The sequence below is a fragment of the Nonomuraea sp. NPDC048901 genome, from assembly GCF_040649695.1.
Lineage (GTDB): Bacteria > Actinomycetota > Actinomycetes > Streptosporangiales > Streptosporangiaceae > Nonomuraea.
Map to the genome: position 1 here is coordinate 115,344 of NZ_JBEZFW010000015.1, position 57,671 is coordinate 173,014.

A 57,671-nucleotide genomic window follows, 5' to 3' on the forward strand; every position below is an offset into this window, starting at 1 on the left:
TGGTTCCCGTGCAACGACCGGCCCGACGACAAGGCGTCCTACCGGATCACGGTCACCACCGCCTCGCCGTACCAGGTGGTCGCCAACGGCGTGCTCGCCGGCAAGTCGCGGTCGGCGGGCACCACGACCTGGGTGTACGAGCAGGCCGAGCCCATGGCGAGCTACCTGGCCAGCGTGCAGGTCGGGCGCTACCAGTTCACGGACGTGGGCCGCACGCGCCTGGCCCACCCCTCCCGGCTCGGGACGCGCGCCCGCCACGACTTCGGCCGCCAGGACCAGATGATGGCGCTGTTCACCGACCGGTTCGGCCCGTACCCCTTCGCCACCTGCACCGTCGTGGTGGCCGACGACGACCTCGACATCCCGGTCGAGGCCCAGGGCATGGCGATCTTCGGGCGCAACCACGTCGACGGCCGGCGCGGGCACGAGCGGCTGGTCGCGCACGAACTGGCGCACCAGTGGTTCGGTAACAGCCTGACCGTGGCCGCCTGGAACGACATCTGGCTGCAGGAGGGCTTCGCCACCTACGCCGAGTGGCTGTGGTCGGAGGCGTCCGGCGGGCAGACGGCCGACGAGCTGGCCGCCCGCTGGCGCCGCCGCCTGGAGGTGCTCCCCCAGGACTTCGTGCTGGCCGACCCGGGGCCGGGGGTGATGTTCGACGACCGCGTCTACAAGCGCGGGGCCCTCACCCTGCACGCGCTGCGGCGGACGCTGGGCGACCAGGCGTTCTTCTGGCACCTGCGGGACTGGACCACCGCTCACCGGCACGGCAACGTCTCCACCGACGCCTTCATCGCCCACATGCGGCGGCACACCGCCCTGCCTGTCGGGCCGCTGTTGTCGTCGTGGCTGTACGACAAACAGCTGCCGTGACGCCGGTCACGTGCGCTGATACCAGAGAGCCGGTACGACGGCGAGGGCGGTGAACGCCAACGCCCAGGCGAACGTGTGGCCGAACGCGGTCCCCGGATGGTCGGCGAGCTGGCGTTGCAGGATGACGGCGAGCACGGCGGTGCCGAACGAGCCGCCGAGCTGCTGCATGATCCGGGTGGTGCTGCTGGCGTGCGGAATCCGCGCCCGGTCCAGGCCGCGGAAGGCGCCGACCATGATGGCCATGTTGGCCGCGCTCAGCCCGGCACCCCGGACGACCAGCGCGACGCCCAGGATCAGGCCGCCGGTGTGCCGGTCGGCGAGGGCGAAGGGGAGGGTACCCAGCGCCGTCATGGCGATGCCCGCGAGGACGACCGGCCGGGGGCCGACGCGGTCGGTGACGCCGCCCAGCCCTCTGGCGAGGAGGCTGCCCAGCCCCTGCGGCGCCAATAACAGCCCTGCGGCCACCACGCTCGCGCCGCGGTCCTGCTGGTAGTACAGCGGGAGCAGCAGCATCGATCCGAACATCGCCAGCCCCGACAGGAACAGCAGCGCCGAGGACACGGCGAACGCCCGCGTGCGGAACAGCCGCAGGTCGATGAGCGGGTCCTCGGTGCGCGTCGCGCGGTAGGCGAAGCCGGTCAGCAGCAGTGCCCCGGCCGCCAGCGGGCCGAGCACCGCCGCGTGGCCGAACCCGCCTTCGGCGCCCACCCGCGTCAGCCCGTACACGAGGGCGGCCAGCGCGGGCGAGAGCAGGAGCAGGCCGGTCACATCGAGGCGGTGGCCGTCACGCGGAGAGTCGGCGGGCAGGCCGCGCCAGGCCAGCAGCACCGCGAGCAGGCTGATGGGGACGTTGACGTAGAAGATCCAGCGCCAGCTCAGGTGACCCGCGATCAGGCCGCCGGCGACCGGGCCGAGGATCGGGCCGACGAGGGCGGGCAGGCTGACGACGGCCATCAGCCGGCCGAGCCGCCTGCCGTCCGCCGCCCGCATGAGCACGGTCTGCAGGATCGGCAGCATCAGCCCGCCGCCGACGCCCTGCGCCACGCGGAAGGCGATGAGCGAGCCGAGGTTCCAGGCCGGGCCGCACAGCACGGAACCCGCCAGGAACAACAGCTGCGAGGCCAGCCACATCCGCTTGGCGCCGAAGCGGTCCACGGCCCAGCCGGTGATCGGGATCGCCATCGCCAGCGCGAGCAGGTAGCCGGTGCTCACCCACTGGACGGCCGACACCGGCGCGTCCAAGTCGCGGCCCAGGGTGTGCAGGGCGACGTTCACGATGGTGCTGTCCAGCAGGGGCGCCAGCGCGCCGAGAACGAGGATCCCGGCGAGCTTCAGCACCGCGGGGTCCAGCCGTTCGGAGGTGGTGGTCATGTTCCGTCTCCCCGGTCGATTAGAGACGCATCGTCTCCAATCCGTACGATAAGCTCGGCATGACAGGAGACGCAACGTCTCTAACGGAGGTTCTGGTGCCGCAGCAGACCAACCAGCGCCGTCGCGGCGCGGCGCTGGAGGAGACGATCCTCGAGGCCGCCTGGGCGGAGCTGGCCGAGGTCGGCTACGCCCGTCTGACCATGGAAGGCGTGGCCGCCCGGGCCCGCACCGGCAAGCAGGTCCTCTACCGCCGCTGGCGCAACCGGGCCGAGCTCGTCGTCGCCGCCATGCGCCACAGCACCGGATCCATCGCCGACCAGCCGCCCGACACCGGCGAACTGCGCGGCGACGTCCTCGCCGTGCTGCGCCGGATGGTCGAGCGGCAGCGCGACATCGGCCAGGACGTCATCCACGGCCTCCTGGCCGACGCCCCCGACCTCGACCCGGGCCCGTTCGCCATCATGAGCGAGGTGATGACCGGCGTGCTCGAACGGGCCGCCCAGCGCGGTGAGATCGCCTCCGCCCAGCTGAGCCCCCGCGTCGTCTCGGTGGCGACCAACCTGCTGCGCCACGAGATCATGTTCGCCCGGCACCCCGTCTCCGACGGCACGCTCGTCGAGATCGTGGACGAGGTGTTCCTGCCGCTGGTCCACGCCACAGCGCGCCGGCGCCGTTAGGCGTCCGGCGGGTCTCTAGCCTTGTGGCCGCAGTCGCGCCGCCGTGTCGTCGTCGAAGGTGTCGAGGAAGGCCGCGAGGGTGTCGGCGACGTGCGGCAGGGAGCGGGCGCGGAACAGCACGGGCTGGTATCCGGAGATCTCGTAGGGGGTGGCCAGCACCTCGAGCGGCTTCAGGTCGCGGATCCGGCTGCGGCCGATCCGCTCGATCTCGCCGTACGACGACAGCAGCGCTGCCCCGTACGCCTTCGGACTCCCGCCCTCCTCCAGAACCCCATATTCCAGGGTGAACCAGTACAGATCACTGATGATCTGCAGGGCTTTCTCCGTCTCCACCCGCGTCGCGGCGTTGCCGATCAGCCGGTAGATCGCGGCGAACTCCGGCGCGGCCAGGTGGATGCCATGGCCGAACACGTCGTGGATGATGTCCGGCTCCGGCGAGTACAACGGCACGGCCGGGTGGCGGACGAACTGCACGGCGTGGAAGTAGCCCCGGGCCATCGACCCGAGGAAGCGCTTGTTCTCCACCACTCCCCCGGCCAGCGTGAAGTCGAACCCCGTCAGCCGCCGCAGCCGGGCGCCGACCACCGCGTGCGGCGGGATGCGGTCGGCGGGGACCCGGATCTCCTCCCGCGCCTCCAGCGCGGCCCGGCACGCGTGGGCGCGGTGCGCGCCGTCGAGCGCCCGATGGACCCGGCGCCAGGTGGCGTGCTCGCTCTCGGTGTAGTCCACGGGCGGCGACGGGTCCCCCACCCGGTGGCCGCGGGCCAGCTCGGCGAACGCGTGGCGCCGGGCGAGGTAGCGCGAGTCACACCGCCCGGGGTGCTCGGCGGCGGCGCCGATCGCGCCGTCGGCGCTGATCGGGGTCCGGCGCCACACATCGCTCATGGACAGATTCATTACCGGACGGTCGCGCGCCTGACGCCTGTGGCCATAGGCTTTACCGAAGCTTGGCGGGTCCGCGTGGATCATGGGACGCTGGGACGTACGATCGGCAGATGACCGAAAAGACCGAAACTGTGCCCGGCTGGCTCGCTCCGGAGGAACTGGAGTCGGTTCGGGGGCGGATGCCGATCCTCTATATCGACGCCGTGCCCGTGCGAGTCGACGAAACCGGCGTGGTGACCCGCGTCGGCCTGCTGCTGCGCATCGCCTCGGACGGGACGGTCAGCCGGGCGCTGGTCTCGGGACGCGTGCTGCACCACGAGCGGGTCCGCGACGCGCTCCTGCGGCATCTCGAGAAGGACCTCGGCCATACGGCGCTGCCCCAGGTCCCGGCGTCGCCGCAGCCGTTCACGATCGCCGAATACTTCCCGACGCCGGGTGTCACGCCCTACCACGACCCGCGCCAGCACGCGGTGTCGCTCGCCTACATCGTCCCGGTCGCCGGTGACTGCCGGCCCCGCCAGGACGCGCTGGACTTCGTCTGGTTCACGCCGGAGGAGGCCGCGTCCCCGCTGGTCCAGCAGGAGATGACGGGCGGCCAGGGGGTGCTGCTGAAGCAGGCGCTCGCCCAGGTCGGCCGCCTGCCGTAACCCGGTCGGGGCAGGCGCTCGCCCAGGTCGGCTACCTGCGTGACCCGGCCGGGGCAGGCGCCCACCCAGGTCGGGCGCCTGCCCTGACCGGGGGATCAGGCGGCCGGCGGGGATGGGAAGGCGTCGGGGCTGACCAGGCCGGTGCTCTCCAGCAGCCGCTGATGGTTCAGCACCGCCGCGTTGGCCTTCTCGGAGAAGGGCCGGACCAGGGTGTTCTGCGTGCTGCCGCGCACGGCGCCGATCAGGCCGAAGATCTGGCCGTGCGCGAGGCGAAGCCACTTCACGAACGTCGAGTCGTACTCCTTGCCGGACCGGCTGGAGATGTCATCCATCCATTCCTTTTGCAGGTCGGTCGGCTTGATCGGCAGCTGCACCTTGAGCTTGGCCGCGAGAGCGAGGACCTGCTCGTCGAGAACACTGTGCTGGGCGGCGATCTCCTTGCTGATCTGCCGGACCCGCGCGGTGCTGGCCCGCGTCTGGGCCTCCTGCGCCATGGTCATCTCCCACAGGGTGGCGAGCCGGACCTTGGTGATCAGCTCCCGGTCGGCCGCCGACAACGGGCCCCACTTGGTCGCCCACGTACTGTCGTCCTTCACCGTCGCGGCCGCAGCGGGCGGCGCGCTCCCACCGGTCGGCACGACCGTCGCGCTGGGAATCTGGGCGCCGGGCAGACCGGCGCACGCGCTGAGAGCCAGGAGCATGGCGACGCCACTGATGACGAGAACGGGACGGCGGTGTCGCGGTCGCACGCCGTCACCCCCTTTGGGTCTGGACTGTTCAGAAGGAGGTACGCAGGCGCGGGCGGTGCCGTTCATAGCAGGATGCAATTTTTGCCCTGAGCAAAGATTTTCTCTCAGACGTCCCAGCCGAGCGGATGCAGGACGCTCTCCGGCGGCTCACCACCCGCCTCGTTGAAGGCCGTCATCGCCGCGACCAGCGCCCGGCGCTGCTCGGCCGGCATCCGCGAGACGATCGCGGCGATCTCCGTACCGCGCCGGGCGGTGACCTGGTCCACGATCTGCAGTCCCTCGGCGGTCAGGCGCATCAGGCTCTCCCTGCGGTCGCGCGGGTTGGCCTCGCGCACGATCAACCGGGCGGCGACGAGGCGGTCGGCCATCCGCATGGCCGTGGAGGGGTTGACGTTGAGCAGGTCGGCCATGGCGACGAGCTTGGTCGCCCCGCGCCCGGCCAGCACCACGAGCATGCGGAACTGCGGCAGCGTGACCTTGTCCCCGACCGCGCCGAGCGAGCGGACGGCGATGGCGACGAGCAGGCGCGAGCCGGTGAGAACCGCCGCGACGACGGCGGACAGGTCCTCCCGGTTCTCCACATTCCCCTCTGGCAAAGGCCCCTCTGACATAGGCACTGTTGTACACGCCCTTCTGAGGGCGTCAGATCGGTTTGCGTCAGCCGGTCTGGGTACTCGGCCCGCTCCAGCGATCCAGGTGGAGTACGTCGTCGAGCGGCAGGCGCGAGGCGGGCTTGAAGCCGTCCCCGGTGTAGTAGGCGGTGGGGATGAGCGCGCCCTGCCGGATGTCGTCGGGGAGGCCGAGCAGCTCGGCCACCTCCCGCTCATAAGCCAGGTGCAGGGTGGTCCACGCTGTCCCCAGCCCGCGCGACCGCGCCGCGAGCATGTAGCTCCAGGCCGCCGGCAGCAGCGACCCCCACAGACCGGCCTGGTTCCCCTCGGGGAGCCGGGACGCCTGGATGCACGGGATCACCAGCACCGGCACCTCCCCCATGTGCTCGGCGAGGTGGACGGCGCTCGCCGCGACGCGCTGCTGCACCTCGGCGCGGACCGGATCGTCCTGGGCCATGCTCGCGGTCACGCTCGCGGAGGAGAAGTACACCTGCGCCGAGCGCAGGTAGTAGTCCCCGATCCGCCCGCGCAGCTCGGGATCGGTGACCACGATCCAGTGCCAGCCCTGGCGGTTGCCGCCGCTGGGCGCCTGCAGCGCGATCTCCAGGCACTCCCGCACCAGTTCGATGGGGACGGAGCGGTCGAGGTCGAGACGCTTTCGCACGCTTCGTGTGGTGGTGAGCAGTTCGTCGAGACCGAGCGATGGGATCGTCATGAGCTCATCGTGCCACCGGCCAGTTTCCGGCGGTCCACCTTCCCCGTCTGATTGCGGGGCAGGGTGGTCACGAACTCGATGTCGCGCGGCACCTTGAACCCGGCCAGCTCGTACTTGACCGCCTGCTTGAGCTCGTCGGCCGACAGCTTCGCGCCCGGCGCCCGGACCACGTAGGCGGCCAGGCGCTGACCGTACTCCTCGTCCGGTACGCCCAGGACGGCCACGTCGGCGACGCCCGGCTGACGGCCCAGGAGGTTCTCCACCTCCTGCGGGAACACGTTCTCGCCACCCGAGACGATCATGTCGTCCTCGCGACCGTCGATGAACAGCAGCCCCCGCCCCTGCCGATGCCCGAGGTCGCCGGTGCTCAGCAAGCCACCGACTTCCCCAGCGGACCCGTTGCCCCCATCGGCCCTGTCGGCCTTGTTGACCCCGTCGGCCTTGTTGACCCCGTCGGCCTTGTTGGCCTTGTTGGCCCCGCCCGCATCGCCCGCATCGACCCCGCCGTCACCGCGACCTCCGCCGCCCGAGTAGCCGCTGAAGGTGAGGCCGCCGCCCACGAGCACGCGGCCCACCTCGTACGGGGGCAGCTCGCGGCCGTCCGGGCCGGCGATCAGGACCGTGGTCCCGCGCACGGGGCGCCCGATGGTGTCCGGGGCGGCACGCAGGTCGGCGGGGGTGGCCAGCGTGACCCAGCCGACCTCGGTGGAGCCGTAGAGGTTGTAGAGCACGTCACCGTAGGCGTCCATGAACGCGGTGGCCAGGTCCGGCGGCAGCGCCGACCCGCCGGAGACCACCACGCGCAGATCCGGCAGCGACGGGACGCCTCCGCGGGCGAGCAGCCGTTTCAGCATGACGGGCACGGCCACCATCGCCGTGGCCCGATGGCGTCTGAGGACGCGCTGGACCGTCTCGGGATCGAAGCGCCGCGTCAGCACGACCGGGCAGCCGAGCACCAGCGCCACGCCGTACCAGAGCAGGCCGAGACCGTGGAACAGCGGCGGCGCGATGAGGATCGGCTCGCCGCTCCGCAGCGGCACGGTGGCCAGCATCGAGGTGAACGGCTCGGCCAGCGCGGTCAGCGACAGCCGGCGCGGCGCGCCCTTGGGCACGCCGGTCGTCCCGGACGTGAGCAGCACCAGCCGTCCCGGCCGGCGCGGCGCCGGGGGCTCGGGTCCGTCGGCGGTCGCGATCAGCTCGTCCAGGTCGCTGACGCGGATCCCGGCGAAGTCCACCGCCGACAGTTCCGGCGCGGCGATCAGGGTACGTACGTCCTCGCGTTCCAGCACCTCACGGAGACGCGGGCCGGCCAGGCCGGTGTTGAGCAGCAGCAGGTCCGCACCCAGCCGCGAGACGGCCGCCAGCGCCTCGACGAAGCCGCGATGGTTGGGCCACATGATCGCCACGGTCTGACCCGGCTGTACGCCGAACCGGCCGTACAGGGCGGAAGCCAGCGCCGCCACCCGCGCGTCCAGCTCGGCGCACGTCAGTGAGCCGTCCTCGTCGTGGATGGCGGGGCGGTCCGGCCAGCGCGCGGCGGCCATGGCCACGCCCGTGGCCGGGGTGACGTGGAAGTGCCGGAACGCCTCGATCATGCGCGCCAGGTTCGCGGGCGGCACGGGGCGGAGCAGGCCGTTGCGGGCGAACGTCTCCGCGGCCTCGACACCGAGGCCGCAGAGCCGGGTCAAGCTGGTGATCATCCGGGCACCTCTCCTCCGGGGCAAGAAAGCCCTACCCCCGGATCGGGGCGTCAAGTGCGGTGACTTCCGGATGGTTCGTCACACGACCGTCTCGGTCTCTGTGACGGTCCGCGGTGGCTGAGGTCCTTGGGAGGGATACCCCCTCGGGGGCGAGAAAGGAGACCGCCCGTTGTGGCAGAGGTCCCCAAGGACGGACCCCCTCCGGGGCGAGAAGGGAGACCGCCCGTCGTGGCAGGCGCCGCCAGGGACGGACACCCCCAATGGGGGCGAGCAAGGGGACCGGCCGTCGTGGCAGACATTCCTCGGGAGGGACGCCCCTCGGGGAGGAAGAAGATGGTCCGGCACCAGCCGGTTCGGGCCCACCCCTGGGCCGGGGTGGGCGCGGGGCTCCCTATCCGGCGAGTAGTTTCTCCGTCGGGATGATCTGGCGGGGCAGGGTGGGGCTCTCCCATCGCAGTTCGGCGATGGCGTCGTAGCCGCTGTCGTAGAACTCCATCTTGATGTCGTGCGCGCCCGCCGTCAGGGCGATCTGGCCGGTGTCGTCGCGTTTGGAGTGGTCGGTCCAGTTGTCGATGAGCGGCTTGCCGTCCACCCACAGCCGGACCCCGTCGTCGCTGGTGGTGATGAAGGTGTAGGTCTCCGCCTTGTCGGCCACGACCTTCCCCGTCCAGCGCACGCTGAAGGTGTCGGCGCCGATGGCGGGGGCCGGCGCGGCCGAGCCCCAGTCGAAGTTCACGGTCGGGTCGATCCTGGTGACCGTGGCGCCGGTGAGGTCGGCGTTGTCGAAGTACGTCGCCGACAGCCCCTGCTGGTCGATCACCAGCGTCGTCGCCGAGCCCGCCGGGAGCGTGACCGTGGCCTTGCCTCCGGTGATCGTGGCGGTTCCGGTCCGGTGCGGAGTCCAGGCGTCCGATGTGCTCTGCCAGATCGCGGCCGTCCCGGTCGTCAGCCCGGTCAGCGCGAGAGCGGCGTCGATCGGGTCGGCCCCGACGTTGACCAGGACCACGTTCTTGCTCTGATCCGAGGCGAAGACGTGCAGCTTGTCGTTGTTCGCGCTCGCCTGGACGATGGTCTTGCCGAAGGGCCGGAACAGCCCCTCACCGGTGTACATGCCGATGCCGTGGTAGATGGGCAGGGGCTCGTTACGCGGAATGTTACCCTCACCCTTCTCGCTGGTCAGGCCGAGCTGCCCGTTCTTGTCGCCGTACTGGTAGGCGTTGGCGCCCGCGTGCAGGATCTGCCCGAGCGCCGCCGCGCCCCACACCGTGTTGAAGTGGGTGAGCGTACGGTGGCCGTCGTCGTCCTTGTGGTCGGAGTTGAACTCGCCGATCTGAATGTCGATTTTCCGGCCCAGTATGGACTCCGCGAGCGCGCTCACCTCCTTGATGTCGGTCTCGTACGTGCGGATCACGCTGCCGAGGAGCTGCTCGTCGGTGATCTGATCGTCGCCGGAGCCGTAGTCGTGGTAGTCGACGAAGTCGACGCGGCTGCCGGAGCCTTCGAGGAACGTCTTGATGTAGGGGCGGTCGTCCCAGGCCGTAGCCGGGCCGCCCACCTTGACCGCGGGGTTCTCGGCCCGCAGGGCGTCGGTGATCAGGTTGAAGCGTCTGCTGTACTCCGCCGCCGTCATCTCCGGCTTGTCGGGAGTGCACGTGCAGTTGAGCTCGTTGCCGAGGATGAACCGCTGGACCGGCTTACCGGTCGCCGCGAAGTGCTTGTAGAGGGCCACCGCGTCGCCGCGGTTCACCTCCGCGCTCTGCCGCCCGTCCACCTGGAGGATGACGACCGGCTCGGCGCCGAGGTCGTGGATGGCGGTGATCCAGGCGTCCCCCGAGACCTCCGTGGCGCATTTGTAGCCGCCGCAGACGATCGGGCTGTCATGGTTGCCGGGCTCCTGGTAGTGCAGCTCGATCCGCATCCGGCCGACCCCGAGAGCGCGCAGCCGGTCGCGGTGCTTGGTGTCGTTGGTGATGTACGAGCCTTCGCCGTACCCGGTGATCCCGATGCCGAAGTCGGTGGGGGCGATCGTCCGGATCGGTTGGGTGAAGTCCACCGAGACGGTGGCGGCCACTGCCGCCTCCGCCGGTGCGCCCGCCGTCCAGACCGCCGCGGCGGCCAGGCCGCCCGCGAGAACGGCGTGCAGCGTACGACGTGCCAGTGCGATCATCCTTCTCCTGTCACAAGGTCCACAAGATCCCGTGGATCATGACATATGCGGATTACGCGGAAGTGACTTCTCGAGTGCATGTGGCGCGCGGCACTTCTCTGATCTCGTGGCGCCGAGGGGGCATGGGCACACAACGCCGCGATCCGGCACAATCGGCTCTATGCAGACGCACGAGAGGGCCTGATGCGACCTCTCCGCTCGAACGACCCCCGGGAAGTCGCCGGATACGTCCTGCGGGGACGGCTCGGCCAGGGCGGGCAGGGCACGGTGTTCCTGGGCACGTCCGCCAGCGGGCAGCAGGCGGCCGTCAAACTCCTGCACGCCCCCTTCGGCCACGACCTTGACGCCCGACGGCATTTCCACCGTGAACTGGCGGCCCTGCAGCGGGTGGCGCCGTTCTGCACGGCCCGCGTCCTGGCGGCCGACCCCGACACCGACCCTCCGTACGTCATCAGCGAGTACATCGAGGGCCCTTCGCTGCAGGACGCGGTGCGCGACAACGGGCTGCTGGGCGGCGCGGACCTGGACCGGCTGGCCATCGCGACCGCCACGGCGCTGGGCGCCATCCACGCGGCGGGGGTGGTGCACCGCGACTTCAAGCCCGCGAACGTGCTCCTGGCCGCCGACGGTCCCCGGGTCATCGACTTCGGGATCGCGCGCCCGATCGACGCCACCGCCGCCACGGTCAGCGGGGTCGTGGGCACACCGGCGTACATGTCGCCCGAGCAATTGTCCGGCCACCCCGCCGGTCCGCCCCTGGACATGTTCGCGTGGGGGTGCACCATCGCGTTCGCGGCCAACGGGCGGCCGCCGTTCGGGCACGAACCGCTGCCCGCCGTGATCAACCGCATCCTGAACGCGGAACCCGATCTGGGCCTGCTGACCGGGACCTTACGCGGCTTCGTCGCCGCCTGCCTGCACAAGGACCCCTCGTGGCGGCCCACCGCCCGGCAGGTGCTGCTGGGACTCATGAACAAGCAGCCGGGTCCCCCTTCGTACGGGACACCGTTTCCCGCTTCGCACGACACATCACCGTCCAAGGTGACACCACCGGCGCCCCGGCAGAGTCCTTGGCCGGTCACGCCGCAGCCCGCCACACCCGCCCCGACACAGCCGGGCCGTGCGCGTGGCGGCGTGATCGCCGGCGCGGTGCTCGCGGGGGCCCTCGTGATCGCCCTCACGGTGACCGCGGCCGTCGCCATCACCCGGGACTGGACGCCGCAGACCCCCACCAGCCCATCGGCTTCGGCGACGTCCCCGACTGCGACGACTGGTGCCACGGCCACGCCCACACCCAGCCCCGCGGCGCAGGTGGCCCGCTCACCGCGCCTGGGGCTGGAATTCTGGCAGAACAACGTGGCCAGCCCGATGGCCATCAGCGACCTCGACCGGCCCGTCACCACCGTCACCATGAAGCGCCGGCCGTTCGAACTGCGCTTCCCCGCTCTCCCCAAGGACACGGCGGCGCAGGTCTGCGCGTGGACGGACGACTCGGTCTTCTCCGTGGACGACGGCGGCAAGGTGGCCGACCATCCCTGCTTCAGGCCGGGGACCGGCATCGCCGACTACGAGCACGGGTCGGGGACGCTGTACCTGAACAACCGCGGCCACAATTACCTGATCGGCGACCGGGTCGGGCACAGCTCCGCCTCCCAGGACTCGGTCCTGTTCTCCACGGTCTTCAAGGACGGCGCCTCGACGCTCCTGGCCGCCCAGCAGAAGGATCTGTATCTGACCGTCTTCATCGACCTGAACGGAGACGGGACCTTCAAACGAGCGTCGCCGGGCGAGTACGAATACGTCATCCTGCACTTCTCCGGCTGAGCGCGCTCCCCGTCTCTTCAACCACCGGGCGCCGGCCCCGGCCGCGGTGACCATGGCCGCCACCACACCCACGCCCGGTCCGAACCGATGCGTCCAGGCGATGACGGCGTCCACCCCCCACAGTGCCGGCGGGACTCCGATCGAGAACGACAGGAGAGTGGCGGTCACCGCGGCTGCGCGGTCTTCGAGCCAGGTGACGAGCGTCCGGCGAATCTGAAGCCCTTTCACGTTCAACCCTCACATCCAGTTCAGCGGTGAATCCTGTCGAAGAGGATGTAGGGGGCCACCGAGCCGTTTGCCCTCCGGCGAAATTCCGCGCCCGACTTTCGGCGGCGGGCGAGGGTAAATCCGCCGCGCTCGCCTATACCAAGGCGATGCCCATTCCACCTGGGGCCATCACTGGGTTCATTCCTCGGCATTTCATATCAATGTGCCCATATCGGACAGTAGAAAAATGTCGGATGCTTCCCGACCTGGCCCGGAGGTGCATGTGTCCCCGCCTGGGAACGGGCGGCCGGATCATGCCGATCAGTTTCTCGAAGCGGAGCACGTACTCATTGGCGAGGACATCGGGGCCGAGCTGGACGAGGCGATCGACGCGGTCGAGCGCGGTCTCGGTACGCACGCGGAGGAGAGGAGAGCCGAGGACGGGAAACAGGAGCGCCGTCTACTCGGTGGCATTCAGCCCCGACGGATCGACACTCGCGGTCGCCGGCCGGAGCGTCGAGTTGTGGCGCCGCCCGTGACGGCCCCTGCCCGACGGGGCTGCCCTCCCGCAACCCGTCCGAATGCTCTTGAATTGCGGTCATACACGCGAGGATGATCGCCCCTATGCGAGTTGTCGTTCTCGTCTGGGAAGGTCTGCTCGGACTCGCCACGATCGGGATGATCGTGGTGGCGCTGCTGAGCGCGCCGAGCGTGCATCTGGTCAACGTGCTGGCGCAGGCCGGGCCCTTGGGGCTGGTGGCGACGGGGCTGGCACTCTCGTTCCGCGCCGGGACCCCCAACGTGGCCGTCGGGTCGATCTCCGCTCTCACCGGCATGGTCACCGCGTCGCTGGCGACGCAGGGACTGGGCTGGGCCGCGGCGATCATCGCGATCGTGCTCGCCACGGTCGGCGGGCTCGTGCTGGGCCTGTTCGTCGCCGCGCTCTCGGCTCCGGCGTGGGCCGTGACTCTCGGCGCGGCCGTGGCCTGCGAGGCAATGGTCGTCGCCATAGCGGACGGCCAGACCGTTAGCTTCCAGCTCGGCGGTGATTTTCCGGGCTATCTGTGGTTCGTGCTGTTCGTCATCGTGTCCTTGGGCGGCGCGCTGGCCTGGAGCGCCCTGCGCCTGAAGTCGGTGTGGCTCGGCGCCCTCGTCGGACTGGGCGGGTCGAGCCTGCTCGCCGCCCTGGGCGGAGTGGCGCTGCTGACCCGCCTCCACGCGGCGAGCCCCATTTCGAGCTGGACCACCACCCTCACGGCCCTGGCCGCGGTCCTGCTGGGCGGGATCAGCGTGCACGGCAAGCGGGGCGGCGTGGCGGGCACCGTGCTCGCGGTGCTCTTCCTGTCGCTGGTCCAGGGGCAGCTGGCGCTCTGGGGCACGCCGTTCTGGGTGTTCATGCTCGTCACCGGAGCGGTGATCCTGGCCGCGCTGCTGGCCGGGCGGCTGGCCGACCTCGCGGCCCCGGAGGCACCCCGGCCCGTGACGCCGGGGTCGCGCATGCCCGTGTGACACGGCCCTTCTGTGAATCGCAACCCTTCCGCCGGGAAGATCGCATCATGTATGTTCGACCCGTCATCGAAGGAAAGTTTCACGTGAAGAGGGGCAATGGGCAAGAAGCTTCAGATGCTCGCGCTACCGATCGCAGCCGCCGCGCTGGCCATCCTGCCGACCATTCCCGCCCAGGCCGCCACGGGCTACGACCGGTGCCATGCCGGCAACTACTGCATGTTCTCCGGCCTCGACGGCACGGGCGACATCATCGAGATCCAGAGCGACACGCCGGATCTGGCCGCCTTGAACATGGCCGACCGGGGCAAGTCCGACTGGAACCGGACGAGCTCCTACATCCACCTCTACTCCGAAGCCAACTACGGCGGCTGCTCGGCGGTGACGTCTCCGGGCGGCAAGGGCAACTTCTTCTCCACCTACCGCGACTTCTTCGACTCCGTCCGCATCGGCGGACAGAACGGCCCGTCCTGCGGCATCGAGGACACCTTCCGGGTCAAGTCCCACTCCTGACGGCAGCACGAAGCTGACAGCGGCACGAGGCTGACAGCAACACGAAGCTGATAGCAGCACCTAGCGCCCCGGCATCGCACCCGCGATGCCGGGGCGCATTCATGTCCGCTCGGTTGCCTACTGAACGTCCCGGGGTCCGCGCGCGTATCTCCTCATGGGTCGGCGCACCAAACCCCTATCGCCGCTAGTACGGAACCACGCAGGCCGTCCCTGCGCCGAACAGGCCATCACTTCGGTACGGTTCCGGCCAACGGTGGACTGTTACGAGGAGGCATCGTAGTGGCCGTGCCGACAAGGCTTGGGCGGATGGCTATGGCCGCGGCGCTGGCGTCGCTCGCATGGGCCGCCGCCGCCCCGGGGAGCGCCGTCGCCGAGCCGGCGCCCACCCCGCAGGCCAAGGCCAAGGCGAGGGCCAAGCTGGTCAAGCTGAACGAGCAGGCCGACAAGGTGGTCGAGGAGTACAACCAGGCCACCGAGAGCTACCAGAAGGCCAAGAAGAAGTACGACGCCCTCAACGCCGAAGTCGGCCGCAAGGGCGTACAGGCCGACGCCCTGCGCAGGGACCTCGCCGCGGTGGCGGTGAGCAACTATCAGTTCGGCGAGTTCGCGGGCTGGCAACGCTTCGTCGTCGAGGGCACCCCCGAGGCGACCCTGGGCGGCATGGCCGCCCTCGACCAGATGGCGCAGGACAGGGCGGCGAAACTCCGCGCTTTCGAGGCGACCACCAAGGACCTGCGTGATCGGCGCAATGACGCCAAGACCGTCCTGGCCGAGACCGACGCGGCGCGCGACAAGGTGCGCGGACAGAAGACGGAGGTCGAGAAGCTCATCGCCGAGCAGACCAAGATTCTGCGGAAGCTGGGCGCCTTCCGGTCGGGCAACCCCAACAGCACCGGCCTCAAGTACACCGGGCCGGCCTCCGGCAACGCCCTCGCCGCGCTCCAGTTCGCCTTCGCCCAGGTCGGCAAGCCGTACCGGTACGGCGCCACGGGTCCCGGCTCCTACGACTGCTCCGGCCTCACCCAGGCCGCCTGGCGGGCCGCGGGGGTCGGGATCCCCCGCACGACGTACACCCAGTGGAGCTGGGGCGCGAGCCGTCGCGTGTCACTCGACAAGCTGCGGCCCGGCGACCTGCTCTTCAGCAGAGGACTGGGCCACATGGGGATGTACGCGGGCAACGGCAAGATGGTCCACGCGCCGCAGACCGGGGACGTCGTCAAGGTGGTCGACCTCGACGACTACTGGCGTGCCCGCCTCCTCGGCGCCATCCGCCCCTGACCATGACGCGGCCGGTCACGGGTGCCGTGGGGGCGGCTACGATCGACTCGTCGAGCTGTGCGGAGGAGGCGGGTCGTGCCGGGCACCGAAAGGCCGAAGACCGGCCACACTCCCGAGGGCCAGGAGGCCGCCAAGCCGGCGAAGCCGGTCACCTGGCTCATGCTGATCTACCGGGTGCCCAGTGAGCCGACCCGGTTGCGCGCGGCGGTCTGGCGACGGCTGCGCAACCTCGGCGCCATCTACCTGCAGAACTCCGCGGCCGCCGCACCGCGGACGCCGCAGAGCGAGCGGATGCTGCGGGCGCTGCGCAACGAGATCGTCGAGTCGATGTCGGGCCAGGCGTTCCTGGTCAGCACCTCCTCGATCATCGGGGAGACCGAACTGGTCGCCCTCTACAACGCCGCCCGCGACGACGAATACGAGGAGATCCTCGACAAGTGCGTCGACTTCCACGCGGGCGTGGCCAAAGAGGTGACCGCGCGGCACTTCACCTATGGCGAACTGGAGGAGAACGAGGAAGACCTCACCAAGCTCAAGGGCTGGTACGAGAAGGTCAAGGCGCGTGACGTCCTGGGCGCCTCGCGGGCCGCAGAGGTGATCCAGGCGCTGGAGGACTGCGCGAAGACGCTGGAGGAGTTCGCCACCTCGGTCTACGAGGCCGAGGACAGCGCCATCTTCTAGCCGCGCGCACTTCTGGTCACGCGCACGTCTAGTCGCGCGTGTCGATCCGCAGGGCGATGACGAAAGCGGCCATGAGGCACAGGCCGAGCACCGGTGTCAGCACCGGCTCCGGCACCGCGAACGCCAGCAGGACCACCGTCCCGAGCGCCAGCGTGGTGACGACGGCCACGGCGATCTTCCAGTCGTCGCCGATGATCAGGTCGTACCAGAACTGCCCGAATCCTCGGATGAAACCCATGGTCCGCTCCTAGACAGACGTGCTCGGGACGGCGGGTCGCCGGAGAGCGTGGATCATCAGCCGCGACAGCCCGAACCACGCGGCGATGAGCACCGGGATCGCCAGGTCGGCGCCCGGCCACTCCAGGCTCTGGCGGCTGCCGGTGAAGATGCCCAGCCCTTCGACCGACCAGAAGGTGCCGAAGGCCGCGAGCAACAGGCCGACGCCGTACTTCATGGTGTTCTCCGGCACCTTCGACAGCGGTCCCCTGATGGCGATGCCCACGGCGAGGACGAGGAGCACGCCGATGCCGGCGGCGCCGATCGCCACCGGCATATTGCCCGCGCTCAGGCCGAAGGTGATCACGATGAAGACCACCTCGACGCCCTCGAGGAAGACCCCCTTGAAACTGATCATGAACGAGAACCAGTCGAGGCCCCTGGCCCTGACCGCGCCCGCGCTCTCGGCCGCCGCCACCTCCTCGGCGAAGATCTGGTCCTCGTCGTGCATGGCCTTGCGCCCGGACGAGCGCAGGATCGCCTTGCGCAGCCACTGCAGGCCGAAGATCAGCAGGAGGCCGCCGATGGCGAGCTGGAGTGCCGCCGCCGGCAACCAGATCGTGAGCGCGTACCCGGCGAGGGCGGTGAAGGCGGCCAGCGCGACGAGGGCCGCGGCCACACCCGCGAGCGTGGAGCGCCAGCTCCGCGTCACGCCCATCGCCATCACGATCGTCAGGGCCTCCACCATCTCCACGATCGAGGCCAGCAGCACCGCCGCGCCCAAGCCCCATGCGGCCGCGTTCATCGACCCACCGCCTTCCGCCACTTCCCTCCACGACGAACTACCGTCCGCCGTGAAATATAACCACTGTTAGTTTTCCCATATATCCAGCGCCATGTCTACGAAGTGTGGACCGGCCGCCCGCTGCCGTACGAACTCACCCCTGGCGATCATCGTCACTTAAAGCGATCATAGATGTGCTTTAGGTGACGACGAAGGAGTGTGACGCCCTGGAAGAGAACCCGTCGACAGCGCTCGGTACGGCCATGCCCGCGGAGCTGATGGCCGCCGGAGCACCACGACCGAGTCAGGACCTCAGAGTGCCCGCGGACCTGGTCGCGGCGGCCGAGCACGGACTGGCCGCCGGCGGCCGGCCGAACAAACGCGTACTGATCATCGGTGGTGGAATGGCCGGTCTGGTCGCCGCCTACGAGCTGATGCGGCAGGGGCACGAGCCCATCGTCCTGGAGGCCCAGCAGCGGGTCGGCGGGCGCGTGCTCACCCTGCGCGGATTCGCGCCCGGCCTGTACGCCGAGGCGGGCGCGATGCGGATCCCGCGCGTGCACGACCTCACCCTCGCCTACTGCGAGAGGTTCGGGCTGACCCTGCGGCCGTTCGTCATGGGCAACCCCCGTGCCCTGGCCTACATCCAGGGCGTCAGGACCACGATCAAGGAGCTCAACGACAATCCCGACATCATCGACTTCGGCCTGGCCGAGCACGAGCACGGCCGCACCTACGAGGACCTGTGGCGCACCGCCACCCAGGAGATCCACGACCTCTACGCGCAGGAGGGCGAGAACGCGCTCGACCGCATCTGCGCCGAGTATGACCGCTACTCCATCCGCAGCTTCCTTCGCGAGCGTGGGTTCTCCGAGGGGGCCATCGAGCTCTACGGCGTCATGAGCTTCCGGGAGGCCAACCTCAACGCGGCGGTCATCGAGCAGTTCCGCGAGATCATCGGGCGGGCGTTCGAGGACATGCAGGAGATCGAGGGCGGCGCCGACCGGTTGCCGACCGCCTTCTACCACGAGCTCAGGAACCACATCCGGTTCGGTCACGAGGTCTCCGCCATCGAGCAGGACGACCACTCGGTCACCCTGCACCTCAAGACCGGATCGGGCCGGACGACGCTCACCGGCGACTACGCCATCTGCACGATCCCGTTCTCGGTGCTGCGCGACGTCGAGACCCGGCCCGCGTTCTCCCGCCGCAAGCAGCGCGCCATCCGCGAACTCAACTACAACGCCTCCACCAAGATCCTCTTCCAGGTGCGGCGGCCGTTCTGGGAGCAGACCGACGGCATCGTCGGCGGCACCACGGTCACCGACCTGCCGATCCGGCGCATCTGCTATCCCTCGCATCCCGTCCCCGACGAACGCTCGATCCTGCTGGCCAGCTACACCTGGGGCCAGGACGCGCTGCGCTGGGGCGCGATGTCCGCGCAGAAGCGGGTCGACCAGGCCCTCGAGGACGTCGCCAAGATCCATCCCCACATCTACGACCACTTCGAGTTCGGCGTCACGCACGCCTGGTACAACGACCCCTACGCGGCGGGCGCCTTCGCCCTGTTCGAGCCGCACCAGCAGAGCAGTCTGCATGACGCGATCATGGCGCCGGAGGGCCGTGTGCACTTCGCCGGCGAGCACTGCTCACTGTGGCACGCATGGATCGAGGGCGCCCTGGAGTCGGGGCTCAGCGCGGCACGAGCCGTACACGAGGCGGGCTGAGCACAGCCGGTGCAAATCGCGGAAGCGCCACGCGCTTCCGCGATCCACGGCGGGGCGGCCAGTCCGACTTGAGCGAACTGCTGGAGTCACTACGCGCCGCCGGCAGCGTCGAGACGGTCCGCTGTGCCCCGACGAGCGCGTCGTCCTACCTAGCGGCCGAGCAGACAGCCGATGACTTGATCAAGGGCATCCGTGAGTACGTCAGGCGGGGTCGCGAAGTTGAGCCGGATGAAGCCGAGCCCTGAGGCTCCGTGATCGACGCCCGCGGTGGTGGCGACGTTGGTCCGCTCCAGCAGGTGGGCCGCCGGGTCAGCGAGCCCGAACCGGCGCAGGTCGAGCCAGGCGAGGTAACCCGCGTCCGGCTCGATGTATCCGATGTCCAGGTCGACGAGCATGTTGGTGACCAGCTTCCTGTTGCCGTCCAGAAACCGGACGGCCTCGCGCAGCCACGGCCCGCCGTCGCGGAGCGCGGCGACGGTGGCTGTCATGCCGAGCGGGCTCATGCCACCGACCGCCGCCCGCGGCAGGCTCTGCCAGAGCCGCGCGTCGTCTGGATTGCTGAAAACGATCAGCCCGCACCGCAGGCCGGGGAAGTTCCACGCCTTGGTCGCGCTGATCAGAGTGATCGCGTTGTCGTCGAGCGAGCCGTACGGGATGAAATCGAGGTGATAGCGCAGCGGCGCGTGGATCTCGTCGCTGATCACTCGCGCCCCGTGCCGCGCGGCGAGTTCGGCCAAGCCCTGCAACTGGCCGCGATCGAACACGCGGCCCGTCGGGTTGCTGGGATGGCAGAGCAGGACGCTGCCCGCGCTGGCGCGCAGTGCCCGGTCGATGCCGTCGAGGTCGAGTTCGTAGCCTCGTTCTCCGATCCGCATCGGAACTTCGACGGCCTCGCGACCGGCGACCCGGATGGCGTCGAAGAACCGGCCGTAGGTGGGAGTCGGCACGACCACCGGCGAACCCGCCCTGGTCAGATGCTTGATCGACATGGTCACGCCGCGCATCAGCTCCGGCAGCAGCCGCACTCGGTCCGGGCCGACCGTGAGGCCGTGCACCTCGGTGAGCCATTCGCTGGCCGCCTGGGGAACCTCGCTGAGTTCATCGGCGATCGGATAGCCGAACGCTTGCCGTCGCACGTCGTCCTGAACGGCGGCGAGGACGGGTCCGGCGACCGGCAGGTCCATCTCGGCGACGGTGAGATCGATGATGTCCCGGTCGTACTGAGACCACCGCTTGTTCCGCCGGGCGCGGGATCGCTCGAGGTCCCAGTCGAGGTCGATCGCCATCTCGATCAAGCCATGCTCCTGACGTCTTGTGGGGTTGCGGCCGCTGCCAGTGATCGCTGGTGGCGCAGGCCGGATCGGTGCGCGAGCGACCAGATTCCCGCGCTGAGCACACCGACGAGAATGGAGTCGTACGGCGCGGCGACGACGCCGGCACCTCCGAACGAGCCGAGCGCGGACAGCACCGCGAGCATGAGCAGGAAGCCCACCAGCCAGCCGCCCGCCGCTCGCACCCTGGCTGTTCGGACGAGGTAGATCAGGAAGCCGATCAGCAGCAACGGCACGGCGACCCGGATCTTTTCCCAGGTCGACCAGTAGAGAATGAGGCCGGAAAGCACGAAGGACGCGAAGCCGACCGGAATCGCCCACCTTCGGAGCCAGCCCTTCTCCAGCGGAGTCGTCGCCGCGAGTACGGTGACCGCGACCGAGACGGCCGCATAGGAGAGTCCGTAGTAGAAGCTCAGCGAGCTGGCGATGGATTTCCAGTTCCCGAAGGTGAGCACGATGACCGAGCCGACGCCGACGTTGAGCAGCAGCGCGCGCCGGGGAATGCCGAACCGGGAGTCCACTTTTGTCAGTGCGGCGGGCAGCAGGCCGTTCTGCGCGGCGCCGTAGGTGTAGCGGCCCTTGACGCCGATGCCGATCAGCAGGCTGCCGGAGGGGGAGAAGATCGCGTCGGCGAGCAGCACGGTGGCGAACCAGGACAGGCCGAGCAGGGTGGCGAGCGAGGCGAGCGGCGAATTGAGGTTGATCCCGTGCCAGCCGCTGCCGAGCAGCCCGTTGGGCAACGAGAAGATCATCACGGCTTGCAGGCCCATGTACAGCACGATCGTCCCGGCCAGCACGATCAGCGTGGCCCTCGGCACAGTGCGGCGCGGGTCCTTCGCCTCGCCGGACATCACGGCCGCGGCGTTGATTCCGGTGAACGAGTACACCAGCCCGCCGCCCACCACCGCGGTGAGTGCCGCCGAGACGCCGTAGGGTGCGATCCCGCCGCCGACCGCCACGTTGGTCGTGTCGAAGCCACTGGCCAGCAGAAGGATCACGGTAAGTACCGGGATCACCACCTTGATGGTGGCGACCACGTTGTTCACCTTGGCGAGCAGTTTGATCCCGAACAGGTTGAGCGTGCAGAAGAACACGAGCAGCCCGGCGGCGATCAGCCGTCCCGCCCAGCTCAACGACTCGCCGGACATCACCCACGGCAGCCACTTGGCCGCGTATTGCACCACCGCCGTCGACTCGCTCGGCCCGGCGCTGACCGCCTGGAGAAACACCGCCCAGCCGACCACGTTGCCGACCAACGGGCCTGACGCCAGTTGTGGCCAACGGACGTTGCCGCCGGACATCGGATGACGGAAGGCGAGGTCGATGAAGGCGAGTGATACCAGAGCGGTAGCGACCGAGGCGATCGTCCAGGACAAGAAGGCTGCCGGCCCGGCCGCTTTTGCCGCGGTGTACGGCGCGAGCAGCCAGCCCGACCCGATGACGCTGGAGAAAGTGATCAGGGAAAGGGATATGGTGCCGAGCCCGCGCCGCAGGCGCAGATCTTCGCCCGGCGAAACGCCCGATGGTGTCTGATTCATGCCCTGAACTATCGATTATGTGTGAATCGTTAGGGTAGACCAGAAATGCCTGGGGCCAGGGTTAGGCTGTGCCTATGACTGTCACCGGCTTCGGCGGGCCCGGTCACAAGATCGAGACAATGGATCTGGTCGTGTTCACCACGGTGGCCCGCACGGGAAGCCTCGGCGCCGCGGCGAGCGAACTACGGCTGTCGATGCCGTCGGTCAGCGCCAGGATAGCCGCCCTGGAGCGCAAGCTCGGCACCGCGTTGTTCGTGCGGGGCCCGCGGGGCAGCGCCACCACCCCGGCCGGCGAACGGCTGAACGACTACGCACAGCGATGTCTCGACCTTCTCGACGAGGCAGCCATCGGCGTGGCGAAGCACGAGACCCAACGGCTCGTACTCGCCGCGCCCGCGAGCCTCGGCGACGTCGTCTTCCCCGCCGTGCTGCGGGCGGTCGCAGGCGAACCGATTGCCGTGCACTGCCGGGTCGCACACAGCGGTGAGGTCGTCGGCCGCCTGGTCGACGGTAGCGTCCACGCCGGATTCGTGATGCCCAAGGTGCCGTTGCGCGGGTTGCGGTCCGAGCCGATCAACCGATCCGCGCTGGTGGCGGTGTGCCCTCGGCACCATCCTCTCGCCGATCGCAGACGCCTCAAGATCGAAGACCTCAGCCGAACCGGCGTCATCGTCTATCGCTGGGGTCGCGACGCCCAGGAACTCGCCGCTTCCCTCGAACATCCGGACCGAGGGCTCAACGCCCCGATCCACACCACCGGCCTGCCGTCGACCGCGATCCGGCTGGCGGTCGACGCCGGCTTCGTCGCCATAGTCCCCGCTTTCGTCGCAGCACGATCGATCCGGGACGGCGACACTGTGCTCCTGCCGCTACGGTTCGGCAGCTGGCGGGTCGACGTGCAGTTCGTCTACGCCTCGGCCACCGCCGACCGGCTCGGCGTGCGCACCCTGCTGGACAACCTGCCCGCCCTCCGCACCGCCTTCGACGAGGGTTGACCGGCAGTGGTTCGCCTCCTTGGCCCGACCGTCCCGCCTGCACGTCGGCGGCCTGCCACAGTACGCCGAAGAAGAAGCTCCGCCCGCTCCTAGCGGCGGGCGCGTCAGCGGCGCGCCCGCTCGGCGTATTGGCGTAGGTGCGCCGCCGCCGTGGTCAGGTCGGCGGCGGCCGCCGCGCAGGCGGCGAGGTGGGCGTTGATCGCCTCACGCAGCCATGGCGGCGCCCCGCCGGTCGCCAGCCTGGCCTCGATCTCGCGCAGGCGTACGGCGCAGTCGGTCAGCGCGCGGATGTCGGCCTGCAGGAGTGCGGCGTGGGCGGCGATCGCCGCGGGATCGGCTGTCATCGGTCCTCCGGTCGGGGGGTCGGCAGCTCAGGGGCGTCGGTAGCGCAGGGAACTGGCAGCTCAGGGGGTCGGTAGCGCAGGGGGTCGGTAACGCAGGGGGACAGCCGCTCAAGCGCGTCGGCCGCTCAGGGAGTGGGCAGCGGGACGGCGGCGTCGCGGAGTGTCTGGCGGGCGGTGGCCGACAGGCACAGCAGCGGGCGGGCGCCGTCGAGGCCCAGCTCGCGAAGCCGGCGGGCCAGCGGGTGCGCCGACCCCGGCGCCACGGTCAGCCGGAGCCGTGGCACCGGATGCAGGCGGCCCAGGCCGCGGGTCCGTACGCAGGCGCGCAGCGCGCCGCCCTCCGCCCCCCGCGCGTAGCCGACCAGGTCGCGGTCGCTCACCGGCAGCCAGGGGCCGAGGACCCCGCTCAGCGTGAGCAGCCGGTCGTCGGAGCCGCCGACGGCGATGCGCGCGTAACCGGTGGTGAGCTCGAACTCCAGCGGCACCAGGTACGGCTCGCCGCCCCACAGCCGTGGCGCCACGGCGCCGAGGGCGGCGGCGTCGATCACGGAGCCGGCCAGGAAGCTGCCCGAGCGCCGCCGGTCGGCCCCGCGCGGCAGATCGAGCCAGACGCGCGGCGACCTCGACCGCCACGGACCGGGTACGACGATCCCGAGGTGGAGCTCGCGGTAGCCGCCCGCGCTCGTACGCCGGTCCCAGGAGGCGTGCACGGCGACCAAGGCTCGCCCGCCGACCCGTACGGCGGGCCCGAACCCGGTCCCCTCCAGCAGTGCCGCCGCCCCGGCCGGGTCCGCGGCGAAGTAGGCCGTGAGGCCGCTGCCGTTGTGGCACCTGATCGGCAGCTCGACCCCGTCCATGGCGTACGTGGGCACCGTGAGGAAGGGCGACCCGGCGGGGCGGGGGGCGCGGTCGGACAGCCGGTACGCCTGCGAGCGGACGACCTGCCCCCGGAACGGCCCGAGCCGCCCGTCGATCCGGCGACGGGCCTCGGGCAGGTCGTCGGCGATGTTGGCGATGTAGTGCTCGATGCTGTGGCAGAGCGGGAACAGGTGGGTGGCGTCGAAGTAGTCCACGACGTACCAGTCGGGATGCGGGTCGAAGCAGGTGCCCGCGCCCTGCCCGTCGAGGGTCGGGACGATGTCGTGCTGGTTGGTGACGCTGGCGACCCAGGTGCGCGGGTCGGCGGGCCGCTTGAAGTCGACGGGCGCGCCGACCGCGACGGCGTGCGTGACGGTGTAGCGGGCGCAGAACTCCGCGTCCTGGGCCAGGTTCATGATGGCCGCGCCGCCCGCGCTGTGGCCGATCAGAGCCAGCTCGGCGCCCTGGGGCAGACCGTAGTCGTCGATGGCCTTGGCCAGCGCGCGGCTGTAGGGGCTGCTGTCCAGCACGGCACTGCTGAAGGCGCCGAGCAGGTCCTGGGGCGATTCGCCGTCGAGCCGTCCCGCCCGCATACCGGGCGCCTGGACGACGTGACGCACCACTCCGTCGAGTCCCGCCACGCTCTGGATGAGCACCCGTCCCGTCGTACCGACCACGCTGATGTTGCGCAGGAACCCGAGCAGCGAGCCCTGCGGGCTCAGCCGCGCGGATTCGGCCGCGGACAGCTCGACCCGGCGCGCCGCCCCCTCCCCCGTGTCGAGGACGGCGACCATCCTGTTGCTCATGCCGGTGATCGGGTCGGCGGTGGCGTAGCCCTTACCCGTCGCGATCAGCCAGGCGGTGTCGTCGTTGAGCGGGTTCTCGTCGAGCAGCGCCCGCAGGGCGAGGACCTCGCCGAAGACCGGGGCGAGGGCGCTGAGCGCGCGTACGGCGCCGCGGTCCTTGAGCAGGGCGCGCAGCGCGCGGACGGCCTCCAGGTCGCGGTCGGCGGCGGCGGCCTCGATGAGCCGGCCGAGCATGGGGTCGGCGCTCAGCTCGGGGTGGTCGAGGGCGACGGCGGCGATCCGCAGCCGCAGTGAGGTGGCCAGCACGCGTACGGCCAGGCTCTCCGCGCCCGCCATGCCGCCGAGCTTGGCCGCCAGGGTGCCCAGCGGGCCGCCGGTGAGCGCGTAGCCCAGACCCGCGCCATTGGTGATGGCCCGCAGCAGCGCGCGGTGGGCCAGGTAGCCCGCCGAGGGGGCCTGCGGCAGGGCGCGGAGCAGGGCGCCGTCGGTGAGCGCGGCCGTGGCGTGGCCGGCCGCCTCCCGGATCGTGACCCCGATGTCGACCAGCTCACGGGCCGCGGCACGCAGCGGCCCGGCGGCCGGGTCGCCGCCGCCGCCGCTCATCGGGCCGTCCGTCGCGTCATGCTGACGAAGCGGGGGCCCGGATCCTCCGGGACGTTGCGGTGCAGTACGTCCGACAGCGTCCGCGTGCTCGCGATGATCCGCATGCCGTGCGGGGAGAAGGTCGCCGCGTTGGACACCCTCGGGGCCAGCAGCGGATTGGTCAGCGCCTGGGAGAAGGCGTCGATGGCGATGATCTTCGTGAGCAGCGGCGGCAGGATGGCGTCCGGGCTGCCGGGCTCCTCGGCGAACAGGCCGACGTACAGGTCGAGGTCGTCGACGCTTCGGTAGAGCTCCCGCAACGCGCCGCTGACCCGCGCGTCGCCGGAGACCTGGTCGAAACCGCGCACCCGGGGGAACCTGCAGTGTTCGCGGTAGCTGTTGTAGGGGGCCAGGCCGAGCGTGCGCGAGTCGGCGATGCTGGCCACGTCCACCTCCCTCAGGAGGGGGTCGGTGTTGAACAGGCCGACGCGGCCGGCGCGCTGGCGGGAGGCGTCCTCGAAGAGCCGGCCGAGGCCGTGCTCAGGGATCAGCGCGCCGCCGAGCAACGTCCGCGCCATCGGCAGGTCGTGGCCGCCCACCGACAGCTGGGAGGGGATCAGGCTGTGCCAGCGGTAGACGAGGTTGAACTCCACCGAGGCCCAGTTCTCGCGGTGCCAGGGCACGTGGGCCAGCATCGCCGACAGCCGCGAGTCCAGGGTGAAGCGGAAGTGGTAGGGCGTGATGTGGTTGATGTACTCCTCGACGACCAGCTTGATCAGCAGCACGATGAGGATGTTGCGCGCCGTCTGGAACAGGCGCTCGTCGTCCCAGCGCGGGCAGAGCTGGCCGAGCAGGCGGGCCACCCTGTTGTGCTCGCGCAGGAACAGCACCGTCAGCATGGTGAAGCCGAGCTGGATGTTGCCCCGGTCGCTCCCGGTCGCGAACAGGGTGTCGCGCTGCTGGTCGGTGAGCTCGGCGAAGCGGATGACGCTCAGGGCGGCGAACTCCGGTTTGACCTTGCCGTTCTCGCACAGGTAGGGCGGGAACTCCCCGCCGTTGATGAACTGGCTCTTGAGCAGCCCGCCATGGAAGGTACGGAGCGCGGCCGTCGCCGTCTCGTGCAGGCCGTAGACCTGGTTGAGGTCGATGTGGTGGTTGGAGCTGTTCTTGCGAGGGTCGCGCGGGACGTGGACGTCACCGCGCAGGAAGCCGTCGGTGAACCACTGGGCGAAGTAGGCGAACAGCACCGTGGAGCGCGGGCACGGGATCATGCTCTCGCCACGGGTGAACAGGTCGGCGGCCTTCTCGGGGGTGGGCCGGGCACTCTCGGGCACGGCGAGCGGGGGCAGGTGCCTGCCGCTGTAGGTACGGTCCGTCAGCGAGGCCCATGAGGTGTAGTCGGCCATCGTGCTCAGCGGCTCCGGCCGGGGCGGCATCTCGCGGACAGCCTGGTCGATCAGCAGGGCGTTGAGGCGCCGCCGTACGGGCCGGATGGACTGGACGAGATCCCAGAACGGCCGGCCGTTGGTCAGCGCCAGGAACCTGAGCCGGTTGACGGCCCCGTCGGTGGCGATGCTCCGCGCCGTCGCCCTGCCCTTCGGCGTTCTCCCGCTCTCGGCCGTGGTCCCGCGCCTCGCCATCGTCATTGTTCCTGGCCTTCGGCGCCGAGCCCGAGGACGAACCGGTCGGGGAAGATCCCGCCGGCGCGGACGACCCGCCCCTCCGGCGGTGGGAGCAGGCGCACCCCGGGACGCAGCAGCAGGCGGCGTACGGCCTCGCAGATGACGACCCTGGCCGGATGCACGCCCAGGCAGGCGTGCTGACCGAAACCGAAGAACAGCTGATGGTGCCCCGGCCGGTCGAGGCGGAACTCCTCGGGCTCGGCCACCACGTCCGCGTCGAACATGGCCGAGGCCGGCGCGGCGAGCACAAGCGTGCCCGCGGGGATCATCGTGGCGCGGGGGGTGCCGGCGGCCAGGACGTAGTCGCGCTCGCACAGCCGGGGCAGCAGCTTGAAGAACGGGTTGAACCGCAGCGCCTCCCAGACATGACGGTCGAACCGGGCGGGGTCGGGGTCACCGGCGGCCTCGATGGCCTGGGCCAGCACCTCCGGGCGCAGCAGAAGCTGCTCGACCGCCTCGACCATGGCTCCGGGCGCGCTCTCCACGAACCCCAGCGGCAGGCCGGCCATGTTGATCAGGATGCGTTCGTCGTCCACGCCGATCTCGGCGGGCAGGGCGGTGGCGGCGAGCCGGGTGAAGACGTCGTCGGGCAGGCGCCGTCCGGCCCGCAGCGCGGCCCGGCGTTCGGCGAGCCGCTCGCGCAGGTAGGCGATCATCTCCGAACCCGCGCGGACCGACGCGGCCTGGATCTTCGGATCGCCCAGGAAGTTGGCGAAGCCATCGGTGACGATGGCCCGCGTCCACCGCGACAGGGTCTGCGCGTCGGGGCCGGGGAAGCCGAAGTAGGTCGCGGACACGCCCAGGGCGACGGGGCGGAACAGCCCGTGGACCGCTTCGACGCCACCGGACGGCCAGGCGATGTCGAGCCGTTCGTCGGCCAGGCGCCCGGCCAGCTCGCGCACCCCGGCCACGTCGCGCGGGTCGAGCATGACCTGCATCAGCCCTTTGTCCCGCCAGTTCATCGGGGTGGCGTCGCGGCCCAGCATGAAGGGGCCGCCCAGGGCGGCGTCGAGACGGGGGCCGAAGGCGCGTACGGAGAAGACGGTCTCGCGGGAGAGCACCTCGGTGACGTCGGCGAAGCGGGTCACGACCGTGAAGGCGGGCGTGACGAAGATGGGGCGTCGCTCGCGCAGCTCGGCGAACAGGGCCCGCCAGTCGCTGCGCAACCACTCCCGGACCAGGCCGAACGCGGAGATCGGATCACGCGCCAGCGCCTCGTCGTATCTCTCCAGATGGCCGCCCGTGGTTGTCTGATCGACAGCACCCATGCCGTATGGCCCTTCTGTCCGACGCCGGAGCGAACAAAGATCATTACGGTCTGTAGCCGCAACTAGGCATGCGATACCCATTTCTTGGTGACTACCGTATGGAGTGTTTTGATTCCTCTGAGTGATGGAGTCGTCACTTCCAGGTCATTGCCGTGCGCTGGGGACACGGCCGTTGAATGAGGAGCCCAACCGTCCTCGCCGATCATGGGAGGTAGCGTGAGCTCGTCATCCATCCCGCAGCCGGATTCGGGCACAACGGGCTCGGGCCAGGCGGAGACGGTGACGGCCACCACGGGCCGCCGGACCGTCTATCTGATCGTCCTGGTGGTGCTGCCCGTGCTGCTTCCCGTCCTGGCCGTGCCCGCCGCCTGGGGATGGGGCGTCGGCCCGCGTGACGTGGTGATCGCGGTGGTCATGTACCTGGTCAGCATCTTCGGAATCGCCATCGGCTACCACCGGCTCTTCACCCACCGCGCCTTCAGGTGCAACCGGCCGCTGCGCGTCGCGCTCATGCTGGCCGGCGGCATGGCGGTCGAGGGCCCGGTCACCCTGTGGACGGCCGAGCACCGCCGGCACCACAAGTACGCCGACCGCGAGGGCGACCCGCACTCGCCGTGGCGTTACGGCGACAGCGGCCTGGCCCTGCTGCGCGGCATGGCGCACGCCCACATCGGCTGGTTCTACACCGCACGCGACCGCTCCAGCCGCCGGCACTGGGTGCCCGACCTGCTGGCCGACCCGGACGTGCGGCGGTTCGACGCCGCCTATCCGGCCGTGGCGGCGTTGTCGTTCGCGCTGCCGGCCGCGGTGGGCGGGCTGTGGTCGATGTCGTGGGCGGGGGCGTGGACGGCGTTGTTCTGGGGCGGGCTGGTCCGCTACGCCGTGGTGCACCATGTCACGTGGTCGGTGAACTCCATCGCGCACACCTTCGGTGACCGCCCGTTCCGTACCCGGGACCGCTCGTCGAACGTACGGTGGGTGGCGTTGCTGACGCTCGGCGAGGGCTGGCACAACTGGCACCACGTGGAGCCGACCTGCGCGCGGCACGGGGTGCTCAGCGGGCAGCTCGACCCCAGCGCCCGGCTGATCCGGTGGTTCGAGCTGGCGGGCTGGGCCCACGGCGTGCACTGGCCGGACCCCGGCCGCCTGAGCGCCCGCCGCGTCGGTCAGCGCGATTAACGCCCCTGACGGCGCCGCCCCCGGGCGGTCGAATGGGCGACCTCGGACGGACATCAAGCGTTCAACTGTCCGCCTCGCACATACCGCTTTACCCGCCGTTTTTTGGGCAAGTCGGTTGTTATGGAGCGGGTTTCTCTGCTGGACTCCACCCCCGGGCTGCTGGTGGACGACAGCGACGACGACGATCCGGTGCTGCTGCGGCCGGATGGCAGCCGGGTCGACACCTGGCGTGAGCACTATCCCTACCCCGAGCGGCTGCCGCGGGAGAAGTACGACCACGACAAGCGGCTGTTGCAGATCGAGCTGCTGAAGCTGCAGTACTGGGTCAAGGCCAACGGGCAGCGCCTGGTGATCCTGTTCGAGGGGCGTGACGCGGCGGGCAAGGGCGGCACGATCAAGCGGTTCATGGAGCATCTCAACCCGCGCGGGGCCACCGTGGTGGCGCTGGAGAAGCCGTCCGAGCGCGAGCGTACCCAGTGGTACTTGCAGCGCTACATCGCCCATCTGCCCGCGGCCGGGGAGATCGTGCTGTTCGACCGCTCCTGGTACAACCGCGCCGGGGTCGAACGGGTGATGGGGTTCTGTACCGAGGCCGAGTGCCGGGAGTTCATGGTGCAGGTGCCGCAGTTCGAGCGGGCGCTGGTGCGCGACGGCATTCACCTGGTCAAGCTCTGGTTCTCGGTGACGCGCTCGGAGCAGCGCACCCGGTTCATCATCCGGCAGGTCGATCCGGTACGGCAGTGGAAGCTGTCGCCGATGGACCTGGCCTCGCTGGACCGGTGGGACGACTACACCAGTGCCAAGGAGGAGATGTTCCTCAACACCGATATCCGCGAGGCGCCGTGGACGGTCATCAAGAGCAACGACAAGAAGCGGGGGCGCCTGGAGGCGATGCGCCACGTGCTGAGCCGCTTCGACTACGACAACAAGGATCACGAGGTGGTCGGCACTCCGGACCCGCTCATCGTCAGGTCGGCGTCCGACATCTACGACGAGGACCACACCGCGGGGTCACCCCCCTGATCCGTGGAAGGTGACGGTCAGCTCGCCCTTGTCGACGTCGACCGTGACGGTCGAGCCCTCGGGGATGTCGCCGCTGAGCAGCGCGCGGCCGATCCTGGTCTCGACCTCGCGGGCGATGAAGCGCCGTAGCGGCCGGGCACCGTAGACCGGGTCGTACCCCTGGTTGGCGATCAGCCGCCGCGCCGCCTCCGTCACCTCCAGGGTGAGCCGCCGGTCCGCCAGCCGCTGCCTGATGTCGTCGAACATCAGGTCGACGATCTGCTCGATCTCGTTCTCGGTCAGCGGCTTGAACAGCACGATGTCGTCGACCCTGTTGAGGAACTCGGGCCGGAAGTGGCGGCGCAGGTCCCCCATCACCCGCTCGCGCGCCTCGGGCTTGATCTCGCCGTAGGAGGTGACGCCGTCGAGCAGGTACTGGGAGCCGATGTTGGAGGTCATGATGACCACGGTGTTGCGGAAGTCGACCGTACGGCCCTGCGCGTCGGTCAGCCGCCCGTCGTCGAGGACCTGCAGCAGCGTGTTGAACACGTCCGCGTGGGCCTTCTCGATCTCGTCGAACAGCACCACCGAGTACGGCTTGCGCCGCACCGCCTCCGTCAGCTGGCCGCCCTCCTCGTACCCGATGTAGCCCGGAGGGGCGCCGACGAGACGGCTGACCGTGTGGCGCTCCTGGTACTCGCTCATGTCGATGCGGATCATGTTGTCCTCGGTGTCGAACAACGCCGCCGCGAGCGATTTGGCCAGCTCGGTCTTGCCGACCCCGGTCGGCCCGAGGAAGAGGAAGGATCCGATGGGACGTCTGGGGTCCTTGATGCCGGCTCGGGCACGGATGACGGCGTCGGCCACCAGCCGCACCGCCTCCTCCTGGCCGATGACGCGCTCGTGCAGGATCTCGTCCAGGCGCAGCAGCTTCTCGCGCTCCGCCTCCTTCAGCCGGCTCACCGGGATGCCGGTCCAGCGCGAGACGATGGAGGCGATCTCCTCCTCGGTCACGACCTCGCGCAACAGCCGGTGCCCGTGCTGCCGGGTGTCCAGCCGCTCCTCCTCGCCACGCAGCCGCCGTTCCAGCTCGGGGAGCTTGCCGTGGCGCAGCTCGGCGGCGCGGTTGAGGTCATAGTTACGCTCGGCCAGCTCCGCCTCCCGCCGTACGGCCTCGATCTCCTGCCGCAGGGCCTGGACCTTGCGCAGGGCCGAGCGCTCGGCCTCCCACTGCGCCCGCATCGCGTCGGCTTCTGCGCGCAGGTCGGCCAGCTCCTTGCGCAGATCGGTGAGGCGGGTCCGGCTCGCCGCGTCGTCCTCCTTGGCCAGCGCGGCATCCTCGATCTCCAGCCGCATCACCCGCCTGGTCAGCTCGTCGAGCTCGGCGGGCATGGAGTCGATCTCGGTACGGAGCATCGCGCACGCCTCGTCGACCAGGTCGATCGCCTTGTCCGGCAGGAACCGGTCGGCGATGTAGCGGTGGCTCAGATTCACCGCGGCGACGAGCGCGCTGTCCTGGATCTTCACGCCGTGGAAGACCTCCAGCCGCTCGCGCAGTCCGCGCAGGATCGAGATGGCGTCCTCGACGGAGGGCTCCTCGACCAGCACCGGCTGGAAGCGCCGCTCCAGGGCCGCGTCCTTCTCGATGTGCCGGCGGTACTCCTCGACCGTGGTCGCGCCGATCATGTGCAGCTCGCCGCGCGCGAGCATCGGCTTGAGCATGTTGCCGGCGTCCATGGCGCCCTCGGTCGCCCCGGCTCCCACCACCGTGTGGAGCTCGTCGACGAACAGCAGGATCCGTCCCTCCGCCGCCTTCACCTCGTTCAGCACGGCCTTGAGGCGTTCCTCGAACTCCCCGCGGTACTTGGCGCCGGCCACCAGCGAGCCCATGTCCAGGCTGAAGACGGTTTTGTCGCGCAGCCCCTCGGGGACGTCACCGCGCACGATCCGCTGGGCGAGCCCTTCGACGATGGCCGTCTTGCCGACACCGGGGTCACCGATCAGGACGGGGTTGTTCTTGGTCTTGCGGGAGAGGATCTGGATCACCCGGCGGATCTCCGAGTCGCGGCCGATGACCGGGTCGAGTTTGTCCGCGCGGGCCTCGGCGACCAGGTCGCGCCCGTACTTCTCCAGTGCCTCGTAGGCCACTTCTGGCATCGCGGAGGTGACCCGCTGGTTGCCCCGGACGGCGGTGAGCGACTCCAGGAAGCGGTCGCGGGTCAGTCCCTGGCCGTGCAGCGCCCTTCCGGAGGCGCCCGAGGTCCCCTCCTCGATCATGGCCAGCAGCAGGTGCTCGACGGAGACGTACTCGTCCTTGAGCCGCTTCGCCTCCCGCTCCGCGCTGTCGAGCAGCCGGGACAGCCGCTGGGTGACGAAGACCTGGCCGGGTGTCGTCCCCGGCCCGCTGACCTTGGGCCGGCGCGAAAGCTCCGCCTCCAGGTCGGTGATCAGGCTGTCCGTGTTCGCCCCCGCCGCCGCCAGCAGCCGGGGCGCCAGCCCTTCCGGTTGTTCGAGCAAGGCCAGCAGGAGGTGCTCGGCGTCGACCTCGGTGTGCCCGTGGCGTATGGCCTTGGTCTGTGCGTCGTGCAGGGCTTCCTGCGATTTCTGCGTCATCCGGTTCGGGTCCACTCCAGCCCCCTAGTGTCGTTCCGACAAGCGCCGCAGGTTTGCTTCCAGCTCCTCGATCCGGTCGAGCAGGTCGATCACCAGGCCGATGGCGGCGTAGTTGATCGACAGGCCGTGGTGCAGCCGCTGGATCCGGGCGGCCACGGCCACCTGGGCGGGCGGGAAGCACAGCTCCCCCCTGGCGTCCCTGACCGGTTCGAGCAGGCCGAGCGCCACGAGCCGGCGGACGGCCTCCGGGTGCAGGCCGGTGGCGCGCGCGTAGGAGTTCAAGTCCAGGCGCGCCGGCCGTACGAGTGCGTAGGTCATGAACGCCCCCTCGGGTCGAAGGCCGAGACGGCGGCGAGCTGCTCGAACAGCCGCCGCTCCTCCTCGGTGAGCCGGGGCGGCACCATGACGCGCACCTCGGCGAAGAAGTCGCCGGCGCCGCCGCCGCGCGGGTCGGGCATGCCGCGCCCGCGCAGCCGCAGGCGGCGGCCAGACGAGGTGCCCGGCGGCACCTTCAGCTTCGCCTCGCCGCCCGGCGTGTCGATGGCGACCGTGGCGCCCAGCGCGGCCTCCCAGGGCGCCAGCGGCAGAACGGCGTGGATGTCGCGTCCCTCGACGCGGTAACGGGGATGGTCGGCGATCCGGACGATGAGGTAGAGATCGCCCCGCGGCGCGTCGCCGCTTCCGTGGCCGCCCTCACCGGCGAGCCTGACGCGCCGGCCGTTCGTGACGCCCGGGGGGATCGTGACGTCCAGCCGCCGGCCGCCGGGCAGCGTGATGGTGCGGCGCCCGCCCTTGTACGCCTCCTCGACCGTGAGCATCAGCTCGGCCTCCTGGTCGGCACCGGGCACCGGCCCCCAGCCGCGCGCGCCTCGCCCGCCTCGGCCGCCGAACATGCCGCCGAGCAGGTCCTCGATGTCGATGCCGCCCTCGAAGCCCTCTCCCCCCGCCGGACGCCACTGACGGCCGCCCCCGGCGCGGGCGCGGGCGTACTGCTCGGGGTCCACGTCGGGCGGCACCTGGCGGAAATCAGGACCGAACGCGTCATACCTGCGGCGCGTCTGCGGATCGGACAGCACGGAGTACGCCTCCGAGATCTCCTTGAACCGGTCCTCCGCCCCGGGATCCTTGTTGACGTCGGGATGGTTGGCGCGTACGAGCTTGCGGTAGGCCCGCTGGATCTCGTCCTGGTCGGCCTTCCGGTCGACGCCCAGCACTTCGTAGAAGTCCCGCCGGACGACCATCACTCCGCCTTCTTCGACACGACCACCACCGCGGGCCGCAGCTGCCGCTGGCCGTCGCCATAGCCGGGTCGCACCACCTGGACGACGGTGCCGGGCGCGACGTCGTCCCGTTCTACGGTGGCCACCGCCTCGTGGTGGACCGGGTCGAAGGGCACGTCGCTCTCGTCGTGGCGGGCGTACCCGAGGCGGGACAGCACCGCCAGGGCCTGGTCCCGTACGGCCCGCACCCCCTCGACGATGGCGCGCGCCTCGCCTTTCTGACCGGCCGCGTGGCCCAGCGCGAGCTCCAGGTTGTCCAGGATGGGCAGCCACTCGGCCGCCACCCGGTCCCGCTCCTCGGCCCGCAGCCGTTCGGCGTCGCGGGCGATGCGTTTGCGTACGTTGTCCAGTTCGGCGACCGAACGCAGCCAGCGGTCCTCCAGTTCGGCGAGCTTCGCGTCAGTCTCCGCGGAGGCGTCAGTCCCTGCGGAGGCGTCGGTCTCCGTAGAGGCGTCGGCGGAGGTCTCCACGGGCGCCTTCGCAGGCACGTCGGCGGGCGTGGGCCTGGGCGCGTCCGCCTTCGCGGGCGTGGGCCTGGGCGCGCTCGCCTTCGCGGGCGCGCCCGGTGCCTGCCGAGCCGGTGCTTCGGCCTGGTCCGTCCGGTCCGTCCGGTCTTCGTGGCCGTTCATGTCACTCCGTGTCGGATGTGGTGAACTCGGCGTCGATCACGTCCTCGTCGCGGCCGGAAGCGGCCTCCGTCCTGCCCTGGGGCGGTACGGCCTGCCCACTGACCGCGAGCCCGTGGTAGACCTGCTGGAGTTCGCCGCTGAGGCCGCGCAGCCGGTCGAGCGGCGCCTCTTCCTTGACCGCCTGCCGGGCGTCCTGGACGAGTTGCTCCGCACGCGCCTTCTCGTGGACGGGGACCCCGTCGCCGAGCTCCTGCAGGCGGCGTTCCACCTGGTAGGCGACCGTGTCCAGCTCGTTGCGGGCGTCGATCGCCTCCCGGAGCCGGGCGTCCTCAGTGCGGTGCTGCTCGGCTTCGGCGACCATCCGCTCGATGTCCTGCTTGTCCAGGTTGGAGCTCTCGGTGATGGTGATCCGCTGCTCGGCACCGGTGTCCTTGTCGCGGGCGGTGACGTTGAGGATGCCGTTGGCGTCGATGTCGAAGGTGACCTCGATCTGCGGCTCTCCCCGGGACGCGGGGCGGATGTTCTCCAGCCGGAAGCGCCCGAGCACCCGGTTGTCGGCCGCGCGTTCCCGTTCCCCTTGCAGGATCACGATGTCGACGGCGTTCTGGTTGTCGTCGGCGGTGCTGAAGGTCTCGGTCCGGCGGGCCGGGATCGTGGTGTTGCGTTCGATGACCTTGGTCATGACGCCGCCGAGTGTCTCGACGCCCAGCGAGAGGGGCGTGACGTCGAGCAGGACGACGTCCTCGACCTCGCCCTTGAGGATGCCGGCCTGGATCGCCGCGCCGATGGCCACGACCTCGTCCGGGTTGACCGTCATGTTGGGGTCCTTGCCGCCGGTGAGCCTGCGTACGAGGTTCTGCACGGCGGGCATGCGGGTCGATCCGCCGACGAGGATCACCTCGTCGATGTCCGACGGCCTGAGCTTGGCGTCCTCCATCGCCTGCTCCACGGGATGGACGCACCGCTCTACCAGATCGGCGGTGATCTGCTCGAACGTGGAGCGCATGAGCGTGGTGTTGAGGTGCTTCGGCCCCGCGGCGTCCGCCGTGATGAACGGCAGGCTGATCGTGGTCTGGGTCACCGCCGACAGCTCGACCTTGGCCTTCTCCGCCGCTTCGAACAGCCGCTGCAGGGCCTGCGGGTCGCGGCGCAGGTCGATACCCTGGTCCTTCTGGAACTCGTCGGCCAGGTGGTCGACGATCCGCCGGTCGAAGTCGTCGCCGCCGAGGTGCCCGTCGCCGGAGGTCGAACGTACTTCGACGACCCCCTCACCGATGTCCAGGATGCTGACGTCGAAGGTGCCGCCGCCCAGGTCGAAGACCAGTACGGTCTCGTTGGACTTCTTGTCCAGCCCGTAGGCCAGCGCGGCGGCGGTCGGCTCGTTGATGATCCGCAGGACTTCCAGCCCGGCGATGCGGCCCGCGTCCTTGGTCGCCTGGCGCTGGGCGTCGTTGAAGTAGGCCGGGACGGTGATGACGGCCTCGGTCACCTTCTCGCCGAGGTACTTCGCCGCGTCGGCGGCCAGCTTCCTCAGCACGAGGGCCGAGACCTCCTCCGGCGCGTACTGCTTGTCGCCGACCTGGAAGCGTACCGATCCGTCCGACCCCTCCACCACGTCGAAGGAGACCGCGTGGATCTCGCTCTCGACCTCGTTGAAGCGGCGGCCGATGAACCGCTTGGCGGAGTAGATCGTCCCTTTAGGGTTGAGTATGGCCTGCCGGCGGGCCAGCTGGCCGACCAGCCGCTCGCCCTGGTCGGTGAACGCCACCACCGACGGTGTCGTCCGGGACCCCTCCGCGTTGGGAATGACCGTGGGCTGACCGTCCTCCGTGGCGGCGATCACCGAGTTGGTCGTACCGAGATCGATGCCGACTGCTTTCGCCATGGCGAGCTCCCCCTAGCCGCTTTTCTTGCTTTCCGCTCTTTTGCTAGCCGCTTGTCTTGCCGAGCAGTTCCTGGGCCCTGGCCACGTGTTCGGATTCGACGAGGACGTCGTACTTGTCGGCTACCAGCCCGCTCTCCGAGACGAAGTCCCGGCGGCCGCCGTGCACCGAGTGCGAGATCAGGCCGTAGATCGCTCCGGCGATCAGCCCCCACAACAGGCCCCACAGCAGCAGGCCGACCATGGCCGAGGGCCTGGGCGCGAAGAAGATCCCCAGGAACAGGCCGATGAGCACACCGAACCAGGCTCCGGACGCGGCGCCCAATCCGGCGGCGCGCAGGTACGTCATGCGCGAGACCACCCGCTCGATCGAGCGCAGTCCCACGCCTACGATGAGCGTTCCCTGTACGGGGAACCCGTGGTCGGACAGGAAGTCCACGGCCTTCTCGGCCTCGGCGTACGTCGGATAACTGGCGACCGGGACCCGGTTCGCGGTGATCGGGCCCGGGGATGCTAGAGACACGGCTCCTCCTCGCGTTCAGGCGGGATATCTCTGCGTACGCTTGCGAGTGCGTACGCTTTCGAGGCTTCTCCGGGCATCCGTCCGCCACATCCCCCAGATGGGTAGTCATCACTGACTGTGCGGTCATCCGGGCGGGTTTCGCTCAGGCTCCTGCCACGCCGGACGGGCCGGTCTCGATCCTTCCCTGCGACACCATGAGGCGTACGAGCTCGATGCGGGAGTTGATGTGCAGCTTGCGGTAGACGTGCCGCAGGTGGAAGGCCACCGTGTGCACGCTGATGAAGGTCTGCTCGGCGATCCGCCGGTTGGTCCATCCGTCGGCGACGAGCAGCGAGATGTTCCGCTCGGTCTCGGTGAGGCTGTCCCAGCCGGAGACCGGCCGCTCGGCGTAGCTCCAGTGGCGGTGACGGACGCCCATGCCGCGCAGCCGTTTGCGGACGCGCGCCGAATCCCTGACGGAGCCGAGGTCCTGGTAGATCGCGAGGGCGCGATCCAGGTTGCCGGCCGCTTCCTCGTGCCGCCCGGCCGTGACGAGCGCCATGCCGAGGTCCTCCGCGGCCGAGGCCCGCGCCCACGCGTCGTCCGTCCGCTCGGCGGCCTGGGCGAGGGCGTCGCAGTCGCCGTCGAGCAGGCCGCGGGCGTGCGCGGCCGAGGCGACCAGCGCGGCGAACTCCGGATTGCCCTTGCTGAGCGCCTCCACAGTGGCCACGACCGCCTCGGCCGCCGGACGGTCATCGGCGGCGAGGGCGACGCGGACCATCCACGCACCCGCCGTGGGTTCCACGGCGAGCATCGAACGCAGCCGCCCGAGTGGTGCGGGAAGGTCCGTGAGCAGTGTCATCGCGCTCAGCGGTCCGTCTCGTACCTCGGCGACCTGTGCCGTCAGCAGGGTGTGCCGTGGATGGCCGTCGAGTGGGCCGCCTGTTCCGTCCGCGACGTACCGCGACGCCGCGCGCAGGTCGCCGCGCCGCAGCGCGACGGTGGCGAGGACGGCGTTGGCCACCGTGGCGGGCAGCGGGGTGCCCAAGGTGGTGGCCAGGTCCAGGGCTCTCTCCGCCTCGGTGACGGCGTCGGCGAAACGGCCCGCGGCGAGCTCGGCCCGGGCCTCCAGAGCGGAGGCGTCCGCGGTCCAGGTCAGGTGGCCGTCGGCGGACATGTCCGCACGGGCCTCCCGGAGGATGGCGCGGGCCTGGTCGAGCCGGTGGACGTCCATGAGCAGCGCGGCGGAGACGAGCAGGGGCTCGTAGCGATGCACGGGCGACTCGTCCGTCCCGGCCGGCCGCTCGTCCGTGACGGCCAGCCGCCGGGCATCCTCGGCGAACGCCAGCGCCTCGGAGAGCCGACCCTCCTCCCACTCGGTGACCGCGAGCGCGACCAAGGCCGCGACCGTGGCCACCGGACCGTGCCGGGCGCCGCCTTCCAGGACCTCGTACGCGTACTCCCGGGCGGACGTGCCCGAATCCCGCAGGCGCGTCAGGGCGTACAGCCGGACCAGGACCGCCCGATCGCGCACATGGCCGGGTAGATCGGGCACGGCCAGCATCGTCTCGGCCAGCCGCAGGGCTTCCTCGATCCGGCCGGTCAGATACATGATGTCCGACAGGAGGCAGCGCAGCTCGGCCGCGTCGTCCGCCGGGTCGCGATCCGCCAGGCCCTCGTCGACCAGCCGCTCGGCCTCCTGCAGCCGCCCCCCGGCGATCGCCGTGTCGATGAGCGCGGCCAGGTGGCCGGAGCCGCGGCCAGGGCCGGGGCCATGGCTGGGGTCGAGGTCGGGGCCGGAGACTCCCAGTGACCGGCTCGAAGGTCCGGCGTAGACATCCGGTGGCCGGCTCGCCGGTTCGGCGTGGGTGCGGACGCCGAGTTGGTCCAGCAGCGCGTGCCGTACCGGTTGCGGGACCCGCGTGGCGACCACGAACCTGACCAGTTCGTGCCGGAAGGTGAGGCCCTGTGGGGTGGCGGCCAGGATGCCTGCCGCCATGCACTCCTCGACCAGCGGAAGCAGGGCGGCCGGTGTGGTGCCCAGCAGTGACACGGCCTGTTCCGGCGAGAAGGACCGGCCCAGCACGGCGACGGTCTCCACCAGATTCCTGGCACCCGTGCTGAGGGCATCGATCCAGTGGCGGACGACCATCCGCAGCCGGTGGGGAACGTACCCATGCGGCAGGACGGCTCCGGCTCCCAGCCGCCCTTCGTCCCGGAGCCCGGCGAGCAGCTCGCTGATCAGCAGCGGGTTGCCGCCGGCGCCGCCCGCCAGTGCCAGCAGGGCCGGCTCGGGTGGCGCCCCGAGCGTCTGCGTCATCAGCCCGACGACCGCCTCCGGCGAGAGCGGCGTGAGCTCGAGCCTGGCGGCTCCTTCTCGCTCCAGGAGGTCGAACAGGAAGGCGGCCTGGCCCTGTTCCACCGCGGTGGATCGGCTCAGCAGCCAGCCGATGGGCCGGGACGCGAGCACGTGGTGCAGGGCGCGCAGCACCATCAGCGTCATCGGGTCCGCCCAGTGCAGGTCGTCGAGCACGACCAGCACCGGTCCCGTGGCCCGTTCCTCGAGGCCGGATCGCAGGCGTTCGAGGGTACGCGCCCGCGAGTCGCCGGGATCACCGCCGGCCGGCTCGAAGCGCAGGTCGAGAGCCTGGTACAGCATTCCGCAAGGGATCAGCTCGCCCAGCTCCCCCGGGCCGCCCTGGAGCACGCTGATGTGGCGCTCGCCCGCGGCGCGGGCGGCTTCGGTGAGCAGGCGGGTCCGGCCTGCCCCCGGTTCGCCGTCCACCAGCAGCGTCCCGGCCGCGCCACCCTCTATCGTGCGCAGCAGGCTCTCGACACAGTGCCATTCCCGATCGCGTTCCCACATTCGCATCCCCCAATTCCTGGCTATCCGGACGGAGGACGCCGAACCTCATGTGGGGGGAGATTTTTCGCGTGTCCCCGCGGGCGACGTTCCGCCCGGCGCGGGAATCCCAGGCGGCACACCCTCTTGACCCAGACTTACACAAGAACCCATGATAAGTGCTCATGCTACGCCGAGCACTTCCCTTACTCTGCGCGACCTTCCTGCTCGCACCGTTCGCGCCCGCCGCCATCGCCGGCACGAACGCCGCACAGCTCTGGGTCGAGAGTCCGCAGAAGACCGTCTATCGCACGACGACGGTTCCGCAGAGCCCGAACACCGCCATCAGCCTCGTAGCCGCCCGCGGTGAGTACGAGAGCGCGCAGATCGCCGTACGCGCGAAAGAACGGCTGCGCATCAAGCGCGTCCGATTCGGCAACCTGACCGCGGGCGGCAGGCGGCCGATCGCGGGAGCCAACCTGAGCTACCACTTCGTCGCCTACAAGGACGACAGCAAGGTCGCGGCGAACCCGTTCTTCCCCGACCGTGAGGGCAACCTGCTCTATCCCGAGTCGGCCATGCCGGATCCGCTCTCCAACGACCAGGAGACCTGGGTCGAGGCCGGCCAGACTCAGCCGGTCTTCGTCACCGGGTTCGTGCCACGCGGCACGGCACCCGGCACCTATCGAGGAACGGCGACGGTCGAGACGACCCGGGGCGACTACCCGCTCCCGATCACCTTCAGCGTGCACGCCGTCGAGGTCCCCACGATCGACAAGTCACCGTTCACCAACTACCAATGGACGATGACGAACGGTTTCACCTGGGACGGCTTCAGCTGGAACGGTGCGGCCGGCCAGGCCTATGACGTCGGCAAGTACTACTACGGCGTCGAGACCTACAGCGACGCGTGGTTCCGCCTCATGGACGAGTTCGCCCGCAAGCTCGCCGAATATCGCACCAACATGGTCTGGCTCCGCACCGACCTGTTCCTGCAGTCCACCGGCACGGAGCTGTCGGAATTCCTTCAGGGGATTCCGCGCGACATCGACTGGACGAACTTCGACCGCTACGTCGCGACGTTCAAACGGCACGGGATCACCAGCTTCGCCAACCAGCATCTCATTCACGCGCTGAACAAGATGCCGGACAACGAGAAGCCCAACGACAGCTGGAACACCAAGCTGCCGGACAGCCTGCCGGTCACCGACGCGTTCCTGACCAACTATCTGACCGCGCTGCACCAGCACCTCAAAAGCAAGGGCTGGACGAACGGCCTGACGTGGTACCAGCACATTCAGGACGAGCCCATCACCGCCGCCCAGCGCAACCTCTGGACCTATGTCGCGCGCAAGATCAAGCAGATCAACGCCGATATCGGCGCCGACTTCCGCACCATGGACGCCGATCCCGATGGCATCCTGCTCGACGACAAGACCAAGCCCTATGTCGACACCTGGGTTCCGCTGACACCGGCGTTCGAGCGCAAGAAGGCCGGCTACAAGGCACAACAGGCCGCGGGTCAGGACCTGTGGGTCTACACGTGCGAGGTCAACACTCCCCCGTGGCTCAACCGCTTCTGGACGCAGCCGACGATGACCGGCCGCATGCTGTTCTGGGACCTCGAGCGTGAGGGCGTGCAGGGTCATCTGCACTGGGCGTGGAACGCGTGGTACGTGGGTCCCTGGAAGGGCGACTCCTACATCGTCTATCCCGACAAGGCCAACTTGACGGTGAAGAGCAGCGTGCGCCTCGAGGCGCAACGCGACGGTCTTGAGGACTACGAGCTGCTCTACATCCTGAAGAAGCGCGACCCGGCCTTGGCCCAGCGGATCGTCGACAGCGCGATCAGCCCGGAGGACCCGCGGCGCTACACGCTCGACCCGGCCTATCTCGACGCTCTGCACGGCTACCTCGTGCGGGCGGCCGCGGGCGAGCCTGTGGGCGCCATTCCCCAGCCGACCAGCCCCTATGAGGGCCAGGACGTCCCGAACACCTTCCTGGTCGACAACACCGACAGCGGCATCGGCTACTCCGCCGGCTGGGCGCCCCGGCAGCGGCAGTCCGCGTACCTCGGCAGCGTGCACATCGGCAAGAACGCCGGCGACAAGGCGACCTACGAGTTCGAGGGCACCGGTATCGACGCGTTCTTCGAGAAGAACACGACGACCGGAAAGGTGTCCGTGTCGGTCGACGGTGGGCCGGCCACGGTGCTCGATCTCTACGAGGCGGTCCAGTACGACCGCTTCACCGCGTATCAGAAGACCGGGTTGAGGCCGGGCAAGCACCAGATCCAGCTCACCAACCTGGAGAACAAAGAGGTGCGGCTCGACGGATTCCGCGTGCGACTCGCGCCTGGGCAGCGGCACTTCGACGCGACATTGAAGGATCTCAAGCTCACCAACGTCTCGGAATTCTCCTTCGAGGGATATCGCGGTGACTACACGCTGCTCGTCAACGAGGGCAAGAGCACAGTCGGCCTGACCCCGACGCTGACCGACGCCGGCGGCACGATCACCGTCGACGGCAGCCCGGTCGCCAACGGCGCGAGCGTCGACGTCAACGTGGCGAACGGCAAGAACAAGGTCGAGATCCGCACGCTGGCAAGCGATGGCAAGACCGCGAAAACCTATGCGCTCACGCTCGTGAAGGGCGCGGTGAACACGGCGGACGCCAACATCGCCCGAAGCTATTCGGCGGTATCCGCTTCGGCCGCGCGTGATGGCGACGGCGGCGTGCAATACGGCCCGCAGAAGATGGTCGACGGCGAATACGGCACGATGTTCGCCGCCAAGCAGGGCTACACCGACGCGAATCCGTTCCCGCACGAGATCGTGCTGGACTGGAAGGAGCCGAAGGCGTTCAACACGCTCGTGGTCGCGACCCGTGGTGGCATTCCGCAGGGCCTGACCGATGTGGACGTCGAGGTCTCGGCCAACGGCACCGACTGGACGACCGCTGTGCGGGGCGCCGCGTTCCGGTGGACGCACGACGATGACGACGGAGTCATGGAGTACTCGGCCGCCGATCTTCCCGACCTGCAAGGCGTCAGGAAGCTACGCCTGAAGATCAACGATGCGAACTACACCCGCTGGAGCATGTACGCCGTCTATGAGCTGGAGCTCTACAACCTGCCGGCCATCCGTTCGGCGACGAGCGGTCAGCCCAGATAGCCGCCATCCAGCACGCCGGTGAGCAAGCAGGTTCGCGCCCGTCGCCTTGGTCAGGCGACGGGCGCCATCTGTGGCACCGCGAGAGCGATGATCGTCAAGCGGATGGCTTGGGCAGGGGAGCGTCGAAGTCGTAGAGGCGGGCGTCGACGTGATCGAGCGCGCGCCGTACCGCCCCCAGGACCACGGCCTGCTCCCCCAGGTCGGAGATCACCACCACGGGAGGTTCGAGGCAGAACGGGTCCAGGTGCCGGCGCACCGGCTCAAGCAGCACGTTGCCCGAGCGCGAGACGCCGCCGCCGATCACCACCAGTTCGGGATCCACGGTCAGCACCAACGCGGCGATACCTTCGGCCAGGTCGCGCGCGTACTGATCGACCGCCCACCGCGCGGCCGGGTCGCCGGACCTGGCCACGGCGAAGACCTGGGCGGCGGCGTCCTGTGGCGCTGTGCCGGGCGGCAGACCCTGAAAACCGGTCAGATGGACGGGCGCGCGGTGCCAGCCGATCAGCGGCAGCGCGCCGATCTCGCCCGCGCCACCCCTGGCTCCTTTGAGCAGCTTGCCGTCCACCAGGATGCCCGCACCGGTGCGCACGCCGGACAGCACGAACACCAGGTCGTCGATGTCGCGGGCCTGGCCGCGCCAACGCTCGGCGAGCGCGGCCAGGTTGCAGTCGTTCTCCACCAGTACGGGGCAGTCGAAGCTCGCCCGCAGCTCACCCGCCAGATCGAGGCCGGTCCACTCGGGCAGGCCGACCGACAGTTTCACCACGCCCTCGGGGGTCACCACGCCGGTGGTGCCCGCGCAGACGGCGGCGATGCTGTCGGCGGTCAGCCCGGCGGCCTCCAAGGCGCCCGCGATCGCCCTCCTGAGGCCGGCCAGGCGCTCGGCGCGACCGGCGGCGGCGGTGGTCCGCTCGTCGTGCGCGGCCACGACCGTGCCGTCCAGATCGGCGACGCTGGCCCGGAGCGTGTAGGAGCCGATGTCGATCCCGAGCACGTGACCGCCCGTCGCGTGGAAGGCGAACAACCTGGCCGGCCGCCCCATCTGACCGCTCTCCGGCGGCAGTTCCCTGAGCCAGCCCGCCGCCAGCAGCTCCTCGACCAGGCCCTCCACGGTCGGCCTGGACAGCGCGGCCTCCTTGGCGAGGTCGGTCAGCCCGAGCGGCCCCCGCGCCCGGACCGTGCGGAGCGTCGTCACGAGATTGATCCGGCGAAGCCGCGAGGTGTCGCCGCCGCGGATCGTCATGCTTGCCCCCTTGACAGATGCTATGCGGCAGAAATAAAAACATCCTTCATTAGTAAGTCTCACTATAGGGGATGTGAATGGTCACTCTTGCCGTGATTGGAGCGGGCCTGCGCGGCGCAGGTTACGCGAGGCTGGCGCGCGAAGCCGGGTGGGCCGAGGTCGTGGCCGTCGCCGAGCCCGACCCGGCCAGGCGGGCGGAGTTCGCGGCCGAGCACGGCATTGCGGCCGAGCGCGCCTTCGCCGACTGGCGGAACCTGCTGGCCGGAGAGCGGCTGGCCGACGCGGTGATCGTGGCCACGCAGGACCGCCTGCACCTTGAGCCCGCCGTACGCGCGGCCGATCTGGGCTACCACATCCTGCTGGAGAAGCCGATGGCGCCGACGGAGGAGGACGCCGCCTCCATCGCCGCGGCCGCCGACCGCAACGGCGTGATCCTGGCGGTCTGCCATGTGCTGCGCTACGCGCCCTACACCACCAGGCTCAAGGAGCTCCTGGACGCGGGCAGGATCGGCCAGATCATGAACATCCAGCACCTGGAGCAGGTCGGCTGGTGGCACCAGGCACACTCCTTCGTGCGCGGGAATTGGCGGAACGAGGCCGAGTCGGCCCCGATGCTCCTCGCCAAAGCCTGCCATGATCTTGACTGGCTCGTGCACATCAAGGGCGAAGTGCCCGAGCGGGTCTCCTCCTTCGGCAAGCTGGCCCACTTCACCAAGGAGAACCAGCCCGCGAAGGCCGCCGACCGATGCCTGGACTGCTCCGTCGAATCCACCTGCCCCTACTCGGCCAAGCGGCTCTACATGGACTCCCTCGCCGATCCGAACCGGCACATCTGGCCGCTCGGTGCGATCACCAGGGACTTCACCGAGGAGGGCGTGCTCACGGCCCTGCGCGAGGGCCCGTACGGCAGATGCGTCTACGCCTGCGACAACGACGTGGTCGACAGCCAGGTGGTGATCATGGAGTTCGCCGACGGCACGAGTGCCACCTGCACCGTGACCGCGTTCGGCGCGCTCGAGCACAGGAAGACCAGGATCTTCGGCACGCGCGGCTCGATCGAGTGCGACGGCGAGACGCTGCGCGTGCACGACTTCCTCACCAATGAGGTGTCGGTGATCGACGCCCTCGCCGGAGCGGACGCCTCGGCCGCCTCCGGTCACGGAGGGGGTGACGGGGCGCTGCTGAAGGCGTTCTTCGCCGCCGTCCGCGACAACGACCCGGCCTTGGTCTCGACCAACGCGCAAGCCAGCCTCGCCACCCACCGGGTGGTCTGGGCCGCGGAACAGGCCAGGCACACCCGTACCGTCGTTTCGATAGAAAAGGCCCCCCACCATGCGTAAATTGACGGCCGTCCTCCTGATCGGCGCCCTCGGCCTGGCCGCTTGTGGCAAGAAGAACAGCGGCGAACCCGCCCAGCAGTCGCTGACGTACCGCTCGTCCTGGGGCGCGGCGGAACCCCAGTCGAAGATCATCAAGGCGATCTTCGACGACTTCGCCAAGGAGACGGGCACCAAGGTCGACGTGAAGTTCGTCGGCCGCACCGGCAACGAGAACCTCAACGCCGAGATGGCCTCCGGCCAAGGCCCCGACCTGTTCGACACCACCACCGGCGATATCGACACGCTGACCGCCCAGCAGATCATCGGTCCCATGGACGACGTGGAGAACGCGCAGGTCCCCGGCGAGGGCAAGACGGTCAAGGACGTGCTCCCCGAGCCGGTACGGCGGGCCTCCTCCGGCAAGAACGGCCTGGCCTACATCCCGCACACGATCATCTCCACCGCCATCTGGTACGACGCGGCCAAGCACCCCGGGCTGAACCCGCAGACCTGGGAGGAGTTCATCGCCTTCCTCGACGAGTCCAAGAAGGCCGGCCGCACCCCGATCGGCCAGGACGGCACCATCGCCTTCTACAACGTCTTCTGGTTCTACAGCCTGCTGGTGGGCGCCAACGGCGCCGGGAGCCTCGCCGAGCTGGCCAAGGACCCGGCCAACTGGGACAAGCCCCAGGTGCTCGACGCTGCGAAGAAGGTCGAACAGCTCGCCAAGGGCGGCTACTTCCAGCGGGACTTCATGGCGACCAAGTTCCCCGCCGCGCAGAACGCCTGGGCGGCGGGCACGTACGACCTGAACCTCAACGGCACCTGGCTGGCCAGCGAGGTCCAGCCCCAGCTGGCTCCCGGCTTCAAGGTCGCCTCGTTCCAGGTCCCCACCGGCGGCAAGAAGTCCATCGAGGTGGGCACCCTCGGCTGGGGCGTGAACGCCAAGGGCAAGAACGTCGCCACGGCCAAGAAGTTCCTGGCCTTCGCGCTGCAGAAGAAGTACATGGAGCAGTTCTCGACCGTGGCGCTGAACATCTCCTCGCGCGGCGACGTGCCCGCGCCCGCGCACATGGCCAACGTGCAGAAGGCCGTGCTGGAGGCCAAGGAGACGCACCTGAGCTACGACTACGCGGGCGCCGACAAGACCTGGTGGGGCGACATGTTCCTGCCGCTGAGCGACAAGCTCCTCTCCGGCAAGATCGACGCGACCACGTTCGTCCGCGAGGGCAAGAAGAGCACAGCCGAGCACCTGGCGACTGGATGAAAACCTATGAACGGGCCTTCTGGCCCTTTCTGCTGCCCGCGCTCCTGATCTACACCTTGCTGTTCGTCGCGCCCTCGCTGTTCGGGATCTGGGTCGGCTTCACCAAATGGTCGGGGCCCGGCTCGGAGATGACCTGGCGCGGGCTGGACAACTACGTGGCGCTGCTGCACAACGACGTCTTCGTCACGGCCTTCACCAACACCTTCGTGATGGCGGCCGTCGGCGGCGTCCTGATCTTCGGCTCCACGTTCCTCGCCATGGTCGTGCTCAGGCAGCTCAAGGGGCGGGCCTTCATCCGGGCCGTCGTCTTCCTGCCGATGGTCATCTCGATCATCGCGATCGGCGCGGCGGTGGGCTTCCTGCTCAACCCCGAGGGCGCGGTCAACACCGTGCTGGAGTGGATCGGCCTGGACCCGCGGCCCTGGCTCGGCCCCGACATGGTGTTCCGCTGCGTCGTGGGCGGGCTGGTCTGGTCGAGCACCGGCTTCTACGTCGCGCTGATGATGTCGGCGGCCGACGCCATCCCGACGCATGTGTACGAGGACGCCCAGCTCATCGGGGCCACCAAATGGGAGCAGTTCCGGCACATCACGCTGCCGTTGACCTGGGACGTCCTCGCCGTGGCCGCCGTACTCTGGGTGGTCGGCAGCCTGAAGATCTTCGACATCGTGCTGGCCTTCACCACCGCGGGAACCGCCGCCGCGCCGCCGATCCCCGCCCGCACGATCGCGGTGCAGCAGTACATCGTGGTGAAGGGCGCCGGCCTGCCGGAGCTGGGAAGCGCGGCCGCCATGGGCGTGATGACGCTCCTCGTGACGGCCGTACTGATCGTGCTGACCCGGCGCATCACCAGACGTGATCGAGTGGAGCTGTCATGAGACGTCTGATCGGGGACATCCTGCTGCCCCGGGCCACGGCGATCGCGTTGTGGGTCTGGGTGGCCTTCAACCTCGCCCTGATCGGGTGGGTGGGCATCCAGTCGCTGAAGGACTCGGGCGAGGTGTGGCTGCATCCGTTCGGCCTGCCGAAGAGCCTGCGCTGGGACAACTTCAGCTCGGCGTGGCAGGCGGCGGAATTCTCCGCCGCGGCCATGAACAGCGTGGTGCTGACCCTTCTCGGGTCCGTGCTGATCGTGGCGGTGTCCGCCCCCGCCGCCTATGTGCTGGCACGCTCAAGCCGGCGCGTCGCCGGCCCCGCGATCAACTACTTCGCGATAGGGCTGAGCATCCCGATCCAGACGATCCTGGTGCCGATCGTGGTGATCAAGCTGTCGGTCTACACCTTCATGGAGGACTGGGTCACCGGCTGGTGGGACAACCGCATCACCTTGCTGGTCTTCCAGGTGGCGCTGTCGGTGCCCTTCGCGGTGTTCGTGCTCACCGGGTACATGCGCTCGCTGCCGCACGAGATCGAGGAGGCGGCCGAGATCGACGGCGCCGGCCCGCTCCGCGCGTTCGTTCAGGTCATCATGCCCGTGGCCAAGCCTGGCTTGACGACCGTGTTCGTGCTCAACGTCATGGGCCTGTGGAACGAGACCCTGCTGGCCCTGCTGATCGCTCCTCTCCCCGAGGAACGCAACCTGCCCGCCGCGCTCCTCGGTCTGTACAGCAGCATGCAGTACAGCTCCGACTGGGGCGGCATGTTCGCGGGCATCGTGATCCTGGTCTACCCCATGATCGTGCTCTACCTCTGGCTGGGCCGCCGCATCGTCGACGGCATGACCGCCGGAATCAGCAGGTGATCGGCGAGATGCGTGCCTTCTCCGTCGATGGCGGCTCATTCCGGCTGGACGGCGCGGAGTTCAGGGTGCTGTCGGGCGCGGTGCACTACTTCCGCGTGCACCCCGAGCAATGGCGGCACCGGCTGGCCATGGTGCGCGCGATGGGCCTCAACACGGTCGAGACCTACGTACCGTGGAACCTGCACGAGCCGCGGCCGGGAGACTTCCGCCGCCTGGACGAGCTGGGCGCGTTCCTCGACGCGGCGGCGGCCGAAGGTCTCCTGGCGATCGTGCGCCCCGGACCGTACATCTGCGCCGAATGGGACAACGGCGGGCTGCCCAGCTGGCTGACCGGCACCATCCGCGCCGGCGACCCCGGCTACCTGGCTCACGTCGACCGCTACTTCGACCGGCTGATCCCGCAGGTGGCCGAGCGTCAGGTCACCCGCGGCGGCAACGTGATCATGGTCCAGGTGGAGAACGAGTACGGCTCCTACGGCAGCGACCACGCCTACCTGCGCCACCTGGCGGACGGCCTGATCAGCCGCGGCATCGAAGTGCCCCTGTGCACCTCCGACGGGCCGGCCGACCACTACCTGACCGGTGGCACGATCGACGGCGTGCTGGCCACGGTGAACTTCGGCTCCGAGCCCGAGCAGGCCTTCGCCACACTGCGCGCCCACCGGCCGGGCGACCCGCTGTTCTGCATGGAGTTCTGGTGCGGCTGGTTCGACCACTGGGGGCACGAACACGTCACCCGCGACCCGCGGGACGCCGCGGACATCCTGGAGCGGATCCTGGCCGCGGGGGCGTCGGTGAACCTGTACATGGCGCACGGTGGGACCACTTTCGGAACGTGGGCGGGCGCCAACCGCACCGGGGACGACAGCGCCGGCCCATGGCGGCCCACGGTGACCTCCTACGACTACGACGCGCCCATCGACGAGCGCGGCGCGCCCACCGAGAAGTACTGGCGGCTGCGGGACGTGCTCTCCCGCTACAGCGACGAGCTCCCCGACGTGCCACCCGTGCCCGCCACGCTGCCGCCCGCCACGCTACGCCCCGCCCATTCGGTACGGCTGCGCGAGGCACTGGACGCCATCGCGCGGCCGGAGACCACCGCGCCGATGCCGCCGGCGTTCGAGGACCTGGAGCTGGACCACGGCTTGGTCCTTTACCAGGCGACCGTTCCCGGACCGCGCGGACCGTACCCGCTCACCCTGCGCGACGTACGCGACCGCGCGCACGTCTTCGTCGACGGCCGCCTCGCGGGCATCGTCGAGCGGGACACCGATCCCCCCGCGCTGCTCGCGGACGGGCATGCCGCCCTGGAGATCCTCGTGGAGTCGATGGGACGGACCAACTACGGTCCGCTGCTCGGCGAGCGCAAGGGCATCCTCGGCGGTGTCCTGCACCACCACCAGTACGTGCACGGATTCACCGCGCGGCCGATCCCCCTGGAGGACATATCGCGGCTGAGGTTCCAGCCGGGAACGACGAGCGAGCCGCTCTCGTTCTTCCGCACCACACTCGAGGTGGCCGAGCCAGGGGACGCGTTCCTGGCACTGCCCGGCTGGGGCAAGGGATACGTCTGGATCAACGGCGTCCTGCTGGGCCGCTACTGGAAACAAGGACCTCAGCAGACCCTGTACGTCCCGGCACCTCTGCTCGAAACGGGCACCAACGAGATCATCCACCTGGAATTGGACCAAGTGGGCACCCTGCTGCAGATCCGCGCCCGGCCCTCGTACGACGGCTCTTAGACGCGTCTAGCCTATTTTTCCGGTTTATTGACGGAAAAATACGGCGTCGACAGACTCTGCGGCATGCCCCAACCCCATGATCGTTTGTCGCGGCTCAGCCGGGCCCTCGGCCTCACCGTCCTGCTGTCCGGGCTGGTCATCGGCCCGCCGGCGGCGGCGCAGGCGCCGAGCACGTACGCCAACCCGGTGTCGGCGGGCGTGGTCGACACCTTCCCCGACCCGACGATGATCCACGGCAAGGACGGGTTCTGGTACGCCTACGGCACCCAGAACCCGGTGTTCAACAGCAAGGGCGAGGACGGCGAGCGGATCTTGCCGATCCTGCGTTCCAAGGACATGGTGCGCTGGGAGTACGCCGGGCAGGTCTTCACCCCGGAGACCCAGCCCGCCTGGCACAACGCGGCGCGGCTGTGGGCGCCGGACGTCAGGTACATCAACGGCAAGTACTACCTCTACTATTCGGTGTCCCCCAACGGGGGTGATCTCGGACTGGCGACGGCACCGACCCCGACCGGGCCGTGGACCGACGCGGGTGACGTGCTGCCGTCCTCGACCGCCTGCCCCACGGGCAACATCGACCAGGCGCAGTTCACCGACATCGACGGCACCCCGTACATGTACTGGGGAAGCTACGACATCATCTGCGTCGCGAAGATGAACGCCGACGCCACCCGCATCGAAGGTCCGGCGACCCAGGTGGCCAGGGGGCGCCGGATGGAAGGCGCGTACGTCGTCCGGCATGACGCCTTCTACTACCTCTTCTACTCCGACGCCGGCTGCTGCCAGGGTGCCTACAGCGGGTACCAGGTCAAGGTCGGCCGGGCCACCACTCCGTCGGGCCCGTTCGTGGACGACGAGGGCGTCAACCTGATGGACCTGACCAGCAAGGGCGCCATCGTGGTCGGCGCCAATGGCAACCGCTGGGCCGGCCCGGGACACAGCGGCTTCCAGACCGACCTGTCCGGCCAGGACTGGCTCGTCTACCACGGCATCTCGACGGCCGACCCCGATTTCCCGCCGATCGGCGGCGGGCGGCTCGCGGGCCTGAGCAAGCGCCCGCTGCTGATCGACCGGCTGGACTGGATCGACGGCTGGCCGGTGGTACGCGCCGGAGCCGGACCGTCCGAAGGCGCCCAGCCCGCGCCGGTGACCTCCTTCGCCGCCGGCGGCACGTTCAACGACGGCTCCCTGACCGGCTGGCGGGCCGAGGGTGGCTGGTCGGTGCGGACCGATCAGGACGCGCGGGGGTACGCGAGCCACGCCGGAAGCGCCACCGGGTACCTGGTCTCCACGAAGAAGGCCCCCACGGCCGACGTGCGGGCGCAGGCGGATCTGCGGGTCACCGCCGGCGCCGTCGGCCTCACCCTCGCCTATGCCAACCGCGAGAACAACGTCGTGGCCTGGCTGGACCGGGACAGCCGCGCGCTGGTCACCGACGTGGTGATCGGCGGCAGGAGCCGCGGCAGGTCGGTGACGACGCTGCCGGCCGGGTTCGACTTCGGCACCTGGCACACCGTGGTGGCCGAGCTGCGCGGCCCCGAACTGAGGGTCAAGGTGAGCGCCGACCAGCTCGGTGACCCGGTCGCCGAGCAGACCCGCCGCCTGCCGAGGGCCGCGGCCCGTCACGGCTCGGTCGGCGCGGTCGCGCGCGGCAGCGGCGCCGATGCCGACAACGTCGGTGCCGCGAAGCTGTACACCCCCGTCACCGAGCGGGTACCCCACCCCCGGCCGGGTCCGTTGCTGCCCGCCTACAGCGACGAGTTCGACGGCGACACCGTCCCCGGCTCGCCTTGGCAGTGGGTACGCGGCCCGGCGGCCGGCGTCACCATGACCGGCGGCGCGCTGTCGTGGCCGACCCAGAACGCCGAGCTGTACCAAGGCACCAACACCGCGTCAGTGCTGCTGCGGGAAGCGCCGGAGGGCGACTACACAGTGGAGACGAAGATCGACTTCGCGCCTGCGCAAGCGGGTCAGCAGGCCGGGATCCTGCTGTACGAGAATGACGACCGGTACTTCAAGATGGTGCACTCGGTGGTCCCGCTGCAGCGGGGCAACGGGGCGGTGGTCCAGCTCAGCGAGTTCGCCAAGGAAGGGGAGCGGCCGACGACCACCCCGCCGACCGCGGTCTTCAACGGCCCGATGTTCGGCGGCCCGACCGCTGACACGATGTGGCTGCGGCTGTCCCACCACGCCGACACCGCGCACGGCGAGACCGAGGTGCGCGCGGCGACCAGCAGGGACGGCGAGCACTGGGTCTACAACGGCGTGTGGACGCTGCCGGCCAAGGAGCGGCTCAAGATCGGGCTGGTCTCGATGAACAAGTCAGGTGCCGTGGCCCGGTTCGACTACGTCAGGACTTATCGCGACTGATCCCGCTCAACTGGTGAGGGTCCGGTGAAGCCGATGTGGCCGCACCGGGTCCTGCCTGCCTAAACCCGCTCCGCCAGCTCCACCACGGCCCGGATCAGCTCGTGCCCGTTCAGCATGGCCGGATCGTTGTGTCCTGCCCCCATCACCTCGACGGCCGTGACCTGTCCTCCGGCCGCCTTGACGACCTCCCTGCTCAGCCACGCCGGGACGATCGTGTCGCGGGTCCCGTACACGACCACGGTTGGCGTCCGCACGTCTCCGATCCGCTCCGCCACCGGGAACCGGTCGCGCAGCAACAGCCGTACCGGCAGGAACGGATAGTTGACCTGCCCCGCCGCGGCCAGATCGGTGAACGGCGAGCGCAACACCAGCCCCACCGGCGGGTGCTCCCATGCCAACCGCGTCGCCACCGCCGCCCCCAGGCTCTCCCCGAAGTAGATCACCCGCGTGTCCCCGAGAAACCGGCGCGCCGCGAGCGCGTCGAGGTACAGCCCCTCCTCGCTCGGGCTACCCGGATTGCCACCGTAGCCTCGGTAGTCCATCAGCAGCACCGGTAGCCCGTGCGCCGCCAGCGCCCTGGCCAGCGGTGCCCGATGCCACCTGTTGCCCGCGTTCCCGCCCACGACCAGCACGGTCACGTCCCGCACCCCGGGAACGTACCAGGCGGACAGCCTCAGCCCATCACCCGTGACGAACGAGACGTCCCGCGCCCCGGGGATGACCTCGCCCGCCGGCGGCACCAGCGACCGGTCGGGCAGGTAGATGAGCCGCCGCTGGAACAGCCACAGCAGCCCGAGCAGCAGGACCGCCACCGCGACGATCACAAGCGCGGCCCGCGTCAGCGACGTCACCCATCAACTGTACGCAAGGCCGCTCAGGGGTTGGGGCGGGCTCAGTTGACGGTCACCCTGATCTCCGCGAACTCGTTCGCGGAGCTGGAGATCTTCACCCCCCACGCACCGCTGCTCACCGCCTTGGCCTTGATCAGGTATCTGCCCTTGCCCTTGGTGACGCTCTTGCGGTTGGTGCCGGATCCCTTGAAGAACAGCTCGGCCGTCTCGTTGTTGAGCGTGCTCCAGGGGTCGTTGACGCTGTCGCGCTTCTGCACGGTGCCGGTGTGCCGGATAGTCGTGTTCTTCGGGACCGACTGGCCGCTGACCGTGTGAGATACCTGGTAGAGGCCCTTCTTCTCCACCTCCGAGTGCTGCTGGGCGCTGCGCGAGCCGCGCAGCGCCTCGGCGTCGGCGGACAGACCCCTTCCCGTGCCGGGCCTCCCGGAGCTGGGTGTGCCGGAGCCGGGGAATTCCGCCCGCCAGAAGCCGGAGTTCTGGGCGATGACGACCGCCCTGAACTCCCCGTCCTCCCCCGTCTCCGTACGGGTGATCTCGGTCCACGCCAACTCCTGGTCGGCGCGGAACTCCAGCAGGATCGGCAGGCCGCCGAGTCTCGCGTCGTCTGCTCGCAGAACCCCGGTGAAGGTCAGCTCGTCGCCCTCGGGCACCGGATCGGGCGCCAGGCTGAACGCGTCGATCCGCGTCACCGCGCCCGCCTGGTCGTCGGTCGCCACCGTGAAGGTGTCCTCCACGGCGTCACCGCGCGCGCCGACCCGCGCCCGCCAGACCCCCACGGTCTTCACCACGGCCTCCGCCCGCCACAGGTCGCCGAACTCGCCGGTCTCGACGTGGTCGAACGCGAGCCGCTCCCGCTCCCCGCCGGGGCCGTACAGGAGGCCGTCGAGGCGGCGTACCCCGGCGGTCGCGACCTCGACGGCCAGCGGCGCTCCGGAGATCACCGGGGCCGGTGTGATGTCGATCGACTCGATGATCCCGTCGTCGCGCAGCAGCTTCCACAGGATCGTCCGCGGGGTGGTCCTCAGGGTCGCCATAGTCAGCACACCTCTCTGAAGGGGATCTCAGGTATGAACCTGGCCCACTCGGCCGGGCTCAGGTCGGCGCCCGCGCGGGCGCAGATCCGGGCCACGGCCAGGGCGGGGTCGACGGGGATGGCGTGGATGGTGCCGTCCGCCGCGATGCTGCGCAGTTGCCGGCCGTCGGCGGAGAATCCCAGGGCCAGCACCCCGCCGGCGTGCGCCTTGAACGGATCGCCCAGAGAGGTACGGGCCGCCACGTCCCACAGCTGGACGCGGCCGCTGCTCCCGCCGGTGGCCAGGATGGCGCCGCCCGGCTGGAAGGCGATCGCCATGACCGTGTCGAACTCGCCGCGCCCCGGCGCCAGCCGCCCCAGCTGACGGCGGCCGAGCCCGTCCCACAGGTCGACGCCGAGCTGGCGGAAGCCGACCGCGATCGTCGCGCCGTCCGGGGCATAGGCCAGCGACCTCGCCCCGTCGACGCTGCCGCCGAACGGCCGGTCGCGCAGGACGTTCCCGGCGGTGAGGTCGATGAGGGCGGCGTCGCTGCCGCCGATCGCCAGGGTCTTGCCGTCGGGCCGGAAGGCCATCGCGTCGAACCCCGCCCTCGGCAGGTCCGCGAGCCGCCGGTCACCGCTGGCGTCCCACAGCTCGGCCCGGCCCTCGGCGGGGGACACGACCAAGGTACGTCCGCCGGGGCTGAAGGCCAGGCCGTCGATGTACTGGCGGCCGCCCGCCGCCAGCCGCGCGATCTCGGTCCGGCCGGCCACGTCCCACAAGGTCACCGTGGTCGTCCCGGCCGATCCGGCCGCCAGCGTCCGGCCGTCGGGACTGAACGCCAGGGCGTACGCGCCGTCCGCGTCGTCGGCGTGGTCAGCGGCGGCGTCAGCGTCCTCGCCGTGGTCAGCGGCGTGGGCGTCGGTGTTCTCGGCATGGTCGGGAGCGGCGTCGGTGTTCTTGGCGTGGTCAGCGGTGGGATGGCGATGGCCGAGTGTGCCCAGTGACCGGCCGGCGGCGACGTCCCACAGCACCAGGCCGCCGGGTGTCTGCAGCGCGGCGATCCGTCCGGCGGGGTCGAACGCCGCCGCGCCCGCCGCGCCCGCCACATGGACGCCCGCGGTGAGGTCGAGCACCGCCACCGCGCCCCTGCCCAGCAGGTAGCTGAGCCGCGTGTGCCCGGCGTCGAGCCGGGCCGAGGGCATGCCGGAGGTGTCGGTCAGCGGGTAGTGAAGGGTCGGCTCGCCGGTCGCGACGTCCCAGACGGCGATGGCCGTGCGGTCGTACGAGATGAGCAGCCGCCCGTCCGCGCTGAAGGACAGCCAGGCGGCCGTGATGCCGTCGACGAGCGAGTCCGGACGGAACCGCCTGGTGGCCAGGTCCCACAGCCGGATCTCGCCGCCTGTGGCGATCGCGGCCGTGCCGGGCCCGAAGGCGACCGCGCCGCCCGTTCCCCCGATCCGGCGTCGCGAGCCCAGCTCCCACAGCTCGTAGCGGGAGTCGGTGAAGGTGGCGGCGGCGTAGCGGCCGTCGTCGGACAGGGTGATCCGGTCGATCCGCTCGTCCCGCGCGCCCATGACCAGCTTGCCGGTGCGGGCGTCCCGGACCTCGCCCCTGCCCTCGGCCGTCGCCAGGCCCAGCAGCCGCCCGTCGCGGCTGAGCACCGCGCCGAGCGCGGTCCCGGCGATGCGCGGGCCCGCCCGGCCCGTCGCGACGTCCCAGACGCGGACGCCGTCGGGGCCGCCCACCGCGACCTTCGTCTGGTCGCCGCTCAGGGCGACCACGCGGACGCCCGTACCCACGCCGTCGACCGTGCGGATCGTCCGGCCGGCCTCACGCAGGGTCACCCGGCCCGCGTCGGCGACGGCCAGCACGCGGCCGTCGGCGCTGAGGTCGAACCGCGCGTCCGCCCCGGCGGCCGGAGGTGGCAGCACGGTCAGCTCGCGCTGCGCCAGCGCGCTGTACAGCACGGCCCGCGCCTCCTGGACCGGCGCGATCCGCCAGGCCGCCACGCTCAGCAGCATGGCCTTGACAGGGTCGGAGGTCTGGAGCGTCTCGGCGAGCATCGCGGTCTTGCGGGCCACCGCGATGTCCCGTTCCCGTACGGCCGCCGCCCGCTGCCCGGCGGCCACACCCGTGGCGGCCAGCGCGACGACCAGCATGGCGGCCAGCGCCGCCATGACCTGCCGTCTGCGACGGGCCCGGACCCGGCTGTAGGCCAGGCCCGCCGCCAGGAAGGCGTTCTCGACGAGGTTCAGCGTCACGTGCTGGCGGCCCGTCGCGGCCCAGCTCAGCGCGGACTCCAGGGAGCCGCCCTGGTAGAGGTCGCCGGTACGGCGGCCGTGCGCGTCCCACCGCTGGGCGGCCTCGCCGAGCCTGCGGTGGATGCGCAGCCCCGCCCGGTCGGCGTCGATCCACCCGCGCATCCGCGGCCAGGCGCGCAGCAGGGCCGCGTTGGCCAGCGACACCGTGTCGCCGTCGCGTA

45 protein-coding genes (2 of these 45 cut by a window edge) are annotated in these 57,671 nt (G+C 70.2%); 19 read left to right on the forward strand and 26 right to left on the reverse strand.

What is annotated here, in order from left to right:
* On the forward strand, positions 1-873 hold the 3' portion of the coding sequence (locus AB0C30_RS40655; RefSeq protein ID WP_357954120.1) for a M1 family metallopeptidase. Its footprint begins 420 nt before the window's first position; 873 of the gene's 1,293 nt are visible here — the last part of the coding sequence; its start codon lies beyond the left edge, outside the window; its stop codon occupies positions 871-873.
* A 6-nt stretch (positions 874-879) separates the two neighbouring features.
* On the opposite strand, the gene AB0C30_RS40660 is transcribed toward AB0C30_RS40655, so the two are convergent.
* Positions 880-2,244: an MDR family MFS transporter gene (locus AB0C30_RS40660; protein ID WP_357954122.1), complete on the reverse strand. Its 1,365-nt coding sequence runs from the start codon at positions 2,242-2,244 to the stop codon at positions 880-882.
* A gap of 95 nt (positions 2,245-2,339) precedes the next feature.
* Here AB0C30_RS40660 and AB0C30_RS40665 point away from each other — a divergent pair, with 95 nt between their 5' ends.
* Positions 2,340-2,921 (forward strand): TetR/AcrR family transcriptional regulator, encoded by a 582-nt coding sequence (locus AB0C30_RS40665; RefSeq protein ID WP_357954124.1) that lies wholly within the window; start codon positions 2,340-2,342, stop codon positions 2,919-2,921.
* Between the two features lie 15 nt (positions 2,922-2,936).
* Here the strand turns inward: AB0C30_RS40665 and AB0C30_RS40670 are convergent, their stop codons facing one another.
* A complete protein-coding gene (locus AB0C30_RS40670; protein ID WP_357954125.1) occupies positions 2,937-3,806 on the reverse strand; it encodes a phenylalanine 4-monooxygenase in 870 nt (289 codons plus the stop codon).
* A gap of 110 nt (positions 3,807-3,916) precedes the next feature.
* Between AB0C30_RS40670 and AB0C30_RS40675 the strand changes: the two genes are divergently transcribed.
* Positions 3,917-4,453: an NUDIX hydrolase family protein gene (locus tag AB0C30_RS40675; RefSeq protein ID WP_225296815.1), complete on the forward strand. Its 537-nt coding sequence runs from the start codon at positions 3,917-3,919 to the stop codon at positions 4,451-4,453.
* A gap of 95 nt (positions 4,454-4,548) precedes the next feature.
* Here AB0C30_RS40675 and AB0C30_RS40680 read toward each other — a convergent pair whose 3' ends face one another.
* The 5 genes from AB0C30_RS40680 to AB0C30_RS40700 form a co-directional block, all read right to left on the reverse strand.
* On the reverse strand, positions 4,549-5,202 hold the full coding sequence (locus tag AB0C30_RS40680) for a DUF4142 domain-containing protein (protein WP_357954127.1): 654 nt from the start codon (positions 5,200-5,202) through the stop codon (positions 4,549-4,551).
* Between the two features lie 104 nt (positions 5,203-5,306).
* On the reverse strand, positions 5,307-5,783 hold the full coding sequence (locus AB0C30_RS40685) for a MarR family transcriptional regulator (protein WP_357954129.1): 477 nt from the start codon (positions 5,781-5,783) through the stop codon (positions 5,307-5,309).
* 76 nt (positions 5,784-5,859) lie between these two features.
* Positions 5,860-6,528 carry a nitroreductase family protein gene (locus AB0C30_RS40690; RefSeq protein ID WP_357954131.1) on the reverse strand — a complete coding sequence of 223 codons (669 nt, stop codon included), beginning with the start codon at positions 6,526-6,528 and terminating at the stop codon, positions 5,860-5,862.
* Positions 6,525-8,228 carry an AMP-binding protein gene (locus AB0C30_RS40695; RefSeq protein ID WP_357954132.1) on the reverse strand — a complete coding sequence of 568 codons (1,704 nt, stop codon included), beginning with the start codon at positions 8,226-8,228 and terminating at the stop codon, positions 6,525-6,527. The genes AB0C30_RS40690 and AB0C30_RS40695 overlap by 4 nt, the downstream gene beginning before the upstream one ends.
* 391 nt (positions 8,229-8,619) lie before the next feature.
* On the reverse strand, positions 8,620-10,395 hold the full coding sequence (locus tag AB0C30_RS40700; RefSeq protein WP_357954134.1) for a PA14 domain-containing protein: 1,776 nt from the start codon (positions 10,393-10,395) through the stop codon (positions 8,620-8,622).
* 183 nt (positions 10,396-10,578) lie between these two features.
* Here AB0C30_RS40700 and AB0C30_RS40705 point away from each other — a divergent pair, with 183 nt between their 5' ends.
* The 5 genes from AB0C30_RS40705 to AB0C30_RS40725 all read left to right on the forward strand — a co-directional run bounded on the left by AB0C30_RS40705 (position 10,579) and on the right by AB0C30_RS40725 (position 16,404).
* Positions 10,579-12,219 (forward strand): protein kinase, encoded by a 1,641-nt coding sequence (locus AB0C30_RS40705; RefSeq protein WP_357954136.1) that lies wholly within the window; start codon positions 10,579-10,581, stop codon positions 12,217-12,219.
* An 831-nt stretch (positions 12,220-13,050) separates the two neighbouring features.
* Positions 13,051-13,935 carry a hypothetical protein gene (locus tag AB0C30_RS40710; RefSeq protein ID WP_357954138.1) on the forward strand — a complete coding sequence of 295 codons (885 nt, stop codon included), beginning with the start codon at positions 13,051-13,053 and terminating at the stop codon, positions 13,933-13,935.
* A gap of 96 nt (positions 13,936-14,031) precedes the next feature.
* Positions 14,032-14,445 (forward strand): peptidase inhibitor family I36 protein, encoded by a 414-nt coding sequence (locus AB0C30_RS40715; protein ID WP_357954140.1) that lies wholly within the window; start codon positions 14,032-14,034, stop codon positions 14,443-14,445.
* 285 nt (positions 14,446-14,730) lie between these two features.
* Positions 14,731-15,723 (forward strand): NlpC/P60 family protein, encoded by a 993-nt coding sequence (locus AB0C30_RS40720; RefSeq protein ID WP_357954142.1) that lies wholly within the window; start codon positions 14,731-14,733, stop codon positions 15,721-15,723.
* Positions 15,724-15,798: 75 nt separating this feature from the next.
* Entirely contained in the window at positions 15,799-16,404 is a 606-nt protein-coding gene (locus AB0C30_RS40725; protein WP_357954144.1) for a Chromate resistance protein ChrB, read from the forward strand.
* A 28-nt stretch (positions 16,405-16,432) separates the two neighbouring features.
* Here AB0C30_RS40725 and AB0C30_RS40730 read toward each other — a convergent pair whose 3' ends face one another.
* Complete coding sequence (locus AB0C30_RS40730) at positions 16,433-16,642, reverse strand: hypothetical protein (RefSeq protein WP_357954146.1); 210 nt, start codon at positions 16,640-16,642, stop codon at positions 16,433-16,435.
* 9 nt (positions 16,643-16,651) lie between these two features.
* On the reverse strand, positions 16,652-17,425 hold the full coding sequence (locus AB0C30_RS40735; RefSeq protein ID WP_357954148.1) for a hypothetical protein: 774 nt from the start codon (positions 17,423-17,425) through the stop codon (positions 16,652-16,654).
* Between the two features lie 182 nt (positions 17,426-17,607).
* Between AB0C30_RS40735 and AB0C30_RS40740 the strand changes: the two genes are divergently transcribed.
* The gene (locus tag AB0C30_RS40740) at positions 17,608-19,131 is read left to right on the forward strand and encodes a flavin monoamine oxidase family protein (protein WP_357954150.1); all 1,524 of its coding nucleotides are present in this window, start codon (positions 17,608-17,610) and stop codon (positions 19,129-19,131) included.
* 149 nt (positions 19,132-19,280) lie between these two features.
* Here the strand turns inward: AB0C30_RS40740 and AB0C30_RS40745 are convergent, their stop codons facing one another.
* Positions 19,281-20,417, reverse strand: coding sequence for an aminotransferase class I/II-fold pyridoxal phosphate-dependent enzyme (locus AB0C30_RS40745; RefSeq protein ID WP_357954422.1), 1,137 nt, complete (start codon positions 20,415-20,417; stop codon positions 19,281-19,283).
* 5 nt (positions 20,418-20,422) lie between these two features.
* Positions 20,423-22,000, reverse strand: a complete 1,578-nt coding sequence (locus AB0C30_RS40750; protein ID WP_357954152.1) for an APC family permease — start codon at positions 21,998-22,000, stop codon at positions 20,423-20,425.
* Positions 22,001-22,074: 74 nt separating this feature from the next.
* Here AB0C30_RS40750 and AB0C30_RS40755 point away from each other — a divergent pair, with 74 nt between their 5' ends.
* Entirely contained in the window at positions 22,075-22,995 is a 921-nt protein-coding gene (locus tag AB0C30_RS40755; protein WP_357954154.1) for a LysR family transcriptional regulator, read from the forward strand.
* A 104-nt stretch (positions 22,996-23,099) separates the two neighbouring features.
* Here the strand turns inward: AB0C30_RS40755 and AB0C30_RS40760 are convergent, their stop codons facing one another.
* From AB0C30_RS40760 to AB0C30_RS40775, 4 genes are all read right to left on the reverse strand, one after another.
* Complete coding sequence (locus tag AB0C30_RS40760) at positions 23,100-23,339, reverse strand: hypothetical protein (protein WP_357954156.1); 240 nt, start codon at positions 23,337-23,339, stop codon at positions 23,100-23,102.
* A 125-nt stretch (positions 23,340-23,464) separates the two neighbouring features.
* On the reverse strand, positions 23,465-25,606 hold the full coding sequence (locus AB0C30_RS40765; RefSeq protein WP_357954158.1) for a hypothetical protein: 2,142 nt from the start codon (positions 25,604-25,606) through the stop codon (positions 23,465-23,467).
* Positions 25,603-27,225: a peroxidase family protein gene (locus AB0C30_RS40770; RefSeq protein ID WP_357954160.1), complete on the reverse strand. Its 1,623-nt coding sequence runs from the start codon at positions 27,223-27,225 to the stop codon at positions 25,603-25,605. The genes AB0C30_RS40765 and AB0C30_RS40770 overlap by 4 nt, the downstream gene beginning before the upstream one ends.
* 2 nt (positions 27,226-27,227) lie before the next feature.
* Positions 27,228-28,535, reverse strand: a complete 1,308-nt coding sequence (locus AB0C30_RS40775; RefSeq protein ID WP_357954162.1) for a cytochrome P450 — start codon at positions 28,533-28,535, stop codon at positions 27,228-27,230.
* Positions 28,536-28,751: 216 nt separating this feature from the next.
* Between AB0C30_RS40775 and AB0C30_RS40780 the strand changes: the two genes are divergently transcribed.
* Together AB0C30_RS40780 and ppk2 are read left to right on the forward strand one after the other, a co-directional pair.
* Complete coding sequence (locus AB0C30_RS40780; protein WP_357954164.1) at positions 28,752-29,714, forward strand: acyl-CoA desaturase; 963 nt, start codon at positions 28,752-28,754, stop codon at positions 29,712-29,714.
* 120 nt (positions 29,715-29,834) lie between these two features.
* Positions 29,835-30,737 carry a polyphosphate kinase 2 gene (gene ppk2, locus AB0C30_RS40785; protein ID WP_357954165.1) on the forward strand — a complete coding sequence of 301 codons (903 nt, stop codon included), beginning with the start codon at positions 29,835-29,837 and terminating at the stop codon, positions 30,735-30,737.
* Here the strand turns inward: ppk2 and clpB are convergent.
* The 7 genes from clpB to AB0C30_RS40820 form a co-directional block, all read right to left on the reverse strand.
* Complete coding sequence (gene clpB / locus AB0C30_RS40790; protein WP_357954167.1) at positions 30,726-33,344, reverse strand: ATP-dependent chaperone ClpB; 2,619 nt, start codon at positions 33,342-33,344, stop codon at positions 30,726-30,728. The two genes, ppk2 and clpB, sit on opposite strands and share 12 nt — an antisense overlap.
* A gap of 9 nt (positions 33,345-33,353) precedes the next feature.
* The gene (locus tag AB0C30_RS40795; protein ID WP_357954169.1) at positions 33,354-33,647 is read right to left on the reverse strand and encodes a chaperone modulator CbpM; all 294 of its coding nucleotides are present in this window, start codon (positions 33,645-33,647) and stop codon (positions 33,354-33,356) included.
* Positions 33,644-34,570, reverse strand: coding sequence for a DnaJ C-terminal domain-containing protein (locus AB0C30_RS40800; protein ID WP_357954424.1), 927 nt, complete (start codon positions 34,568-34,570; stop codon positions 33,644-33,646). Before AB0C30_RS40800 ends, AB0C30_RS40795 begins: the two co-directional genes overlap by 4 nt.
* On the reverse strand, positions 34,570-35,238 hold the full coding sequence (gene grpE / locus AB0C30_RS40805) for a nucleotide exchange factor GrpE (protein ID WP_357954171.1): 669 nt from the start codon (positions 35,236-35,238) through the stop codon (positions 34,570-34,572). Before grpE ends, AB0C30_RS40800 begins: the two co-directional genes overlap by 1 nt.
* 1 nt (position 35,239) lies before the next feature.
* Positions 35,240-37,123, reverse strand: a complete 1,884-nt coding sequence (gene dnaK, locus AB0C30_RS40810) for a molecular chaperone DnaK (RefSeq protein ID WP_357954173.1) — start codon at positions 37,121-37,123, stop codon at positions 35,240-35,242.
* Between the two features lie 43 nt (positions 37,124-37,166).
* Positions 37,167-37,643 (reverse strand): general stress protein, encoded by a 477-nt coding sequence (locus tag AB0C30_RS40815; protein WP_357954175.1) that lies wholly within the window; start codon positions 37,641-37,643, stop codon positions 37,167-37,169.
* Positions 37,644-37,785: 142 nt separating this feature from the next.
* On the reverse strand, positions 37,786-40,494 hold the full coding sequence (locus tag AB0C30_RS40820) for an AAA family ATPase (RefSeq protein ID WP_357954177.1): 2,709 nt from the start codon (positions 40,492-40,494) through the stop codon (positions 37,786-37,788).
* A gap of 155 nt (positions 40,495-40,649) precedes the next feature.
* Between AB0C30_RS40820 and AB0C30_RS40825 the strand changes: the two genes are divergently transcribed.
* Positions 40,650-43,637, forward strand: a complete 2,988-nt coding sequence (locus tag AB0C30_RS40825; protein WP_357954179.1) for a glycoside hydrolase domain-containing protein — start codon at positions 40,650-40,652, stop codon at positions 43,635-43,637.
* A 94-nt stretch (positions 43,638-43,731) separates the two neighbouring features.
* On the opposite strand, the gene AB0C30_RS40830 is transcribed toward AB0C30_RS40825, so the two are convergent.
* A complete protein-coding gene (locus AB0C30_RS40830; protein ID WP_357954180.1) occupies positions 43,732-44,883 on the reverse strand; it encodes an ROK family transcriptional regulator in 1,152 nt (383 codons plus the stop codon).
* A 77-nt stretch (positions 44,884-44,960) separates the two neighbouring features.
* Between AB0C30_RS40830 and AB0C30_RS40835 the strand changes: the two genes are divergently transcribed.
* The 6 genes from AB0C30_RS40835 (at position 44,961) to AB0C30_RS40860 (ending at position 53,322) form a co-directional block, all read left to right on the forward strand.
* Positions 44,961-46,223, forward strand: a complete 1,263-nt coding sequence (locus tag AB0C30_RS40835) for a Gfo/Idh/MocA family oxidoreductase (protein ID WP_357954182.1) — start codon at positions 44,961-44,963, stop codon at positions 46,221-46,223.
* Positions 46,216-47,469, forward strand: a complete 1,254-nt coding sequence (locus AB0C30_RS40840; protein WP_357954184.1) for an extracellular solute-binding protein — start codon at positions 46,216-46,218, stop codon at positions 47,467-47,469. Before AB0C30_RS40835 ends, AB0C30_RS40840 begins: the two co-directional genes overlap by 8 nt.
* Positions 47,466-48,347: a sugar ABC transporter permease gene (locus AB0C30_RS40845; protein ID WP_357954187.1), complete on the forward strand. Its 882-nt coding sequence runs from the start codon at positions 47,466-47,468 to the stop codon at positions 48,345-48,347. The genes AB0C30_RS40840 and AB0C30_RS40845 overlap by 4 nt, the downstream gene beginning before the upstream one ends.
* Positions 48,344-49,210, forward strand: coding sequence for a carbohydrate ABC transporter permease (locus tag AB0C30_RS40850; RefSeq protein ID WP_357954188.1), 867 nt, complete (start codon positions 48,344-48,346; stop codon positions 49,208-49,210). The genes AB0C30_RS40845 and AB0C30_RS40850 overlap by 4 nt, the downstream gene beginning before the upstream one ends.
* Positions 49,211-49,218: 8 nt before the next feature.
* On the forward strand, positions 49,219-50,952 hold the full coding sequence (locus AB0C30_RS40855) for a beta-galactosidase family protein (protein ID WP_357954190.1): 1,734 nt from the start codon (positions 49,219-49,221) through the stop codon (positions 50,950-50,952).
* A 63-nt stretch (positions 50,953-51,015) separates the two neighbouring features.
* Positions 51,016-53,322, forward strand: coding sequence for a family 43 glycosylhydrolase (locus tag AB0C30_RS40860; protein ID WP_357954192.1), 2,307 nt, complete (start codon positions 51,016-51,018; stop codon positions 53,320-53,322).
* Positions 53,323-53,381: 59 nt separating this feature from the next.
* Here the strand turns inward: AB0C30_RS40860 and AB0C30_RS40865 are convergent, their stop codons facing one another.
* The 3 genes in view from AB0C30_RS40865 to AB0C30_RS40875 are tightly spaced (at most 41 nt apart) and all read right to left on the reverse strand, a layout consistent with a single transcriptional unit that may run on beyond the window.
* Complete coding sequence (locus tag AB0C30_RS40865) at positions 53,382-54,173, reverse strand: alpha/beta hydrolase (protein WP_357954193.1); 792 nt, start codon at positions 54,171-54,173, stop codon at positions 53,382-53,384.
* A 41-nt stretch (positions 54,174-54,214) separates the two neighbouring features.
* On the reverse strand, positions 54,215-55,207 hold the full coding sequence (locus tag AB0C30_RS40870; protein ID WP_357954195.1) for a hypothetical protein: 993 nt from the start codon (positions 55,205-55,207) through the stop codon (positions 54,215-54,217).
* Between the two features lie 2 nt (positions 55,208-55,209).
* On the reverse strand, positions 55,210-57,671 hold the 3' portion of the coding sequence (locus AB0C30_RS40875) for a serine/threonine-protein kinase (protein ID WP_357954197.1). Its footprint extends 1,129 nt past the window's final position; 2,462 of the gene's 3,591 nt are visible here — the last part of the coding sequence; its start codon lies beyond the right edge, outside the window; it ends in the stop codon at positions 55,210-55,212.

What these genes read in the sequence shown, in the direction of transcription:
- AB0C30_RS40660 (WP_357954122.1), bottom strand. Translation starts at nt 2,244, where the DNA reads ATGACCACCACCTCCGAACGGCTGGACCCCGCGGTGCTGAAGCTCGCC.
- AB0C30_RS40670 (WP_357954125.1), bottom strand. Translation starts at nt 3,806, where the DNA reads ATGAGCGATGTGTGGCGCCGGACCCCGATCAGCGCCGACGGCGCGATC.
- AB0C30_RS40675 (WP_225296815.1), top strand. Translation starts at nt 3,917, where the DNA reads ATGACCGAAAAGACCGAAACTGTGCCCGGCTGGCTCGCTCCGGAGGAA.
- AB0C30_RS40690 (WP_357954131.1), bottom strand. Translation starts at nt 6,528, where the DNA reads ATGACGATCCCATCGCTCGGTCTCGACGAACTGCTCACCACCACACGA.
- AB0C30_RS40695 (WP_357954132.1), bottom strand. Translation starts at nt 8,228, where the DNA reads ATGATCACCAGCTTGACCCGGCTCTGCGGCCTCGGTGTCGAGGCCGCG.
- AB0C30_RS40700 (WP_357954134.1), bottom strand. Translation starts at nt 10,395, where the DNA reads ATGATCGCACTGGCACGTCGTACGCTGCACGCCGTTCTCGCGGGCGGC.
- AB0C30_RS40705 (WP_357954136.1), top strand. Translation starts at nt 10,579, where the DNA reads ATGCGACCTCTCCGCTCGAACGACCCCCGGGAAGTCGCCGGATACGTC.
- AB0C30_RS40710 (WP_357954138.1), top strand. Translation starts at nt 13,051, where the DNA reads ATGCGAGTTGTCGTTCTCGTCTGGGAAGGTCTGCTCGGACTCGCCACG.
- AB0C30_RS40715 (WP_357954140.1), top strand. Translation starts at nt 14,032, where the DNA reads ATGGGCAAGAAGCTTCAGATGCTCGCGCTACCGATCGCAGCCGCCGCG.
- AB0C30_RS40730 (WP_357954146.1), bottom strand. Translation starts at nt 16,642, where the DNA reads ATGGGTTTCATCCGAGGATTCGGGCAGTTCTGGTACGACCTGATCATC.
- AB0C30_RS40735 (WP_357954148.1), bottom strand. Translation starts at nt 17,425, where the DNA reads ATGAACGCGGCCGCATGGGGCTTGGGCGCGGCGGTGCTGCTGGCCTCG.
- AB0C30_RS40745 (WP_357954422.1), bottom strand. Translation starts at nt 20,417, where the DNA reads ATGGCGATCGACCTCGACTGGGACCTCGAGCGATCCCGCGCCCGGCGG.
- AB0C30_RS40750 (WP_357954152.1), bottom strand. Translation starts at nt 22,000, where the DNA reads ATGAATCAGACACCATCGGGCGTTTCGCCGGGCGAAGATCTGCGCCTG.
- AB0C30_RS40755 (WP_357954154.1), top strand. Translation starts at nt 22,075, where the DNA reads ATGACTGTCACCGGCTTCGGCGGGCCCGGTCACAAGATCGAGACAATG.
- AB0C30_RS40760 (WP_357954156.1), bottom strand. Translation starts at nt 23,339, where the DNA reads ATGACAGCCGATCCCGCGGCGATCGCCGCCCACGCCGCACTCCTGCAG.
- AB0C30_RS40765 (WP_357954158.1), bottom strand. Translation starts at nt 25,606, where the DNA reads ATGAGCGGCGGCGGCGGCGACCCGGCCGCCGGGCCGCTGCGTGCCGCG.
- AB0C30_RS40770 (WP_357954160.1), bottom strand. Translation starts at nt 27,225, where the DNA reads ATGGCGAGGCGCGGGACCACGGCCGAGAGCGGGAGAACGCCGAAGGGC.
- AB0C30_RS40775 (WP_357954162.1), bottom strand. Translation starts at nt 28,535, where the DNA reads ATGGGTGCTGTCGATCAGACAACCACGGGCGGCCATCTGGAGAGATAC.
- ppk2 (WP_357954165.1), top strand. Translation starts at nt 29,835, where the DNA reads ATGGAGCGGGTTTCTCTGCTGGACTCCACCCCCGGGCTGCTGGTGGAC.
- AB0C30_RS40795 (WP_357954169.1), bottom strand. Translation starts at nt 33,647, where the DNA reads ATGACCTACGCACTCGTACGGCCGGCGCGCCTGGACTTGAACTCCTAC.
- AB0C30_RS40800 (WP_357954424.1), bottom strand. Translation starts at nt 34,570, where the DNA reads ATGGTCGTCCGGCGGGACTTCTACGAAGTGCTGGGCGTCGACCGGAAG.
- grpE (WP_357954171.1), bottom strand. Translation starts at nt 35,238, where the DNA reads ATGAACGGCCACGAAGACCGGACGGACCGGACGGACCAGGCCGAAGCA.
- dnaK (WP_357954173.1), bottom strand. Translation starts at nt 37,123, where the DNA reads ATGGCGAAAGCAGTCGGCATCGATCTCGGTACGACCAACTCGGTGATC.
- AB0C30_RS40820 (WP_357954177.1), bottom strand. Translation starts at nt 40,494, where the DNA reads ATGCGAATGTGGGAACGCGATCGGGAATGGCACTGTGTCGAGAGCCTG.
- AB0C30_RS40825 (WP_357954179.1), top strand. Translation starts at nt 40,650, where the DNA reads ATGCTACGCCGAGCACTTCCCTTACTCTGCGCGACCTTCCTGCTCGCA.
- AB0C30_RS40830 (WP_357954180.1), bottom strand. Translation starts at nt 44,883, where the DNA reads ATGACGATCCGCGGCGGCGACACCTCGCGGCTTCGCCGGATCAATCTC.
- AB0C30_RS40835 (WP_357954182.1), top strand. Translation starts at nt 44,961, where the DNA reads ATGGTCACTCTTGCCGTGATTGGAGCGGGCCTGCGCGGCGCAGGTTAC.
- AB0C30_RS40840 (WP_357954184.1), top strand. Translation starts at nt 46,216, where the DNA reads ATGCGTAAATTGACGGCCGTCCTCCTGATCGGCGCCCTCGGCCTGGCC.
- AB0C30_RS40845 (WP_357954187.1), top strand. Translation starts at nt 47,466, where the DNA reads ATGAAAACCTATGAACGGGCCTTCTGGCCCTTTCTGCTGCCCGCGCTC.
- AB0C30_RS40850 (WP_357954188.1), top strand. Translation starts at nt 48,344, where the DNA reads ATGAGACGTCTGATCGGGGACATCCTGCTGCCCCGGGCCACGGCGATC.
- AB0C30_RS40855 (WP_357954190.1), top strand. Translation starts at nt 49,219, where the DNA reads ATGCGTGCCTTCTCCGTCGATGGCGGCTCATTCCGGCTGGACGGCGCG.
- AB0C30_RS40860 (WP_357954192.1), top strand. Translation starts at nt 51,016, where the DNA reads ATGCCCCAACCCCATGATCGTTTGTCGCGGCTCAGCCGGGCCCTCGGC.
- AB0C30_RS40870 (WP_357954195.1), bottom strand. Translation starts at nt 55,207, where the DNA reads ATGGCGACCCTGAGGACCACCCCGCGGACGATCCTGTGGAAGCTGCTG.